The organism is Exiguobacterium sp. s150 (assembly GCF_018618435.1).
GTDB classification, from domain to species: Bacteria; Bacillota; Bacilli; order Exiguobacteriales; family Exiguobacteriaceae; genus Exiguobacterium; species Exiguobacterium alkaliphilum.
This window is the reverse complement of record NZ_JACSMC010000003.1, coordinates 56075-113745: the sequence shown is the minus strand read 5'-3', so window position 1 is coordinate 113745 and position 57671 is coordinate 56075. Positions and strand designations below refer to the sequence as shown.

Sequence of the window (57671 nt, the reverse complement as noted above, 5' to 3'; positions counted from 1 at the left end):
CGAAGAGAACGAGGTCGTCGCTTCGATGACGGTCAGCCCGACACCGGCGATGCGCTCGGTGCTCGAGCGGATGAACGGGTTTGAAATGAACGCCGGGGACATCTTCAGCTTGAAGGCGTTCGGTGACGATTTCGACGCCATGACAACGCTCGGCCCATCCCTTTACCAGCTGTTCGCGGCGACGCCGTTCAACATTTTAGAACGCGTCCCGCATGAAGTGCTTCCGAGCGGGGTCGAACTCGGCTATGACGTGCTCGTCGATGACCGTTCGAACTTTGCCGTTCAAAACACGGAACAGACGGCATACGCCATCATCGTCTTGAACGAAGGGAACACGATGACCGTGCAACTGCTCGGAAAAGCGTTCGAGGCGGCGTATGAGTCACGTGTCGAGGAAGTTGTGAGTGTTCCGTATCAGAACGTCATCCGCTTCAGCCCGTCACTTCCGGCCGGCAGCTCGTCCGTGACACAATCGGGCCAGACAGGAGAATCGGGGAAACTGTACCGCGTCCGCATCACCGAAGCCGGTGAGACGCTCGAGATGCTTGGGTTCGACTTCTATGAGCCGGTCCCGGAGATCGTGACGAAAAGCTCGGTCCCGCTTCCGCCTCCAGAGCCGGTCGAACCGGTCATCCCAACTTTTCCTGAAGAACTACTGGAAGATGACCCGTTCGATGACGATGTAGAGAATGACGGATTGTATGATTTTGAAGAAGAACCGCCGGTATTTGAAAGCGTTCCGGAAACAAGCGAGGAGGCAGTCGGATGATTGGATATTTGATTTTGCTCGCCTTCTGGGTGCTCGCCACGTTGACACTATTCGCTCTGTCGGTCCCGAACGTGCGAAAACGGGGGACGAAACTCGTCATCGCGCTTCTCGTCGCCGTGCTCGCGGCCGGCGTGTACACGATGTACATGGAAGGACTCGAGCGGACGTGGTGGGCTATTTCCCTCCTTGTCCTCGGCGTGATCGGCGGTGCCGCATTGAGCGTCTTCATCGAACAACGAGACGTCGTGCAACAGGAGGTACCGCAGAGGATGGTGAAGTAAGGTGAGACGGACGAAGAAACGATTAGGTGAGATGCTCATCGAGGCAGGGATCATCACGACGGCCCAGCTCGATGAGGCGCTCGCTCAAAAACGACGGGGTGAAAAGCTCGGCGATACGCTCATGCGGCTCAACTATTTGACGGAGACGCAGCTCATTCAAGTGCTTCATGAGCAGTTGAACGTGCCGATCATCGCGTTATACGCGCAAGACATCAACATGACCGTGACAAAGCTCGTGCCGAAGGCGATCGCCCAAAAGCACGATATCATGCCAATCGAGTTACAGGGGAACACGCTGTTCATCGCGACGGCGGATCCCCTTGATTTGATTGCGGTGGATGACGTCCGGCTCCAGACGGGGATGAACATCGAGGTCGGCATCGCGACGCGAGAACAGATTCGTAAGACGATTAGCCGCTATTACGAGATGGACGCCTCGCTCATCGAGATTTTAAAAGAAGAAGCGCCCGAAGTGGAACGGCAAGAGACGGCGTCACGAGATGACGCGCCGGTCATCCGGCTCGTCAATCAACTGTTCTTGAGCGCCATCGACCAACGCGCCTCGGATATCCACTTCGACCCGCACGAGAAGCAACTCCACGTCCGCTTCCGGGTCGACGGCGACCTTCGCACCGAGGCGGTCTATCCGAAGAAGATTCAAAGCGTCATGCTGACCCGAATCAAGGTCATGAGTAACTTAGACATCACCGAGAGCCGATTGCCGCAAGACGGGCGCATCAAATATACGCTCCGCGACCGACCGTATGACTTTCGCGTCTCGACGCTCCCGACGATGTACGGTGAAAAGATCGTCATCCGGGTGCTCGACTCGTCGGAAGGGTTGACCGACCTGACAAAGCTCGGCTTTGGCGAGCACAACGAGCGCGTCTACCGCGACATGCTCAAGCGACCGAACGGGATCATCTTGATCACCGGGCCGACCGGTTCAGGGAAGTCATCGACGCTCTACGCGTCACTGAAAGAATTGAACGACGAGACGAAAAACATCATCACAGTCGAAGATCCGGTCGAGTATCAGCTCGATGGGATCAACCAAGTTCAAGTCAACGCGAAAGTCGGGCTCACGTTCGCCTCAGGATTGCGTTCGATTCTCCGTCAAGACCCGAACATCGTCATGGTCGGGGAGATTCGAGACACGGAGACGGCGGAGATCGCCATTCGTGCCTCGCTGACAGGTCACTTGGTGCTGTCGACGCTCCACACGAACTCGGCCATCAGTTCCATCACCCGTCTCGTCGACATGGGGGTCGAGCCGTTCCTCGTCGCCGCGTCGACGTCCGGGCTCGTCGCCCAGCGTCTCGTCCGACGCGTCTGTCGGGATTGCGGTCATCCGCAGCCCGTCTCGAAGCGTGAGCAAGAGCTGTTCGCGAACGAAGGGGTCGCCATCGACCATGTCGTCCGCGGCAACGGCTGTGCGTCTTGTAACTTCACCGGCTACCGGGGCCGCCTGGCCATCCATGAAGTCGTGCCAATCGATGAAGGGTTGCGCCGTCTCATCATGAACCAGGCGACCGAGGCCGAGATGGTCGACTACGCAAAACAGCACGGGGCGAGGTTCTTGCTCGCCGACGGGTTAGAAAAAGTCGCGTCAGGTTTGACGACGACCGAAGAGATTTTGAGAACAGTCATAACGGAGTGATGAGATGATCCATCAATCGATAGAAGTGATTTTGACGAAGGCGGTCGAACAGCGCGCCTCGGACATCCATCTGACCGCGGGCTCGCCGCCGATCTTCCGCATCGATGGAAGCCTCGTCACGATGGGCGAGGAGAAGGTGTTGCCGACGCACATCGAAGGTTATTTGAATGAGATCATGACCGAGGAGATGCGGGGGCGCTTAGAAGTCCAGCGCGACCTCGACTTCTCGTTCGGCGTCCCGCGCGTGTCGCGGTTTCGCGTCAACGCCTATTATCAGCGGGGGACGGTCGCCATCGCCTTCCGTTCCATTTCCGGGGAAATCCCGACGTTAAACGAGCTCGATCTGCCGCCGGTGTTGAAGCGACTCATCGAGAAACCGCACGGGCTCATCCTCGTGACGGGTCCGACCGGGTCGGGGAAATCGACGACGCTCGCCGCGATGATCCATGAGATCAACCGGACGCAACGGAAGCGGATCATCACGCTCGAAGACCCGATCGAGTATTTGCATTCCCATAACCAGAGCATCGTCGACCAGCGCGAGATCGGTTCGGACGTCATGAAGTTCGTGAACGGACTACGTGCCGCGCTCAGGCAAGACCCGGACGTCATCTTGCTCGGGGAGATGCGCGACCTCGAGACGATCTCGACGGCGATGACGGCGGCCGAGACGGGACACCTCGTCATGGCGACGTTACATACGTCGAGCGCGATGTCGACCGTCAGCCGTATCATCGACGCGTTCCCAGCCGAGCAACAAGACCAAATCCGGACACAGCTCGCCAACGTCTTGCTAGGTGTCGTCAGCCAGCGCTTGTTCCCGCGTGTCGACGTCCCGAAAGGCCGCGTCGCCGCGATGGAGATCATGCTCGGCAACGCGGCCGTCGCCAACTTGATTCGCAATGAAAAAGAGTTCCAGCTCCCGACCGTCATCCAGACGAACCGGCAGAGCGGGATGCAGTCGATGGACGCATCCATCGAGCAACTCGTCCGGCAAGGTATCATCAACCCGAACGCCGTGCCGAACGAAGAAATGAGGTAAGCGTATGGCCATATTCCAATACGAAGGTAAGCTCTTGAACGGGCGCCGTAAAAAAGGCCGCATCACGGCCGTCTCGCTCCGCGAGGCGAAAGAGAAGCTCCGTGAAGAGTCGATTCTCGTCACCGAGCTGTCCGAACTCGAGTCGACCGGGCTCAACACCGAGATCAATCTTCTTCCGGAGCGGGTGAAGATTGAACATTTGATCATGTACGTGCGCCAGTTCGCGACACTCATCCGGGCCGGTGTGCCGATCGTCCGGGCGACGTCGATTTTGCGCGTCCAAACCGAGTCGAAAGTGCTGAAGAAAACGCTCAGCCAAGTCGAGGACGATTTACGGGAAGGGATCGCCTATTCCGAGGCGATCAAGAAACACCCGCGCGTGTTCTCGAACTTCTTCAGCTCGATGGCGCTCGCGGGCGAGGCGAGCGGGAACTTGGAGGAGGCGCTCGACCAAATCGGGCTCCAACTCCAGAAACAGTACGACGTGAAACGGAAAGTCATCTCGGCGCTCACGTATCCGCTCGTCGTCTCCATCGTCGCCATCGGCGTCGTCGCCTTCCTCATGGTGAGCGTCGTCCCGACGTTCGCGAGCATCTTCGGACAGCTCGGAGGCGAACTGCCGCTCATCACCCGTCTCGTCGTCGCCGTCTCAGATTTCGTCGCCGCCTATTGGTGGCTCATCTTCGGGGTGGGACTCCTCGGTATCCTCGTGTTTACGTGGATGTTGAAGCGGGACAAGGAACGGTTCATCATCGACGGGTTGTTGCTGAAGATGCCGATTTTTGGGCCGATCGTCCTAAAGTCGCAGATTGCGTTACTGACGCGCAGTCTCGCCGTCTTGCTTCAAGCCGCCGTGCCGATTTTGTCGGCGATCGAGATCACCGAGAAGATCGTCTCGAACCGCGTCATCCGCAAAGGGCTTGGGAAGGCGCGCAACAGCATGGCGCAAGGTATTCCGCTCCACGAGCCGCTCATGCGCAATAACAACTTTCCGCCGCTCATGACGCAAATGATCGCGGTCGGCGAGGAGAGTGGGGATTTGGACTCGATGTTGAACGAAGTCGCCGAGTTTTATGAGACAGAGGTCGAGACGACGACGGACCGATTGAAGTCGATCATCGAGCCGCTCCTGATCGTCGTCTTGGCGAGCATCGTCGGCGTCATCGTCATCGCCGTCGTCGTGCCGATGTTCCAAATTTACGGGGATATCCAAAATCAGTAGAAAATTCTTAGTTTATGCACATAAACTACTTTTCAACACCAAATTTTGAATGTATAGTAAAATTGTTCTACTTGTTCTAGGTCTTATGTAATGAATACAGCACAATACACAGCACAACACACAAAAGGGGAGAATCAGTCATGTTAGAGAAAATGAAAATGATTTGGCAAGATGCGAAACAATTAAAAGATGAGCGCGGCCTCACACTCGTCGAGTTGCTCGTCGTCGTCGTAATTTTAGGAATTATCGCTGCCATCGCCGTCGTCGCGATTGGTGGGATTATCGAGAACTCGAAGAAGGATGCAATGGTTGCGGATGCGAAGCAGATGGTAAGCGCGGCGAAATTACATACTGCTTCACATCCTGAGGCTAGAGCTTTAAATTTCAAAGAAGCTGAAGGTCAAGCATATATTTCAAGTCTTAAAGATCCTTTTGGAACTGAATACTCTAAAGCATTAGTTACTATCACTCCAGATGGAAACAAATACAAGTATTCTGTCGAATTAATTGGTGCAAAAGCAATTGGAAAAGATGCTCCAGTAGTTGAGGGAACTCTAAACAAAGATGCGATTGAATAAAAACGTCTATCTCCGGCTGGCGCTGGGCACTCGCTCAGCCTAGCCGGTTTTCTATTTTTGGCATATACTTACAGAAGGAGTGACCAGATTGGTTGACCTCATTGGACTCATTTACAGCATCGTGCTCGGAGCGGTCATCACTTCGTTCACGAACGTCGTCGGGCTCCGCGTGCCACAGAAACAGTCGATCGTGACGCCACGCTCGCACTGCCCGTCTTGCGGCCACGTCTTGTCGGCATGGGAACTCGTTCCCGTGTTCGGCTACTTGTTCCTCCGTGGCAAATGCCGCGGCTGTGGCGGCCGGATCGCGCCGACGTATCCGCTGTTCGAACTGCTCGGGGCCATCGGCTACGGCTATAGCTTCGCGCTATACGGCTTCTCGGGCACGACACTGCTCGCGTTCGTCTTCTTGTCGACGCTCCTCGCCTTGGCGATGTCGGATTTGTCGACGATGCTCGTGCCGAACGTCATCTTGCTTTACACGGCGCCGGTCCTGCTCGTCCTCACTTACGTATCCGGCGCGACGTGGTGGAGCCCGCTCGCCGGGGCACTGCTCGGATTTTCGATTTTAGCGACCGTTTTTTTCGTCTCAAAAGGGGGACTTGGGGCAGGCGATGTCAAACTGTTTACAGTAATCGGACTCGTGCTCGGACCACGTGACGTCCTCGTCGCGTTGTTCCTCGCCAGTTTGATTGGTGCCGTCGTCGGTCTCGCGTTGATCGCATTGAAGCGAATCGGACGCAAGCAACCGATTCCGTTCGTCCCGTCGATTGCGCTCGGGACGATGCTGACGTTTTGGTTCAGCGAACGCTTTTTTGATTGGTATTTTGATTTATTGTAGGGGGAAACTAGCATGAGCCGGGCTATAGAGAAAGGAACGGTCGCGTACTTCTCGTTCGATGCGCTCAGCATCCACGGGGCCGTCATCAAACAAGGCATCTTCAAACGGAGCGCTTCCGTCCAATTGGCAAAAGGCGCATATGCGGGGGGACGGATTCAAGACGAGAACGCGTTCGGTCTCGCCTTTGACGAGCTGTGCCGCAAATTAAAGGTACGAAAAGGGATGGTCTGTGCCGTCGATATGGCGGAGACGGAAGTGCTGTCGCGGAAAGTCGACATCCCGTCGACGATTCCGAAAGACGAGATTCGCGGCTATTTGTTCATGGAGATTGGCAGCTCGATCATCTTGCCGTTCGACGACGTCGCCTTCGACTACGAGGTGCTCGGCGAGACAGAGACGAAGAGCGAGGTCATGCTTCACGCCGTCTCGGTCGACTTGACGAAAGCGATTCGCGCCTATATGAAAAAACGTGGCTTCGTCTTGAAAAAGATCGTCCCGCGCCCGGTCGCCGTCGCGAATGGGGTGGCCCGTCTCGAGACGCTCGACCCACTCAAGTCGACGCTCCTTTGGCACGTGACACCGTTCGCGCACCAACTGCTCGTCCTTGAGGAAGGACAAGTCCGCTTCATCCGCGCCATCGAGACGGATATCCCGTACCGTGCCGAGACGACGGATGGGGTCGTCACGTATACATACAGTGGCTCGCGGGAGGCGTTCCTGACGCAGACGGACGAATGGTTGAACGAGCTCGCCCGTTTCCTCGACTTCTATCGCTACTCGCTCCGGACGGACGGTCGTCCGATTGACGAGCTCCTCGTCTCCGGGACGGTCCCGGAACTCGATGAGCTCGTCCGGACGATCGAGGCGGAAGCGATGGTGCCGGTCAAACGGATCGACGACCCGCTCCCGTTGTCACACGCGACGCCGCTGTCGCATCAGATGTTGCCGCTCCTCGGGATGGCGACGCTCGATCGTGACCGCGACGCGAACTTCATCAACTCGACCGACGTCACGCTCCGCTGGCCGGTCGTCGCGAGTCTCGCTTCGCTCCTGATTGGAGGTGGGCTCGCTGGGTTCTTATATTATGAGGTGCAAGGACTTGAACGGCAGGAGACCCAACTGAACGAACAACTCCAGCTCGTCCGCATCTATCAGACGGAACAGGTGAACTCGAAAGGGCAACAAGTGCTCTCGCTCGACCAGACGGTGACGTCGCTCACGAACGAGGAAAAACAGGCCGTCCCGGCGCTCCGGGCGTTGACGGAACAGTTGCCGCCGACCGGATACGTGTTGACGTATAACTACGCGGACGGTTCGCTCATGAGTGTCCGAGCCCAGTTCGAGACGTTGCCGGAATTGAACGCCTTCCAACGGGCGCTTTTAAACGACCCGCGCTTCGAGAACGTCAAACTGCTCGGCGTCACGACCGAGACGAAAGCGGACACGGAAAGCACGGAGACGGACGAGACGACCCGATTGACCGAGGAACCGTTGCCGCGCTATATCGGTGAGTTCACGTTCACGTTCGTCGACGTCGAAGAGCCTGAGACCGAAGCGGCGACCGATGAGGAGGTGGTGAGCCAATGAAACGTTCGACGATTTATTTGATTTTCACCCTCTGCCTGTTCACGGCCATCGCCGCCCCGGCATATTTCGGCTATACGTATTTCACGAAACAAGGAGACGTCAAGGCGCTCGAACGCGAACTGTCGCTCGAACAGACGAAACTCGAACTGATGCGCCAAGAAGGACGGGCCGTCAACGTCGCCGACTCACAGCGTCTCCAGACGCGCGTCCCGACCGAGCCAGCCTTGGACACGGTCGTCGAGACGTTGTCGCAGGCGAGCCAGCTCGCAAGCGTCAACGTGACGAGCATCGCCTTCGCGGACGGTGTCCTCGCCGAGTCGGAAGTGCCAGAGACGATCGAGACGCCGGAACCGGAAGACGTGAGCGCGACGGCCGAACCGGCGACACCGGTCGACATCACCCCGGTGAACGCGTCCTCGGTGCGGACGACCGTCTCGCTCCAAGCCGAGACGTATGACGCGCTCGTCCTCTTCCTCGAGTCCGTCGAATCGATGAACCGGATTCACATCCTCCGGACCGTCCAGTTCACCGGACCGGCCGAGGCGGGACCGAACACGACCGAGACGATTGCGCCGCTCGACTTCACGGTCGAACTCGACGCCTTCTATCGACCGGACTTGACGCAATTGATTGAGGACCGGTACGTGCCGACGCAGACGTTCCCACGTAAAGACATCCCGGTGTATGACTATACGACGCCGTGACGCGACGCCCTTCGAAATCGAGGGGCGTTTTTCTATCGGCTACGATTGTATTCGTCTGTCCGTTTGCCTACAATCAACAGTGAAGTGTGATACGGGAAGGAAGCCCGTTATGTTACAAGCGAAGGAGTCGATACAATGAAACCAACACAGAAGCGTGTCATTCTCGCCTCGATGTCGCCGCGGCGCACCGAGCTATTGACGAAGGCGGGGATTCACCATGAAGTCATCCCGTCCACCGTCGTCGAAGGTGTGAACGGCGTCGAAGCGCCGGCCGATTACGTCGGGCGTCTCGCCCGGGAGAAGGCGATGGACGTCGCCCGCTTGCACCGTGACGCCGTCGTCATCGGGTCGGACACGGTCGTCGTCTTAGACGGGAAGATCCTAGAGAAGCCGGCCGACCGGGAAGAGGCGAGCCAGATGCTCCGTCGTCTTTCCGGTGCGACGCATGACGTCCTGACCGGGGTCAGCATCATCGGACCCGAGCGCCAAGACTTGTTCGTCACGACGACGCGCGTCACGTTCATCGACATCCCGGAGGCGTGGCTCGACGGCTATCTCGATTCCGCTGAGCCGTATGACAAGGCCGGCGCCTACGGCATCCAAGGGTCGGGCGGATTGTTCGTCGAACGGTTAGAAGGCGACTACTATAACGTCGTCGGCCTGCCGCTCATGCCGCTCGTCCGGACGCTCGAAGGTCACGGGGTGACGCCACGCTTTCTGTGATTGCTGCGAAAGTAGGTGAAGGAATGACCATGGTGCTCGACCGAAGTGCTGAAACCGCCATCGCCAGTCTGCTTCAAATCGGGGGACGGGGCGGGGACCCGCACGCGACCGCCCGGCGATTATCCGATGTCTATCCGACGCTTCGGGCGCTATCGCAGGCGTCCGTGAGCGACTTGTGCCAAATCGAAGGGATGACGAAGAAGAAGGCCGAGCAGTTGCTCGCGGCGTTCACGATCGGCATCCGTTACGTCGAAGAACCGAAGTCGGAGATGCCGACGATCCGTTCGCCGCAAGACGCGTACGAGTTGCTCCGAGACGAGTTGCGGCTCCTCAATCAGGAGCACTTCGTCTGTCTGTACTTGAATACGAAAAACCAGCTCATCGCCCGGAAGACGCTCTTCGTCGGTGGACTCAACTCGTCGATCGTCCACCCGCGGGACGTGTTCCGCGAGGCGCTCAAGCTGTCGGCGGCGTGCTTCATCGCCGTCCACAACCATCCGAGTGGCGACGCGACACCGAGCCGGGAAGACATCGAGGTGTCGGAGCGCTTGGTCGAAGCGGGGAATATCGTCGGTATCGCCTGTCTCGACCACGTCATCATCGGGGAAGACCATTACGTCAGCATGAAACAGCGGGGGTATATGAACGGCTGATTTTTGGAAGGATATTTCCAAATGAGAACCAAGTTTGCTATACTGGCAGACGAGGTGTTCACATGAAAAAATTAACTTGGCTTTTAATTGTTGGGATGGCACTGTTAGCGAGTTTTGTCCCACTCCAACCGCTCGCCTTGACGTTCGTCGTCTTCATGCTGTTCGTCTTGGTTAGCATCGCACTGTTCCAGCAGCTTCCACAAAATGAATGGTTCGACCGCTTCTCGCCGCTGTTCGTCATTGCACTCGGCATCGTCGCCTTCATTGCCTATTTGGCGCTGTTTCTTGCATGGGGGAACGCGACAATCGATTCACAAGTCTGGCAGATGATTGGACAACTCCTCTTCATGTACGTCGGGGTGTATGTGTTCGTTGTGACGGTATCGGGGTTTCTTGCCGGGGCTACACGGCAAAAGCCGTCCCGCTTCTTTCAACCGGTGCTTTTGATCTCGGTCATTTGTTACGGGGCGATGCTGCTACTTTCATTTTCGACGCGAACTTGAATCAGGTCATATCCGAAGCAGGCGAATCGTGCCTGCTTTTCGTATGTAAAGGAGTCGGTCCACGTGGTGTCGAAAACGGTATTATAAGGCGGATGAAAAGGGAACGTGATGCGACATGTTTGAAGACATGATTTATCAAGAAGAAGATTTAAAGCGAATTTTAACGGACGTCAAGAGCGGGACCGTTCGCTTGCACCAAGTCGATGAGGCACGGGTCATCCAGTCGATGCTCCATCATATCGGTTCGACGGACGCCGAACTTCGAGATCAATTGATTTATACGCTCTTTTTCCGGTTCATCATTGAAGATGAGTTAATGACGACTGAACAGTTGACGAATCTGTTTCAGACGACGCTCAAGTATCATTTGTTCCATGGTATCGGGGAGACGGGAACGGATACCGTCTTCACCCGGTCGTTCTCGACGCTGTTGCTCGCCTTGATTTTGTATCAGGACCGGCAACAGCGCTTCTTGTCGGAAGCGGACCTCGAGCGATTGAAGGCGAAGCTGTTGGCGTATCTTGAATGCGAGATCGATACGAGAGGATATGTGACCGGTAAAGGCTGGGCCCATTCGATTGCACACGTGGCCGATACATTTGACGAGCTCGTCTTACACCCGGAACTCGACGAGACCGAGTTTAGTGATGTGCTTGAAGCGTTATGGAGCAAGGTGAGGATTTCGACCATCTATGTGCACGACGAAGATGAGCGGCTCTTAAACCCGATTTTCGGACTACTTGACCGCGGGATGGACGAGCAAGAACTGATCGTGTTGCTAGAAGACTTGCCCGCTAGACTGAGCGTCCACAAACAAGAGCTCGAAGCCGAACAGTATTGGCACGTCGTCCATAATGTGAAAACGTTCTTAAAAAGCTTTCTTGTCAAGTTGAACGAGACGGACCGTCACGCGCTTCAAACGGCGGTGCTTCTCACACTAAAGAATGTTTGAGAAATGAGTCGAAATCGAAGCAGGCGCTTTCATGCGCTTGCTTTTTTGATTTGCGTTTTTCGGTAAAAGAAGGCAAACTAGTAGACGGTGAGACAGGACTTGGATGCAGGGATTGTAAATAACCTGTAATCGAATGAACGTTTTCAAACATGATTTTTCCGTTATAATAAAAAATAGTGTAAATAAGAGAGGGGCAACACCTATGTTTCGTAGTTTCAACCGAGAAATCGGAATCGACCTTGGAACGGCTAACACGCTCGTTTATGTAAAAGGTCAAGGCATCGTCGTTCGTGAACCGTCTGTTGTGGCGTTCCGTACAGATACAGGTAGAATCGAGGCCGTGGGTAACCAGGCGAAAGATATGATTGGCCGTACACCGGGCAACGTGACGGCACGTCGTCCGATGAAAGACGGCGTCATCGCGGACTTTGAAACGACTGCGACGATGATCAAGTACTTCATGGAGCAAGCGCAGAAGTCGAAGAGCGGTTTGTTCTCTTCGAAGACGAACGTCATGATTTGCGTCCCGAGCGGCATCACTTCGGTCGAGAAGCGCGCCGTTGAAGATGCGGCCAAACAAGCGGGCGCACGCGAGGCGTACACGATTGAAGAACCGTTCGCGGCAGCAATCGGCGCCGGTCTCCCGGTTTGGGAACCGACAGGCTCGATGGTCGTCGATATCGGTGGCGGTACGACCGAAGTCGCAGTGATCTCACTCGGCGGCATCGTGACGAGCCAATCGATTCGCGTCGGCGGTGACGAAATGGATGACGCCATTATTCGTTACATCAAAAACAAATACAACCTCATGATCGGGGAACGCACGGCCGAGACACTCAAGATGGAAGTCGGCTCAGCACGCATCGATTCGTCGAACGAAGGCGAGAAGATGGAAATCCGCGGTCGCGACCTCGTGACGGGCCTTCCGAAACAAATCGAAGTGTCAGCGGCTGAAGTATGCGAAGCACTTTCGGATACGGTCGAGGCGATTCTCGCAGGCGTCAAGCAGACGCTCGAGCAGACACCACCAGAACTCGCAGCAGACGTCATGGACCGCGGTATCGTCCTCACAGGCGGCGGCGCGCTCCTTAAAAACTTGGATGACGTCATCTCAGACGAGACACACATCCCGACGCTCGTCGCGGATGAGCCACTCGACTGTGTCGCCATCGGGACTGGGAAATCTCTTGAAATGATGGACGTCCTCCGTTCAAAATCAGGCATTTCGTCACGTCGATGAGAGGTGATCAGTGATGAGCCGGTTCGTACGTAATAAAAAGCTCATCATCACGCTAATCGGTATCATTTTATTCGTCGTGATTTTAGGGGTTTCGATTCGAGGACGGTCGGAATCTGCATGGTACCAAGACGTCACGCGTGATGTGGTCGGGACGTTCCAACGGGTGTTCACCGTGCCGATCGGCTGGATGGACAGCACGGTGTCCTCGATTACGGACGTCCGCGACATCTATGAAGAGAATCGTCAATTGAAGCAACATTTGACGAAGTACGCTGAAGTGTCGGTCGAAGCCGACGATTTGCGCCGGGAGAACGAGGAGCTGCGTCGAATGATTGACGCGAGCGAGACGTCACTTCGGGACTTCGACCTCATCCCGGCCGAAGTGATTGGACGGACGCCGAACGATTGGCAACGTTACGTCACGATTAACGTCGGGGAAGAGCGCGGCGTCGAGCGAGGGATGGCCGTCACGGCAGCCGGCGGCATGGTCGGACGCGTCATCCAGACGAGCGCGTATACGTCGCAAGTCCAACTGCTCAGCGACAACAACCGGACGAACAACGTCTCGGCCGTCGTCAACGATGCGGACGGGAAGGCGACGTACGGTACGATTGACGGCTTCGACAGTGAGACGAACGAGCTCTTCTTCACGAAGATCTCGAACAGCGTCGAATTGAAAGAAGGCGAAATCGTCTCGACGTCAGGTCTTGGCGGCCGTTATCCGGCCGGACTCGTCATCGGGACGGTCGAGTCGATTGAGACCGATGAGTACGGGGTGTCGCAAGTGGCCCGCATCAAGCCAGAGGCGGACTTCAACGAGTTCTCGCAAATGTACGTCATCGATCGGACGCTCGTCGAACCGTTCTTGACGGCACCTGAGGAAGGAGGAGCAGCCGGTGAGTAACATGAGAGTGTTCATCGCCCTGTTCCTCCTCTTTCTTATTGAAGGGACATGGGCGGCCATCTTTTCTTGGCACTACATGACCCCGTTCCTCGCCTTGACGTTGATCGGACTCATGTATATCAGTTTGTATGGCCGCTTTGAGTCGGCGTTCGGTTTCGGGCTCGTTTTCGGATTACTGTATGACATCGTCTACACCGACTTGCTCGGAATTTACTTATTTACTTTTTCACTCATTCCTCTCTTAGTCAGCTTCGTGTTAAAATATATAGGTGAGAACTTCTTCTCGGTCGTCATCACGTTCACGTTTATGATTCTTGTCTATTCGTTCACGATTTATAGTGTGATGGCAGCAATCGGCGGGACGACCATGACCATGCAGACACTTTTAGTTGAACAGATTCCAGGGACGTTGTTCGTCAATGCAATCGCCATCGCGGTACTGTATTACCCGATGACGCGGTACGTGGCGACGCGACCTGTAGCGAAGAGAGGGTAGCCATGATGGAGCGTAAACGACACATTACGATTAAAGGACATCGCAACGGGATTGCCATCCACTTCAATCCACGGAGTGGCATCGACGACGTGCTCCTAGAGCTTGAGGCCACGTTAGAAGAAATGGAGCCGCCCTCTGGGAAGATTGCACTCAAGTTGCACGCGGGAACTCGTTATTTAGACGAGGAGCTGTCACGTCAAATTCGTGAAGTCGTTGCTCGTCATGGCGTTTTTTATATCGAGGAGCTTTCGAGCGAGGTCATGCTGACCGAAGAGGCGAAGGCGACTTACGGCAAAAAGACGTTCCACTACCATAGCGGGACAATCCGCAGCGGACAAGTGCTCTCGTTTGACGGGTCCGTCCTCATCATCGGGGACGTCAACCCGGGGTCCGAGGTTCGGGCGACAGGTAGCATCTATTGTTTAGGTACGATACGAGGAAATGTACGGGCCGGTGTCGAAGGATGGAGTGACGCGGTCATCACGGCAAGTCTCTTGCATCCGAAGTTCTTGGCGATCGGCGAGCACGTTCTCGCGTCGGACGACGGCGAAGAGCTTCCGGAAATCGAGATGGGTTGCGCGTATCAGACGAATCAAGGGATTGAAATGACACGTCTCCGTCAAGTCATGACGGGATTGAAAGATGCATATGCAATGGAATTACAGAGAGGGTGAGTTTGATGGAGCAAGTAGTAGAGCCTGTACATACAGCGAAAGAAGTGAAGAAAGGCCGGGCTATCGTCGTGACGTCGGGGAAAGGTGGCGTCGGGAAGACGACGACGACCGCGAACCTCGGGACGGGTCTCGCATTGTCTGGACATTCGGTCTGTCTCGTCGACACGGACATCGGTCTTCGGAACTTGGATATCGTGCTTGGACTCGACAACCGGAGCATCTATAACCTCGTCGACGTCATTAGCGGTCAATGCAAGCTGCATCAAGCGCTCGTCCGCGACAAGCGGTTCGAAGAGATGTACTTGCTCCCGGCCGCCCAGTCGAAAGACAAGACGTCGGTCCAACCGGAACAAGTGAAAGAGATCATCGACCAGTTGAAGACGCAATATGACTTCGTGTTGATCGATTGCCCGGCCGGTATCGAGCAAGGCTTCATGAACGCCATCGCCGGAGCGGACGAGGCCGTCGTCGTGACGACACCGGAGAAAGCGGCCGTCCAAGATGCGGACCGCATCATCGGGATGCTCGAGCAAGCCGAGCACGTCGCCGCACCGAAATTGATCGTCAACCGCGTCAAGAACCATCTCGTCGAATCGGGCGACATGCTCGACATCGATGACATCATGCGCATCTTGTCGATCGACCTGCTCGGCGTCGTCGTCGATGACGAAGAAGTCATCGCCGCTGCGAACCGCGGGGTACCGGTGACGATGAACCCGGACAATAACGCTGGACAAGCGTACCGCAACATCACGCGTCGCATCCTCGGTGAATCGGTGCCACTCATGTCGATTCAGACGGAGAAAAAACCGGTCGGCTTCTGGACAAAGCTCATGATGAAATTTGGAATGAAAAAAGCGTAAAGGCAACGAAAGTTGCCTTTTTGTGTCGAAAGGAGAGCGAACTATGAAACTCATCTATGAACGGACCCCATCCATCGAGCGGGCGATGCTCGTCGACGGGGAGCGGTTGCTCGAAGTCGAAGAGCGCTTCCTCGACCAACTCGCCGTCGGCACAATCGTCGAGGCGGCGGTCGAACGGATTCATCCATCGCTCGGGGCCGCGTTTTTGACCGACGGCGCGACGACGTTCTTCCTCCCGATCGCCGAGACGCTGAAGGCGCTCGCGTCGTACCCGGACGTCCCGACGATCGGTCAAGCGGCTGTCGTCGGCGAGAAACGGCTCGTTCAAGTGACGAAGGAAGGCATCAACGGCAAACATCATAAAGTGACGGAAAACATCCGCTTCGGCGGACGCTATCTCGTCTATTTCCCGTATGGACGACGTACACTTTATAGCCGGAAGCTCGACCTCGTCACACAAGACCGGTTGTCGAAAGTGTTCGATCTCAAGGAAGCGGAAGGGGTGCTCTTCCGGACCGAGTCGGGCCAGGCGAACCCTGAAGCGTTACGAGACGAGCTTGCGCGTCTGCGTGCCCGGGCCCAAGACGTCGCGTCCGCGCGTTTCGGACAAGACGAGCTGCTCTGTGAACAGTTCGCCCGGAAACATACGGTCGAGTCGGTCACGACGAACGACGCCGAGGCGAAACGTCGTCTCGACCTACTTGAAATCCCGGTCGAGCGGTTCGTCGGCAAAGGCCGGATGAATGAGGCACGTCGGCTTGATGACGCGATTGCGAAGCTGACGAGCCGGATCGTCTGGCTCGAAGGCGGGGCGTACGTCTTGATTGAACAAGTCGAGACGATGACCGTCATCGACGTCAACAGCGGCAAGAACGTCGCTGTCAAAGACAAAGGTCGGGCCGCCGACACGATTAACGAGGCGGCGCTCTATACGATTATGGAGCAACTCCGGCTACGCAACATCGGCGGCATGGTCGTCATCGATTTTTTGCGCGGTTCAAAGGACGGACAAGCCCGGATTTTGAAAAAGATGAAGGAAGTCGGCGTCCGCGACCCGCGTCGCGTCGAAGTGTACGGTTTCACGAAGATGGGGTTGTTCGAACTGTCCCGAGAACGGACCGGCCGCTCGATTCAAGACCGGATGGTGCGGGACGGGCGTCCGTCGAAGCTCGCCGTCTTCTCAAAGCTTGAGCGTGACCTTCTCGATTTGACGGCGCATGAGGCCGTCGTCTTGGCGCTCCCGCCGAAATGGCAGGATGGGAAGTGGGATGCGTTCGGGCTCCAAATTTATTTCGTTGACGGGGAAGCGGACATCGCCTTTTTCGGGACGGACGAGGAATGTCAAAATTTCGTACAACGTCGTTGACAACGTTTGAACGAGAGTGGTATCATCTATAACGTTAGTTCGTTTGGAAGCACCCAAATGGCTACAACCGCACAGAACGGGTTGAAACGGTTTTGCCCTGCCCTGGATGGCGAGTCTGAGTTAAACAAGGAGGTGCACGTATATGTACGCAATCATCAAAACTGGTGGTAAGCAAATCAAAGTTGAAGCAGGTCAAGAGATCTACATCGAAAAACTCGATGCTGATGTCGAGGGTACTGTAGAATTCGGTGAAGTTCTTTTCGTTGGTGGTGACGATGTTAAAGTCGGAGCTCCACTCGTAGAGGGCGCTAAAGTCGTCGCAACTGTCGTTAAACACGGTCGCGCGAAGAAGATCACTGTCTTCAAAATGAAAGCTAAGAAAAACTACCGTCGTAAGCAAGGTCACCGTCAGCCTTACACGAAAGTTCGCATCGAGAAAATCGAAGCGTAAGTTATGATTCGAGTAATGGTCAGACGAGACGAGACGAAGTCGATTCGTTCCGTTGAAGTGACAGGTCACGCCAACTTTGCTGAACCCGGTTCTGACTTAGTGTGTGCCGGCGTTTCCGCCATCATCTTTGGGGCGTATAACGCGGTCGAGGTACTCGCAGGTCAGTCGCTTCTCGTAGAAATGGCAGACAAAACAGAGGGTGGTTACTTTTATGTCGAGATGTATCCTGATTTATCGCCGGAGGATATGACTCGCACCCAGCTGTTACTAGAAGGGATGCTCGTGCAACTAGACACGGTCGCCCAAAGTTACGGTGATTATATCCAAATTGAACAATAGGAGGTGGACCTCATGTTACAATTGAACCTTCAGTTCTTCGCATCGAAAAAGGGAGTAGGATCGACTAAAAACGGTCGTGACTCGATTTCGAAACGCCTCGGCGCTAAACGCGCTGACGGACAGACTGTTTCAGCTGGATCAATCCTCTACCGTCAACGCGGTACGAAGATTCACCCAGGTGAAAACGTCGGCCGTGGTGGCGACGACACATTGTTTGCTAAAGTTGACGGCGTAGTACGCTTCGAGCGTCTTGGTCGCGACAAGAAACAAGTGAGCGTTTACCCAGTTGCGTAAGTAGAACCACGCAGAAGACTCTAGCCACTTATTTGGTTAGAGTCTTTTTTTCTAGGAGAGGATCAAATGGACTCACAGGAAGCACTGAAACTCGTATCGACCGTCCGTCACGAATGGATGAATCGGCTTCAGATGATCTCTTTGTATGCGGCGCTCGAACCTGATAAACTCGAGGGGCTGTACGAGCGATATCGTCAGCACGCCGACGAAGAGAGTGCGCTCATTCGGTTGAACGTACCGGCGACGAGTCTCGTCGTCATTCAAGCGAATTGGGAAGGGCGGTTGACCTATTCGGTATCGACCGACCGCGTATCGTTAGACGATGCGTGCGTGGCGGACAAGCTCGTCCGTCTTCTGTCAGGAACGGATGGACCGATTCATGTGACGTTCACGGACGGACTGACGGTGCGCGTCTTCGGCAACGTGCCGGAAGGCGTGTTCACGCCAGAGGAAGTGTACGAACAGACCGTAGAATGTTCTACGTTTCGTTTAAAGGAGGGGAATTAAATGTTTGTCGATCAGGTTAATATTTTTGTAAAAGCTGGAGACGGCGGTAAAGGGATGGTCGCATTCCGCCGCGAGAAGTATGTCCCGGACGGAGGCCCTGCCGGCGGTGACGGTGGTCACGGCGGCGACGTCATTTTTGAAGTGGAAGAAGGGTTGCGTACGCTCGTCGACTTCCGTTTCTCGAAGAAGTTCATCGCCTCAAACGGTGAAAAAGGCATGTCGAAAGGGATGCACGGACGTCGCGCGAAGCCGCTCGTCGTCAAAGTCCCACCAGGCACAATCGTCTTTGACGCGGCGACGGATACCGTCATCGCCGATTTGACGGAGCACGGCCAACGCGCCACGATTGCCAAAGGCGGTCGCGGTGGACGCGGGAACTGTCGCTTTGCGACGCCGGCCAACCCGGCACCAGAGATTGCCGAGAACGGGGAACCAGGACAAGAGCGCGAACTTCGCCTCGAGTTGAAACTCCTCGCGGACGTCGGCCTCGTCGGCTTCCCATCAGTCGGGAAATCGACACTGTTGTCGGTCGTCTCGTCGGCACGCCCGAAAATCGGCGCGTACCACTTCACGACGATCACACCGAACCTCGGTGTCGTCAAGACGGCAGATGACCGTGACTTCGTCATGGCCGATCTTCCAGGACTCATCGAAGGGGCGAGCCAAGGCGTCGGCCTCGGTCACCAGTTCCTCCGTCACATCGAACGGACGAAAGTCATCGTCCACATGATCGATATGAGCGGCATGGAAGGGCGCGACCCGTTCGAAGACTACACGACAATCAACCGGGAGCTCGAGTCGTACAACTTACGCCTCCTCGAGCGTCCACAAATCGTCGTCGCCAACAAGATGGACATGCCGGATGCAGAAGAGCATCTCGCTGAGTTCCAACAAAAAGTCGGCGAAGACGTCAAGGTGTTCCCGATTTCAGCGCTTGCGAAAGAAGGACTTCGCAATCTGCTTATCGAAGTAGCTAACCTTGTGGACTCGACACCTGAGTTCCCACTCGAAGAGCTCGAAGAGAAGACCGCGACACCGCGCGTCGTCTATCGTTATGAGAAAGAAGAGAAAGGGTATCAAATCAACATCGATGAGTACGATCGCTTCGTCATCACGGGGCCACGCATCGAGAAACTCTTCAAGATGACGAACTTCGACCATGACGAGTCAATTAAACGATTTGCCCGTCAGATGCGTCAGATGGGCATCGACGACGATCTCCGCAAACTCGGTGCCGAAGACGGCAGCGTCGTGGCCATCCTCGACTTCGAGTTCGAGTTCGTCGAATAATCTTTTCAATTAGGAACGGAGTGTGAAGTACACGTGGACCCTGTGCCCTCGTCTAGTTTAATTCTTTATGCAGTCTTGATTCTGTTGTCAGCATTCTTCTCGTCAGCGGAAACCGCGCTCTCGAGCGTTAACCGCGTCCGGATGATTCGTATGGCGGAAGATGGGGACAGTGCCGCGAAGCGCGTCCTCCATCTGATCGACCGCTTTGACGATACGCTCTCGACGATTCTCGTCGGGAACAATATCGTCAATATCGGGTCGGCGACGGTCGCCACGGCAATCGCGACATCGATCTTCAGCGGCGGGACGGGTCTCCTCATCTCGACGTTCGCGACGACGGTGCTCATCTTGATTTTCGGTGAGATTCTCCCGAAATCGCTCGCCAAGGAGTTCGCCGAGAAATACTCGCTTCTCATTAGCGGGATTCTCATCTTCTTGGTGAAAGTGTTGAAGCCGATCACTATCCTCTTCACGGGACTGAAGCGTCTGACGCTTCGTGTCATCGGGATGAAGGACAAAGAGCCGTCCGTGACGGAAGAAGAGCTGAAAGTGCTCGTCGATATGGGGGAAGAGGAAGGGGTACTCGGCGAGACCGAGGCCGAGCTCGTGCACAGCGCCTTCGCGTTCAATGACATCACGGTCGATGACGTGTTAACGCCGCGCATCGACATCCTCGCCGTCGATATCGATGATTCGCTTGAAGAAATCAAACAAACCATTTTCAGTGGCGGCCATTCGCGTCTGCCGGTCTATAAAGATTCAATCGATAACGTCATCGGTGTATTGTCGGAGCGCGATTTCCTCCGTTCGATGGTACGCGAGGAAGTGACGGACGTCCGGGCGCTCATCCGCCCGCTCACGTACGTCTCGCCTCAGACGAAATTGATTGAGCTGCTCCCGATCTTGCAGCAAAAGCAGTCGCACATGGCGATTGTGCTCGACGAGTTCGGGGGGACGGCCGGCCTCATCACGCTCGAGGACATGCTCGAGGAACTCGTCGGAGACATTTGGGACGAGCACGATGAATCGGTCGTCTACTTGCGACGCCTTCGTGAAGGCGTGTACGAGTGTATGGCCGACATGGACGTCGATGAGTTCGCCGAAGAGATGGGCATCAAAGAACCTGAAATAGACTCGAATACGATGGGAGGATGGATCGTCGAAATGCTCGGCGACATCCCAGAGAAAGGGGCGCGTGTCACGTATGAGGACATGACGTTCACCGTTCTCCACGTCGAAAAACGCCGCGTGCGCAAGCTATTGGTTGAAACGACTCAATCTGAACCGGCAGAAGAAGCATAAACGAAGGGACCTCAAGCTGAGGTCCCTTTTTGTGTTATACGGTATGATGACGCTCGACCCGTTCGAGCAACTCGTATGGGCGGACTTTATAAATGGCGTGTGGTAAATACGTCGGGTCCATGGCATCGAGGACGCGCATTTGGAAGTGCTCACGCTTAATGTAATCCGAGATGTTCGACGCATCGATGTTGTAGAAGCCGACTTCTTGCGTCTCGCCCGGTTGCGGGGCGAGGTCGCCAGAGACGTATCGGGCCCGGAACGTGACACACAACACACGTGACGATACGTTCTGGTAGATGCCGGTGATGCCCTCGACTTCAATCTCGGCACCGGTCTCTTCTTTCACTTCACGATGGACGGCGTCGACGAGCGACTCGTGCTCTTCGACTTGACCGCCCGGCATCTCGTACGTGTCGTTCCGGTGCATATTTTGGACGAGGAGCACCTCGCCCGCATCGTTCGTGACGTAAGCGGTCACCGAGACGATGGTGCGCGGGGGTGTGTAATGTCCCGTCGGCATCATGAACTCCTCGCTCGATTTGATGTAAAGGTCCTTCCCGAGTCGGGCCCGCTTCTTCATCGCCTCCCGGCGGAGCGAGCTAGCGCGGTAGTCCCGTTCGACTTGTTCGTAGTGCTCCCGGTCGCGGTATTCCCAAAGTGCCATGACCTCGGTCTGGTCTTCGGTCACCCAACGTCCGACGAGCCGTGCGCCGTGCGATACCTGAATCGGATACAGGTATGTATGGAAAAATGACGTGAATTCTTCGAGACGTTCTGGGCGAATCGTGTACGTTTTTCGACGATGGAACATGGTGATTCCTCCTTTGACGGTAGCCGTCTATTCGCTTTATGACTTCACGTTGACCTATTCGCCGCAGACGGGTGATTTCCCTCTATTCAAAAAGTCAGCTCGAGCGATTGCTCAAGCTGACTTTTTTAGGATGCTCGGATGTGACAGGATGTAACGGACGCCGAAGAATAACGCGATTGCGAGGAGGACGTAAGGGCCGAACCCATGCATGAACGCGCCGATTTGACGCCAATTGCTGCCGAGCATCAGCCCGACTTTGATGAAGACGAACGACCAGGCCGCGAAGACGATCGTCGTCACGACGAAGAACTTTCGGAACGACACACGCATGACGCCGGCACTGATGGCGAACAGTTGCCGCCAAATCAAGCTCAGGCAGACGATCCAGGCGCCATATTTCTCGAACCACGCCTCCGCCTGCAGCTGCTTCTCCGGCTTGATGCGGAACGAGCGATACAGTTTCAACGCGACCGGGCGCCCGCCGTAGCGGCCAATCCAATATAAGCCGACCTGGCTCGTCACGAAGGCGGACCAGGCAAGTAGGAAGATGAAGAGGAACGACGCGTCAAGGGACCCGACGAGATAACCGCCGTAAGCGAGCACGAGCTCGTTCGGGATCAGTTGGATGAAGATGCCGAGCGGGATGCTGAACACACCGCAACCGACCAACAGTTGTTCGAGGAAATGCCACATGCCGCGTCACTCCTTTCTCAAATAAGTTAATAGGAAATCATACCCATCCATCAGTATACCGGACGGGACGAAAAAGCAAAAGAAAAGATGTCACAAAAACGTGACATCTTTTTAGTCGAGTGCCGACACGAGAATGCCGAGCCGATCGAGCTCCTCGACGGCGGCGTGAATCGCGTCCTCGCTGTCCGCCTCGAGCGTATGGATGTGGAGCCCGTCCGTCAAATGCGACAGCGGAGCGGCTTGATTGGCGGCGACCCGTTCTAAGAAGGCCCGGACGTCGCGACGACTCTTCACCATGAGCTGTCCGGTGATGGAGCCGTAGACGGGATGGTCGATGATGACGTCGCGAATCGTGACCCCTTCATCGACGATGGCGTTCATCTCGACTTCCATCTCTTCGGGTGTGTGACGGCAGACAATCTTTCGGGTGTAGGCTGATGGTGCCCCCTCACCGGGAAGGTAGACATACCCGCGCGCCGTCGCGACGATTTGATGGCCTTTCGCCTTCAAGAGCGACAAGTCCTGGACGACGACTTGTCGGCTGACCGCGACGTGGCGGGCGAGCTCGGCCCCGGTGATGGGCTCCGTGCTCGATTCAATCAGTTCTAATAGCGTACGCCGGCGTTCTTCACCGGCTAAGCGTTTGTTCATACGATTCAACTCTCCTTGCTAAAGTGACGATGGCGTCGGCGAGCGCCGACGTTGCCTCGATGGTCGTACCTTCCCCGAACGAGATGCGGACGAGCCCGTGACAGGCGCTCGTCTCGAAACCGAGCGACTCGAGCATGCGGTTCGGCCCGTTCTGACCGGCCCGGCAAGCCGACCCGGCCGAGACTTGAAACCCGAGCGCGTCGAGTTCCGTCATCCACCATTGCCCGTCGCGCCGGCTCGAGACGAACGAAAAGATGGCCGGGCTCTGCTGCTCGAACTCGAGCCATGTTACGTAAGACGATGTCTTCTCTTTCAAGATAGCACGAAACGCCACGTAATTTCTTTCATGACGTGTCCGTGCCTCGTGCCGTTCGGTGAACGCCTTGACGAAGGCGCAGATTCCGGGCACGTCGATCGTCCCCGGTCGAATCCCGTATTGGTGATGGCCCGGATAATAGGGCGGGGGAAGCAGGCGTTCCATATATAGCCCGCCGACGCCTTTTGGACCCCCGACTTTATGGGCGCTGAACGAGTAGGCGTCAATCCCGTCGACGGAAACGGGAATCTTCCCGAGCGCCTGGACACCGTCGACGTGAAGGAGCACTTTTTTATATTTCAATTGGCAGAGGATGTGATGAAGCGGCAAGACCCAACCCGTGTCCGAGTTGACGTGCTGAAACGTCACGAGGCCGATGTCCCGGTCAAGGAGCCGGGTGAACGTCTCATGGTCGAAACGGCCGTCCTTCAATTTCAAGCGGTGGACGGTCACGCCCTCGGCCTCCCATTCGTCAAGGAGGAGCGACACCGAGTCGTGCTCTTGCCACGACGTGATCACTTCTTTGCCTTTCATGCGTTTCCGCAGACTCGTCAGCGCGATGTAATTGCTCTCGGAGCCGCTCCCGGTGAAGAGCAGTTTGCCGCGGAGCATGTCGAGGCCGAGCGCTTGTTTGATGAGTCGTCTCGCCTCGGTCAAATAATCTTCCGCCATGAATCCGGCGCTATGGAGGGAGGACGGGTTGCCGTAGACGCCACGGGCCATCGCCACGTAATAGTCGAGCGCAGCCTTCGTCATCGGATGGGTGGCGGCATAATCAAAGTATCGATTCATCAGATGTCCCTCTTTTCTCATGTTGTCTTCTTCACAAAATTATGCGAAACTAGTTTACAAGTCAACATTACATATGAAAAACAGGTGATATACAGATGTCTTTACAGTTTGAAAAAGTCGATGTGCTGATTATCGGCACCGGCTTGGCGGCCGTGACGGTCGCCCTCCATCTGCCCCCGACGTTGAGCGTCCTGCTCGTCTCCAAGCATGAACGAACGAGTACGAATTCGGACTTGGCCCAAGGAGGGATTGCGAGCTCGTACTTGGAGCCGTCGAGCGTCGATCATGAGCGGGATACGCTCGTCGCCTCGAAACACGCGGCCGAACCCGACCGTGTCCATACGCTCGTCGAGGAGGGACGGACGGCGATTCAAGAGCTGGAACGTTTCGGTATCCTTTTCGACCGCGATGAGACCGGGTACGCCGTCGGGCGAGAAGGGGCACATGGCCAAAATCGCATCTTTCATGTCGGTGGTGATGAGACGGGGCGCCATATGATGGCGACGCTTCGGCGCAAGCTCCCGGATCACGTGACCGTCATGGAGCACGTCCTCATCGATACGTTGACGAAGGCGGACGACCGTGTGAGCGGAGCGACCGGTTTCAACGGCGAGACGCGTCTCCACGTGCAGGCCGGGGCCGTCGTCCTCGCGACAGGCGGCATCGGGGGACTCGTCGACTGGACGTCGAACTGTCGATCGGTCACAGGGGACGGGCTCGTCTTGGCAGCAGCGGTCGGGGCACGACTCTCGAACTTGTCTCGGATCCAGTTTCATCCGACGCTGCTCGCGGTCGATTCACCCCATCTCGTGACGGAAGCGCTACGCGGGGCGGGCGCCAAACTCGTCGACACGTCCGGGCGACATGTGATGGAACAGCACCCCCTCGGCAGCCTCGCCCCGAGGGATGAGGTCGCCCGTGTGCTTACGGACCATACAGGCCCGGTGTACTTGGATACGAGCCGCGTCGAACGGATTGGGGAGCGGTTCCCGAAACTGATGGCGACGTGTGTCGCACACGGGATTGACGTCCGACGCATCCCGGTCCGACCGGGACTGCATTTCCATATGGGCGGTGTCGGCGTTGACGCCAATGGACGAACGACGGTCGCAGGACTATACGCGGTCGGTGAAGTCGCCGATACGGGCGTCCATGGACAGAATCGGCTCGCGTCAAACTCATTACTCGAATGCTGGGTGTTCGGAAAACGGGTGGCGGCGGCGATGGTAGTGGAGGAGAAGCCGTTCACGGTGAACGAGACGACCGGGTTTGAGGTGTCGGATGATCTGTTCGGCCGCTATCGGCAACAGATAGGGGAATGGTTGACAATCTCGCCGCATGTAGGCAAAATCGCTAGTTTCTTAGAAAATACCCAACAACTGGCACGGACGAAACACGTGACAAGACAATTAAGTGAACAGACGTTGAGTCTGCAAGCGGCGCGGCTCTTGGCCCATGCCATGATCAGGACGGAGGATACATATGAACAAGATTGCTTTACGCGAACAGCTGACGGCGTATCTACATGAGGACATCGGTTTCGGTGATCTATCGAGTGGACTGATTGACCAGCGCGAGACGTCACTTGCCACGGTCACCGCCAAAATGGACGGGGTGTTCTGTGGTATGGACGTCGTCTTGGAGCTGGCCCACATGCAACGGCTCGTCGTCGAATCATGCCTCTCGGACGGCACGAACGTCTCAATCGGGGATGAGCTCTTCACGTTGCGGGGGAAGACACGGACGCTTCTCGAGACGGAACGGGTGCTGCTCAACCTCGTCCAACACTTGAGTGGCATCGCCACGATGACCCGGCGCTGCATCGAGGCGCTCGATGACCCGACGATTGCCGTCACGGACACGCGGAAGACGACACCGGGACTGCGCATGCTCGAGAAGCACGCCGTCCGCTCGGGAGGCGGGAAGAATCACCGGCTCCGCCTCGACGACGCCGTCATGATTAAAGACAACCATATCACGGCGCTCGGCGGCATCACGAACGCGGTCGCCCGGGCGCGGACGCTCGTCGGCCATACGACACCGATCGAAGTCGAGGTCGAGACGCTCGAGCAGTTACATGAGGCGATCAAGGCGAACGCCGACATCATCCTATTCGACAACCGGGCGCCAGAAGAACTGAAGGTGTGGCGAACGTTCGTCCCAAGTCACATCAAGACGGAGGCGTCGGGCGGCATCACCGTCGAGACGATTGTTGCCTATCGGGGCACGGGCGTCGACGTCATCTCGGTCGGGCAGTTGACCCATTCGGTGACGGCGCTCGATTGTAGCTTGAATTTATTAGGAGGAATCAAACATGCAGTTACTCGGAACGATGCCAGCGCGATACGCTGATTTGACGGTTGAACAGATGGAACAACGAATCGAAGCCATCAAGGCACGGCTCGGCAGCCGCCTGTTCTTGCCAGCCCACCATTACCAAAAAGACGAGGTCGTCCAGTTCGCGGACGCGACCGGGGATTCGCTCCAGCTCGCACGGCTCGCCGAACAGATGAGCGAGGCGGAGTTCATCGTCTTCTGTGGCGTCCATTTCATGGCCGAGACGGCCGACATGCTGACGCGAGACGACCAGCTCGTCATCTTGCCGGATATGCGGGCCGGGTGTTCGATGGCTGACATGGCCGATATCGATCAGACTGAAGTCGCGTGGGAAGAGCTGACGGATTTGCTCGGTGACAGCATCATCCCGATCACATACGTCAACTCGACGGCGGCGATCAAGGCGTTCGTCGGGAAACATGGCGGGGCGACCGTCACGTCGTCGAACGCGCATGACATCGTGCGCTGGGCGCTCGAGGCGGGCGAACGGATCTTGTTCTTACCGGACCAACATCTCGGACGGAACACGGCATATGACTTGGGCGTGCCGCTCGAGGCGATGGCCGTCTGGGACCCGCTCCGGGAACGTCTCGTCTATGAGGGTGACATCGAGGACGTCCGCGTCATTCTATGGAAAGGGCACTGCTCGGTCCATGAGAAGTTCAACGTCGTCCAAATCGAAGCGCTACGGAAGCATGACCCGGAGCGACGCATCATCGTTCATCCGGAATGTACGTTCGACGTCGTGCAGGCGGCGGACGAGGCCGGGTCGACGTCTTATATCATCGACCAAATCGAGGCGAGCGCGCCCGGGGCGAAGTGGGCCGTCGGCACCGAGATGAATTTGGTCAACCGACTCGCCGCGACGCACCCCGAGCAGGACATCGTCTCGCTCAACCCGTACATGTGTCCGTGCCTGACGATGAACCGCATCGACCTACCGCATCTTCTCTGGGCACTCGAGTCACTCGAGACAGATCCGGTCAATATCATCCGCGTCGATCAAGAGACGACGAAATGGGCGACACGCGCTCTCGAGCGGATGCTCGCACGCTAAGGACAGGCAATCGCCTGTCCTTTTTTCGTGGCGGCGGTTATGGTACAATGAATGCAGTTTTCCTATGAAGAGGAGATATGACCGTGATTGAATTCGTAAAAGGCTCCGTCGCCTATGTGTGCGCGGAATATATAACGTTGGATGTTTCGGGCGTCGGCTACAAAGTACATGTGCCTAACCCGTTTTTTTATCGTGAACAAGACGAACATGTAATCGTATTTACGCACCATTACGTGCGCGAAGACCAACAGACGCTATACGGCTTCCGGTCACGCCGGGAGCGCGAGCTGTTCAATAAATTGCTCGGCGTCAACGGCATCGGACCGAAAGGGGCGCTCGCCATCGTCGCTTCAGGTGACATGGATGCGCTCATCGATGCGATTGAGACGGAGAATGAGAAGTATTTGACGAAGTTCCCAGGCGTCGGCAAGAAGACGGCCAAACAGATGGCGCTCGACTTGAAAGGGAAGCTCTCCGAACTCGCCCCAGACTACGTGCCGCAGACAGGCTTGTTCGCCCAAGGGGCATCAGAACTCGACGAGGCATGCGAAGCGCTCGTCGCCCTCGGCTACTCGGAGCGGGAGATTGCCCGTGTCCGTAAAGAACTGAATTCAGAAATCCTGACGACAGACGCTTACATAAAGCGCGCCTTGCAGTTGTTGTTGAAATAAGGAGGAAGCTATGGACGAACGGTTGTTGTCACAATCCCATCAACAATATGAAGACTCAGAAGAGTGGAGCCTGCGCCCGCAAAAGTTCGAGCAGTATATCGGACAAGAGAAGGCAAAGGGCAACTTGTCGATTTTCATTCAGGCGGCGAAGTTGCGCCGTGAAACGCTCGACCACGTCCTCCTCTACGGTCCTCCGGGGCTCGGGAAGACGACGCTCGCCCAAATCATCGCCAACGAGATGGGCGTCGGCATCAAGACGACAGCGGGTCCTGCGATCGAGCGGCCAGGTGACCTAGCGGCGATTTTATCGACGCTCGAACCGGGTGACGTCTTGTTCATCGACGAGATTCATCGACTCAGCCGGACGATTGAAGAAATTCTTTATCCGGCGATGGAAGACTACTGTCTCGATATCGTCTACGGGCAAGGCGAGATGGCACGAAGCGTCCGCATCGACTTGCCGCCGTTCACGCTCGTCGGCGCGACGACACGGGCCGGCATGTTATCGGCCCCGCTCCGTGACCGCTTCGGTGTGACGCTCAAACTCGAATATTACGAGACGCACGAGCTCGCCGCCATCGTCAGCCGGACGGCCCAACTGTTCCGACTATCAATCTCACCAGAGGCGAGCGGGGCGATTGCGAAACGCTCGCGCGGCACGCCGCGAATCGCCAACCGGCTATTGCGCCGCGTCCGTGACTTCGCCCAAGTGGCGGGGACGAAAGAGATCAATCCAGAGCTCGCTTCAAGCGCGCTCGACCGGTTGCACGTCGACGCGCTCGGGCTCGATGAGGTCGACCACCGGCTATTACGGGCGATGGTCGAACGGTTCGGTGGCGGACCGGTCGGGCTCGAGACGCTCGCTGCGACGATTGGGGAAGACGCCCAGACGATCGAGGACGTGTATGAGCCGTATTTGTTGCAACAAGGATTCCTCCAGCGCACCCCGCGTGGACGGATGATCACCCAGTACGCAAAGACGCATTTTGGTTATGAAGAGGAGTAACGCTATGCAAGACATTCAATTAAACGTCAACGACTATGATTTTGAGTTACCAGAAGAACTAATCGCCCAAGTGCCGCTTCTCGACCGGACGAGCTCACGCCTCTTGGTCCTCGACCGCGACACGGGCGACATCGAGCACCGTCATTTCCGTGACGTGCTCGACTATTTACAGACAGGCGACGCGCTCGTCGTCAACGACTCGCGCGTCTTGCCGGCCCGATTGTTCGGTGCGAAGCAAGAGACGGGCGGGAAAGTCGAGCTGCTGCTCTTGAAACAGACAGAGGACGACGTCTGGGAAGCGCTCGTCAAACCGGCGAAGAAAGTGCGCGTCGGCGCCATCGTCGAGTTCGGTGATGGACTGCTCCGTGCCGAGTGTGTCGAGGAGCTCCCGGAAGGCGGACGTCGCTTCAAGTTCGACTATGACGGCATCTTCTATGAGATCTTAGATGAGCTCGGTACGATGCCGCTCCCGCCGTACATTCGCGAACAGCTCGATGATCAGGACCGCTATCAGACGGTATATGCGAAAGAGCGCGGGAGTGCGGCCGCACCGACGGCGGGACTGCACTTCACGGAAGAACTGCTCGAGGCGGCACAGGCGAAAGGCGTCAAGCTCATCCCGCTTACGCTCCACGTCGGGCTCGGCACGTTCCGTCCGGTGACGGCCGATTCGATAGAAGAGCATACGATGCACAGTGAATATTTCGAGTTATCTGATGCGTCGGCAAACGCACTTCGCGACGTCCGTGCAAACGGTGGCCGCGTCTTCGCCGTCGGGACGACATCGACCCGGACGCTCGAGACGATCGTGCGCGACCATGGGGACTTCGTCGAGTCATCGGGCTGGACGGACATCTTTATCTACCCAGGGGTCGACCTACAGGCGATTGACGGGCTCATCACGAACTTCCACTTGCCGAAGTCGACGCTCGTCATGCTCGTCTCGGCGTTCGCGTCACGCGACATCATCTTGAACGCCTACCGTACCGCGGTACAAGAACGTTACCGCTTCTTCAGTTTTGGAGATGCGATGCTCATCACGAGGAAGGAAGAGAACAAATGACCAAACACGCAGTCACATACGAACACATCCACACATGTAAACAGACAGGGGCGCGGCACGGAATCGTCCATACGCCGCACGGCTCGTTCGAGACACCTGTCTTCATGCCGGTCGGGACGCAAGCGAGCGTCAAGACGATGGCGCCGGAACAAGTCAAGGCGATGGGCGCGAACATCATCCTGTCGAACACGTATCACTTATGGATTCGTCCGGGACACGAAGTCGTCAAACAAGCGGGCGGCCTTCATAAGTTCATGAACTGGGACGGCGCTATCTTGACGGACTCGGGCGGGTTCCAAGTGTTCTCGCTCGCCGACCTTCGTAACATCCAGGAAGAAGGCGTCCACTTCCGCAACCATTTGAACGGGGACAAGCTGTTCCTCTCACCAGAGAAGGCGATGGAGATTCAAAACGCGCTCGGGTCGGACATCATGATGGCGTTCGACGAGTGCCCGCCATTCCCGGCGACCCATGAATACATGAAGAAATCGGTCGAACGGACGAGCCGCTGGGCGGAGCGTTGCCTCGAAGCGCACGAACGTCCGCAGGATCAGGCGTTGTTCGGGATCATTCAAGGCGGTGAGTACGAAGATCTCCGTCGTCAAAGTGCGGCCGACCTCGTGTCGCTCGATTTCCCGGGTTATGCGGTCGGGGGCTTGTCAGTCGGTGAACCGAAAGACGTCATGTACCGCGCGCTCGAGTTCACGACGCCGTTCATGCCCGAAGATAAGCCACGCTATTTGATGGGCGTCGGCTCGCCGGACGCATTGATTGAAGGCTCGATTCGCGGGATCGACATGTTCGACTGCGTCTTGCCGACGCGAATCGCCCGTAACGGGACGCTCATGACGTCGAAAGGGCGCGTCACGATCAAGCACGCGAAACATAAGACCGACTTCGGTCCAATCGATGAGAAGTGTGACTGCTACACGTGTAAAAACTACTCGCGCGCATACGTCCACCACTTGATTCGTGCCGACGAGATGTTCGGCCTCCACCTCTGCTCGACGCACAACCTCCATTTTCTCGTCAAGTTGATGGAGCAAGTGCGCCAGGCGATTCGTGAAGACCGTCTCCTTGATTTCAAGGAAGAGTTTTTCGAAGAATATGGGTATAACAAACCGAACGCCAAGAATTTCTAATTCTTCCACAGTCATTGTGTGACAACGATTCAGTTTCACGGTATAATGAACCTGATATTGAAGGAAAGGGTGAATTTACGCATGGAAACTCTCGTAGCACTATTACCGATGATCCTTATCTTCGTCGTATTCTACTTCTTGTTGATCCGTCCGCAGACGAAACGTCAGAAAGAAGTTCAATCGATGCAAAACGCGCTTGAGCGTGGGGATCACGTCGTAACAATCGGCGGCCTTCACGGCGTCGTCCACCAAATCGAAGATACACAAGTCACATTGAAATGTGATCAGTCACTCCTCAAGTTCAATCGCAGTGCGATTGCTGAAGTGACGAAAAAAGGCAACTCGTCATTCGCCGAGTAACCAAACAACGCCTGACCACCATTGGTCAGGCGTATTTTTGTGTCTAAGAGATGAATGAAATCGTTCTTTTTTTGTCAAACTGTGTCAATACGACGAATCATCCACCTGTTTTCTAAAAATTAATTTGAATCGTGAAAACGTTTGCATTATCGTCAAGTTGAGAAGAATTGGAAAGAAGGAGAAGAAGACATGGATGTGAAACGATTGCTACGCCCGCTTAAAAATTGGAAGGTTCGACGTCGTCCAGAGAGGCTGAAAGGCCGCTCGTCGATGCGGCGTAAAATGGCGACCGCGCTCGTCCCGACGTTGATCGCCTTATTGCTTGTCGGGGGACTTGGCTCGTACCAATTACAGAGTGCCACGTCAGAGTATGACCGGGTATTGAACGAGCGGGTGCAGGACATGCTCGTCGCCGAAGATTTGGCACTGACCGTGACGGATGCCGAGCGTTATTTGAACTACTATCTGCTCGTCTCGAACCCGAAGACACTGATCAGTCTCGAAGCGGCACAGACAAAACGCGACGAGTTAATGAATACGCTTAAACAGTCGTCGTCAGATGCGAAAGTCATCGCCTGGATTGGTGACCTTGAGAAGTTCAATCAACATCTCGACACGGAAATGGCGCGCGTCATCGACCTCCGTCAACAACAAGACGAGATTGGCTATAAGACGGTGCTCAATACGAGCGTGACACCGACGACCGATCGCGTCCGGATGACGGTTACCGATCTCGTCACGTATCAAGACGAGGCGCTTGCCGCTGAATCGGAAGCGGTCCAAGCGAGTGCTGGGCAGTCAATCATCTGGATGATCGTCATCAGTGTCATCGGTGTCGCCATCGGTCTATTCTCGCTGTTCGCACTTCAAAAGCTGTTCTTGAAGCCAATCAATCGACTCGTGAGCGAAGCGCGCGTCGTCGCGGAAGGCGATTTGACAGGGGACGATATCGAGGTCGGTTCGAACGATGAGCTCGGTGACCTTGTCACGGCGTTCAACGATATGAAACGCAACCTTGTCGGCCTGATTCGTCAAGTCGGGGCGGCCTCGGACAAAGTGACGGCCTACTCGGAAGAACTGTATGCCAGCACGGACCACGTCGCCACGACGACGCAAGGTGTGGCCGGTCTATTCGAACAGATGAACCTCGCGGCGCAAGTCACGGCGAAACGAGCCGAGGAAGGGACGTCTGGCGTCAATCAAGCCGTCGTCGGCTTGAATCAAATCGCCGCGGCCTCGCAAGGCGTGAACGAGCAGACGATTCATACGCTCGAAGCGGCGAGTGGTGGCCTCGAGACGATTCAGTTGGCCGAGCAGCAGATGCGGGAGATTCAACAAGCGAACGACTTGACACAACAGATGGTCGAGCGCTTATCGAATCAATCGCTCGAGATTGAGAAAATCACCCGTTCCATCACAGCGATCACGGAACAGACGAACTTGCTTGCCTTGAACGCTGCGATTGAAGCGGCCCGAGCCGGGGAGCATGGCAAAGGGTTTGCCGTCGTCGCAGCCGAGGTCCGAAAACTGGCTGAAGAGTCGAAGCAGTCAGCGAAACAGATTCAAGCGGTTGTCGTCGATATTCAACGCGACACGTCGGAAGTGGAGGCGGCGTTCGATGTTACGAGCCAGCACGTGACGAGCGGCGTGACCCAAATGGGAGAAGTCGCTGGTGCGTTCCGTGAGATCGTCACTGTCATCCAAGAGACATCCCGTCAAATGAGCGAGATTGCGGCAGCGACAGAAGAAGTAAGTGCGAACACGACCGAAGTCGCGGTCTCGGTCGAGGACATGTCGACGAACGCTGTCTCGACGCAACGAAGCGTCGAAGAGGCGGGTGCGAACGTCGAAGAGCAACTCGCCGCGATTCAAGAGATTAACGGCATCGCCGAGACGATGAGCCACATGTCGGTCGAGTTGAAAGACCTCGTCCATTTGTTCAAGGCATAAAAATAGCGTCTCCTCGATTATCGAGGGGACGCTATTTTGATTACATTAACAAAATCAAACTTGCTGCCATGACCATCATACCGGCGACCATGCCGTAAACCGCATGGTGGGCCCGGCCGTATTCACGGGCGGCAGGGAGCAATTCATCGAGCGAGATGAACACCATGATGCCGCCGACAGCCGCGAAGATGATTCCGAATACCGTGTCGCTCAAGAACGGCATCAACAACAGGAAGCCGACGGCCGCGCCGATCGGTTCAGCGAGTCCGGATAAGAAGGACAGTTTCAGCGCCTTCTTCCGAGAGCCGGTCGCATAGTAAATCGGGACCGAGACGGCGATACCTTCCGGGATGTTGTGCAACGCGATGGCGATGGCAATCGCGAGACCGACAGCTGGGTCATCGAGGGCTGAGATGAACGTGGCCAAGCCTTCCGGGAAGTTATGGATGGTGATGGCGAGTGCCATAAAGATCCCCATCTTATGAAGCCGCTGTTTCGTCTCGTGGTTCAACGGGACGCGTTCGGTCGCCGTCGTCGCGAGTTCTTGGGACGACGGGTCGTTTTGCATCGTCTCGACGAATTTGACTTCATGCGGGTTCTCGGGAGACGGGATAAACTTGTCGATCAAGGCGATCAACAGCATCCCACCGAAGAACGCGAGGACCGTATAAAGAGTACCGGTCTGCTCGCCATGGGCGCCGACGAGTTCAGCGAGTGCCTTCGGGAAAATCTCGATAAAGGATACGTAAATCATGACCCCGCCTGAGAAGCCAAGGGACACCGACAAGAAGGCTGTGTTGGTCCGTTTGGCGAAGAAGGCGATCATACTTCCGATCCCCGTCGCGAGTCCAGCGAACAATGTCAGTAAAAAGGCATAGATAATCGTGCTATCCATGGATAAGGACTCCTTTACATGTAGTGTAAGTTGATAATCACATCATAGCTCAAGTTTTGCCCTAATGCAACATTTAGTCGCGCGCGCAAAAAAACGTGGGAAATCAACGCGCGCGTGTTACAATTTTAGGAAAACGATTGATAAATGTTTAGAATATTTGTAATGTTAACGAGAGAAGTTTTTTTACGAGAACATGTGTTTAGAAAGGAATTTGTCGTATGTACAAAAAAGGGAATATCGCGATCTTTGCGGTCATCATGATTGCAACGATTCTACTCGCCGTCTTCACGACACCTTGGGTCGAGAAGAACACGAACCTCGGTCTCGATTTAAAAGGCGGGTTTGAAGTGCTGTATGAAGTGCAACCGCTCGAAGACGGCGATGTCATCGACCAATCGGCGATGAATGCAACCGTTCGCGCTATCAACAACCGGGTCAACGTGCTCGGTGTGTCTGAACCGGATATCCGGATTGAGGACAGTAATCGAATCCGTGTCCAACTCGCAGGCGTATCGAACCAAAACGATGCGCGCGAAGTCCTGTCGTCGACGGCGCAACTCACGTTCCGCGATGTGGACGATAACGTCCTGCTCGACGGGAAAGACCTCGCACCGCGCGGGGCATCCGTCAGTTATAACCAACAAAATCAGCCTGTTGTCGAATTGACGCTCCAGTCAGCGGAGAAATTCGGTGAAGTGACGTCGCAAATCGCGCAGCGTCAACCGCCGGAAAACCGTCTCGTCATCTGGTTGGACTATGAAGAAGGCGACACGTACGAAGAAGAGATTCAAAAAGAGAACTCAAAGATCGTGTCGGACGCATCCGTCACATCTCCGATTCTTTCGGATAAAGCCATCATCTCAGGTGGCGGCATTGACGCCGAGAGCGGCCGACGCCTTGCTGACATTTTGAACGCGGGTGCGCTTCCGGTCAAACTTGAAGAGATTTACTCGACGTCGGTCTCGGCCCAGTTCGGCCAAGACGCCCTCGACAAGACGATCTTCGCGTCCTTAATCGGGATTGCCGCGGTCTTCTTATTCATGTTGTTCTTCTATCGTTTGCCGGGCCTCGTCTCGATTATCACGCTCGTGCTCTATATCAACTTGATCATGCTGTTCTTTAACGGCATCAACGCCGTGTTGACGCTGCCAGGGATTGCCGCACTCGTCCTCGGTGTCGGGATGGCGGTCGATGCGAACATCATCACGGCAGAGCGAATCAAAGATGAGCTCCGTTCTGGGAAATCGGTGTTGTCGGCGTTCCGTGCCGGTAACCGCCGCTCGCTTAGCACGATCATTGACGCCAACTTGACGACGCTCATTTCGGCCGCGGTTTTGTTCTACTTCGGGACGAGCTCGGTCAAAGGCTTCGCGATCATGCTCATGATCTCAATCGCGATGACGTTCATCTCGAACGTCTTCATCTCACGTTATTTGATGCACCTCCTCGTTTCAAGTCGTCTGTTCGACAAACGCAAAGGATGGTTTGGTGTGAAGGAGAGTGAAATCCGTGAACTTTAAGCTCACTGAATGGAACTATGTGAAACATATGCGTACGATGTTCCTCGTCTCGTGCGCCATCGTCATCATCGGTCTCGGCATCTTGTTGTTCCGTGGCCTCAACCTCGGGATTGATTTCGCGTCTGGGACGCGGGTTGAAGTTCAAACCGAGACACAAGTGTCGCAAGAAGAACTCGAGGTAGCGTTCCGCGAGGCGGGCGTCGACGAATCGATCTCGTCGGTCCAATACGCGGAGGGCGGCACGCTCGCGAACGTGACGTTCGTCGGACAGCTCGGGCAACAAGACGTCGCATCTGTCAAAGACGTCTTTACGGAGACGTTCGGAAGCGACCCGAACATCAGCACCGTCTCGGCCGAAGTCGGTCGTGACATCGCCCGAAACGCCATCTATGCGGTCGCACTCGCGTCGCTCGGGATTATTCTCTATATTACGTTCCGTTTCGAGTTCTCGTATGCGGTCGCGACTGTCGTCGCCATGCTTCATGATGCCTTCTTCATGATCGTCGCGTTCTCCATCTTTGGCATCGAAGTCAACTTGTACTTCGTCGCTGCGATTTTGACGATTATCGGTTACTCGGTCAACGATACGATCGTTACGTTCGACCGTGTCCGTGAGAACATTCAGGCGTATGAGAAAGAACGGAAAATCAAATCGATGGACGTCTACCGTTCAATCATCAACCAGTCGATTCAAGAGACAATCGTCCGCTCGGTCAACACGGTCATCACCGTCCTTCTGACAGCGCTCGCGTTGTACGTGTTCGGCGCCGAATCGATTCGCGGCTTCTCGGTCGCGCTTCTCGTCGGTCTGTTCATGGGTATGTACTCGTCGATTTTCATCGCCTCATACCTCTGGCTCCTTTTGAAAAAAATGACGCTCAACAAAAAGAAAGCAGAGCCCGCCCCAGAGGCGTAATCCATAGGTCTCCCGACTTCGGTCGGGGGACCTTTTTAAATGTCAAGACGGCACATCGTTCGCTCCTTCTGATATAATCAACAGTTGATTGGAGTGAAGGACATGTATCATGCAAAAAAACGGTGGGTGTATCCGGAGACGGATGCGACCGCGATTGAACGAATCCAAACCGAATTAAATATATCGCCTCAACTCGCGACGTTGCTCGTCGAGCGGGGGCACGCTGACGTCGAGGCGGCGCGCGCGTTTCTTCACGTCGAGGACGAGCTCACGTTTCACGATCCATACTTATTCGAACAGATGACGAAAGTCGTCGAGCGCATCAAACGGGCCGCGGACGACGGCGAGATGGTCCTCATCTACGGGGACTATGACGTCGATGGCGTCAGCGCCTCGGCCGTCATGTGGCACGCCTTGACCGAGATTGGCGTCATGGCCGAATGCTATATCCCGAACCGGTTCACAGAAGGGTACGGGCCGAACAAAGAGGCATTCAGTTGGGCCGCGAATGAAGGGTTCACGCTCATCATCACGGTCGACTGCGGCATCTCTGGGATTGAAGAGGCGGCACTCTTAAAAGAGCTCGGGGTCGATTTGATTCTCACCGACCACCACGAGCCGAAAGAGACGCTCCCGGACGCGTTCGCGATCATTCATCCGCACATCGATGCTACCTATCCGTACGACAAGTTGGCCGGTGCCGGCGTCGCCTTGAAGGTCGCCCATGCGGTGCTCGGCCGCATGCCGGCAGAGCTCCTCGACTTGGCCGTCCTCGGAACGATCGCTGACCTCGTGCCGCTCGACGGGGAGAACCGTCTCCTCGCGAAGCTCGGCCTGAAGGCGCTCGACGAGTCGAAACGGCCCGGTATCCTTGCGTTGCGCGAAGTGTGCGCGTTGACGGACGCGCCGCTTACCGAGGAGTCGGTCGGCTTCGCGTTCGGGCCTCGCATCAATGCAGCCGGACGCCTCGACTCTGCGATGCCGGCTTTGCAGATGCTTCTCGCCGAGACGGAAGCGGAAGCGCTCGAGCTCGCGCAGCAACTCGATAAACAAAATAAAGAACGCCAAGATATCGTCAAGACGATTGCGAAAGAGGCGACCGAGCTCGTCGAGGCCTCGATGACGGACGACCGCGTCCTCGTCGTCGCAAGCGAGCGCTGGAATCCTGGCGTCGTCGGCATCGTCGCGTCACGACTCGTCGAGGCGTATTACCGCCCGGTCATCTTGCTCTGTCACGACCCGAAGACAGGGAAAGCGAAGGGGTCTGGCCGCTCGATTGACGGCTTCGACTTGTTCAAGGAGCTGTCGAAAAATGAAGACATCCTCCCGCACTTCGGTGGACACCCGGCCGCGGCCGGGATGACGCTCTTGTCTGAGAACGTCGCCGAGCTCCGGAAACGATTGAACGAACAGGCAGAAACAATCCCGGACGAGACGTTCGTCGCCCGGGTCAACGTCGACCTGAAACTCGACGTGAACGATGTGACGCTCGATCTAATCGCCGAGATTAACAAGCTCGCCCCGTTCGGGATGGGCAACCCGTCACCGCGCGTCGTCGTCGCGGACGCGCGGCTCCGTGATATCCGCCAAATCGGGCGGGACAACTCACACTTGAAAGTGCAGCTCGCCGGGGACAAGCGTGAACTCGACGGCATCGGGTTCGGCTTTGGGCACATCATCTCGGAAATCTCGAAGATGGCCCACGTCTCGCTCATGGGCAGCCTCCAGGTGAACGAATGGAACGGGATGCGCAAGCCACAACTCATGATTCAAGACATGCGCGTCGATGACTTCCAAGTGTTCGACTATCGCGGCAAGAAGAAGTCGCTCCAAGAGCTCGACGAGTTGCCGAAAGATGCGACGTCATTCGTCTCGTTCCAAGGGACGTCTAAACCGTTTCCGCTCCATGAAGGGGACGAGCCGCTCAACCGCTTCGTCGTCCTCCTCGATTTGCCCGATGACGAGTCTGAGCTCGCGGATCGACTCCATGACGGGGTCGAGCGTGTGTACTGTGCGTTCGGACAAGGCGACTCGCTGTTCGAGAAGTTGCCGACACGGGAGGATTTCCGAACATATTACGTCCATATGGCGACGTGCGAACGGAAAAACTTGCGTGAAAACTTGATTCGCCTGTCAATCGAGCGAAAATGGTCAAAAAATACGATTCAATTTATGCATCAAGTATTCTCTGAACTCGAATTTCTTGTTACAATGGAAGACGGACTGCCTGGAGTAAATCCGGAAGCGCCGAAGCGTGATTTGACGGAAGCGCCATGCTACAAACGTCGAGTCGGTAAACAACAACTCGAAGAGCGTTACGTCTATGCGTCGTTGGCGGAACTGAAAGAGCGGTTACAAACGTTGCGATCGAACAAGATGCAGGAGGCTTACTCATAAAATGGATTTCAAACAACATATTAAAGAAGTAGCGGATTACCCGAAAGAAGGAATCAGCTTCAAAGACATCACGTCACTTATGCAAGACGGTGTCGCGTATAAGAAAGCGGTCGACGAACTCGTCACTTACGCACAGGAGCGCGGCGCAGAACTCATCGCCGGTCCTGAAGCGCGTGGATTTGTCGTCGGTTGCCCGGCTGCATACGCACTCGAGCTCGGCTTCGTACCGGTCCGTAAAGAAGGCAAATTGCCGCGCGAGACGGTGCGTGTCGCTTACGGTCTCGAGTACGGGACGGACATCTTGACTATGCACAAAGATTCAATCAAACCAGGTCAACAAGTCGTCATCTTGGACGATTTGCTTGCGACAGGTGGAACGATTGAAGCGACAATCAAAATGATCGAACAACTCGGCGGTGTCGTCGCGGGAATCGGGTTCTTGATTGAGCTTGACGGCCTCGGCGGACGTGAGCGTCTTGAAGGATATGACGTCTTCTCGCTCATCCGTTACGAAGATTGATTGAAAGGGAAGCGAACGCTTCCCTTTTTTGAATAGTTTTTAAGTAAAATAACCCGCAACCTTTGACAGGTCGTCAGATTTTTTTGATAATAGTAAGTAAAATTAGAATGTACATGTACGTTCACTACTACCATGCTGCGTCGAATCCGAGACGATTGGGGCGGTAAGAAAAAGGGTGTCGAATGTTATGACCAAAAAACAAATCGTAAGTATTGAGGACCTTCTCGACGCGCTCGGGGAGTATATGGGTGAAGACGACATTGCCGAAGTGAAGCGCGCTTACGAATACGCAAAACTGCATCATACCGGTCAGTTCAGACGTTCCGGCGAACCTTACATCCTCCACCCGGTCCAAGTGTCCGGGATTCTCGTCGATATCGGACTCGACGCGACGACGATTATCGGGGCGCTCCTTCACGACGTCGTCGAAGACACGGACGTGACGCTCAAGGAGTTGGCGGATGAATTTGGTGCGGATGTGGCGATGCTCGTCGATGGCGTCACGAAGCTCGGGAAAATCAAGTACAAGTCGAAGAAAGAAGAGCTCGCCGAAAACCATCGTAAGATGATTATCGCGATGGCAGAAGACGTGCGTGTCATCTTGATTAAGCTCGCCGACCGATTGCACAATATGCGGACGCTTCAACATATGCCAAAAGAGAAGCAAGTCCAAAAAGCCGAAGAGACGCTAGAAATCTTTGCCCCACTCGCACACCGGATGGGGATCTCGACGATCAAGTGGGAGCTCGAAGATATTTCGTTACGTTATATCAACCCGCAGCAATACTACAAGATCGTCTCAATGATGAAGCAGAAACGGACCGAGCGAGAAGCACTCGTCACGTCGGTCATCACGGAAGTGAACGCCGTCCTCGAAGAAGTGTCGATCGAGGCGGACGTGAACGGACGTCCGAAACACATCTATTCTATCTATAACAAGATGGTGAAGCATAAAAAAGAATTCAACGAGATTTATGACTTGATGGCCGTCCGCATCATCGTCGATTCGATTCGCGACTGCTACGCCGTCCTCGGGATTATCCATACGCAGTACAAGCCGATGCCAGGGCGTTTCAAGGACTACATCGCCATGCCGAAACCGAACATGTATCAATCGCTTCACACGACGGTGATCGGACCGAAAGGTGAACCGCTCGAAGTGCAGATTCGCACGAAAGACATGCACTTCATCGCCGAGTTCGGGATTGCCGCGCACTGGGCGTATAAAGAAGGAAAAAACGTCGCGACGAACGGGTTCGATGAAAAAATCGCCCACCTTCGTGAGATTCTCGAGCTACAAAAAGATACGACGGACGCCGAAGAGTTCATGGAATCGCTCAAAGTCGACTTCTTTAGCGACATGCTGTACGTCTTCACACCGAAAGGCGACGTCTTCGAGTTGCCGAAAGGCTCTGTCCCAATCGACTACGCGTATCGGATTCACACCGAGATCGGTCACCGGATGACCGGTGCGAAAGTGAATGGACGGATGGTACCGCTCGACCATAAACTCGAGACCGGCGACATCATCGAGATCATCACGTCGAAACACAGTTACGGGCCGAGCAAGGATTGGCTCAAACTCGCCGTCTCGAGCCAAGCGAAAAATAAGATTCGTCAATGGTTCAAGCGCCAACAGCGCGAAGAGAACGTCGAGAAAGGGAAAGAGCTCGTCGAGGTCGAGATAAAGAAACTTGGCTTCGAACCGAAGGAAGTCATCGACGACCAGGCGCTCGCCGTCGTCGTCGAGAAGTTCAACTTCGGCAACGAGGAAGAGATGTATGCGGCTGTCGGCTATCACGGTATCACCGCGGCCCAAGTCGCGCATAAGTTGACAGAGAAGCAACGGAAAGAGCCGAAGCTCGAACTGTCTGATGCAATCAACGAGCTGAAAGTGAGCCAGTCGCCGAAGAAGAAGACGGCCGAGGCCGGCGTGACGGTGAAAGGGATCGACAACATGCTCATCCGGATGAGCCGCTGTTGTAACCCCGTGCCGGGCGATGAGATTGTCGGCTATATCACGCGCGGACGTGGCGTCTCGATTCACCGGAAAGACTGCTTGAACATCATCAACGAGCAACACCCAGAACGCCTTCTTACCGTCGAGTGGGAAGCCGGACAAGCGAAAGAGAAGAACTATAACGTCGACATCGAGATCACGGGATATGACCGGTCTGGCCTCTTGAACGACGTGCTTCAAGCCGTCTCGGCGACGAACACGAACATCGTGGCGGTCAGCGGTCGCGGGGATACGAACAAACAGGCCCGCATCTCGATGACGATCTCGATTCCGAACGTGAACCATCTGCAAAAAGTCGTCGACCGAATCAAACAGATTTCGGACGTGTACTCGGTCAGCCGAGTCATGATGACGTGACGAAAGGAAGATTTCAGTGCGTGTATTGTTGCAACGAGTGAAAGAAGCATCGGTCACGGTGGACGAGACAATCGTCGGCAAGATTGATGTCGGCTATCTTCTCCTCGTCGGGGTAACCCACGAGGATACCGAAACAGAAGTGAACTGGCTCGCCGACAAAGTCGCCGGACTCCGCGTCTTCGAAGATGCGGATGAGAAGATGAACTTATCAATTCAAGATGTCGCCGGTAAAGTGTTGTCGGTGTCCCAATTTACGCTGTACGGTGATACGCTAAAAGGCCGTCGTCCTGCTTTCACGCAAGCGGCGAAGCCAGATATCGCGGAAACGCTCTATGAGAAGTTTAACGATCGTTTGCGGACACACGGGCTCGTCGTTGAGACGGGCACGTTCGGCGCGATGATGGATGTCGCGCTCGTCAATGACGGGCCGGTCACACTTATGCTCGAAAAAAACGCTTGACAGAACGAGGCGTGATTCGGCATGATGAAGCATATAACCTAACACCTTTGATAAAGAAGAGTACGGTCACCCCACCAGTAAAGAGATCGATGCCGCGGCTGAAAGCATCGTCTGGATGATGACCCGAACGACACTTTGGAGGTGCTTCCTTGAACGTAGAGTAGGGGAAGCCGTTTCATCGGGCGTTAACCGATTTCGAGTGGCAGAGTTTCAAGCATTGGCTCTGCAACGAGGGTGGTACCACGGGAAACTTTAACAGGCTCTCGTCCCTTTGCGGACGAGGGCCTTTTTGTATTTTAAGGAGGGAATTTAGATGAAAGCACCACGCGGCACACAAGACCTGCTCCCGGGCACGGTCGAGACGTGGCAATATGTCGAAGCGAAATTACGCGACATCAGCGCCCGTTACAACTATAAAGAGATTCGTACCCCGATCTTCGAGACGACCGACCTATTTAAACGAAGCGTCGGTGAGACGACGGACATCGTCCAAAAAGAGATGTTCACACTCGTGAAAAAAGGTAAGGACGAGTACACGCTCCGTCCGGAAGGGACGGCTTCGGTCGTTCGCGCCTTCGTCACAAACAAGCTGTTCGGTAGCCCAGACCAGCCGACGAAACTGTACTACATGGGACCGATGTTCCGCTACGAGCGTCCGCAAAAAGGTCGCTTCCGTCAGTTGCACCAATACGGTGTCGAGGCGATCGGCAGCAGTGACCCGGCCGTCGATGCCGAGGTCATCAGCCTCGCCTACTCGATTTACAAGTCGTTCGGCTTGAAGAAAATCAAAGTCGTCGTCAACTCGCTCGGGGATGCCGAGAGTCGGAACGCGCACCGCGAAGCGCTCATCCGCCACTTTGAGCCGGTCGCGCATGAACTGTGCCAAGACTGTCAGACGCGGCTTCACCAAAACCCGCTCCGCGTGCTCGACTGCAAAGTCGACCGCGACCACCCGTCGATGAAGACGGCACCATCCATTCTCGACTTCTTGAACGCGGAGTCGAAGGCGTACTTTGAGACGGTGCTCGAGCAACTCGACGCGCTCGGCGTCGCGTACGAGGTCGACCCGACGCTCGTCCGTGGTCTCGACTACTATACACACACGGCGTTCGAGATTATGTCCGAGGCAGAAGGGTTCGGCGCCATCACGACGCTTTGTGGCGGTGGACGTTATAACGGCCTCGTCCAAGACATCGGTGGACCGGACATGCCGGGGATCGGCTTCGGGATTGGCCTTGAACGGCTCATCCTCGCCCTCGAGAACGAAGGCGTGCTCCCGACGCTCGAGACTGGCCTCGACGTCTTCGTCGTCGCCCAGGGCGGAAAAGAAGTTGAAGTGACGGCGACGCGCCTGTTGCAACTGCTTCGCATCGAAGGCTTCAAGGCGGACCGCGACTATCTCGGCCGCAAGTTCAAAGGCCAATTCAAGCAAGCCGACCGCTTACAGGCAAAATTCACCGTCATCCTCGGAGACGACGAAGTCGAGCGTGGCTCGGCGTCGCTCAAAGTGATGGCGACAGGGGAACAAGTCGACGTGCCACTCTCGGCCGTCGCAGACAAAATTCGTGAACTATCGGAAGGAGCAGCACAATGATTGGACGCACACATATGAACGGCCGCGTGACCGAGTCACTGATCGGCCAAGACGTACAGCTTAAAGGATGGGTACAAAAACGTCGTGACCTCGGAGGACTTATCTTCATCGACCTTCGTGACCGCACAGGCATCGTCCAAGTCGTCGTCCGCCCGGAAAACGAGGCGGTGCACAAGCTCGCCGAGTCGATCCGCAGCGAGTATGTCCTAGACATTAAAGGGACAGTCCTTGAGCGCGAGAACAAGAACCCGAACATGCCGACAGGAAACGTCGAAGTCATCGCTTCAGAGATCAACATCTTGAACGCGGCGAAGATGACACCAATCCCAATCGGCGACGAGGCGGAGAACGTATCGGAAGACCTCCGTCTCAAATATCGTTATCTTGATCTCCGTCGTCCGGCGCTCCAAGAGACGTTCCGTCTCCGTTCAAAAGCGTCGAACACGATTCGTAACTTCTTGACGGAAGAAGAGTTCCTTGAAGTCGAGACACCGATCTTGACGAAGTCGACACCGGAAGGCGCGCGTGACTATCTCGTCCCGAGTCGTGTCCACGGCGGTGAGTTCTATGCGCTCCCACAATCTCCACAACTCTTCAAACAACTCTTGATGGTAGCCGGGTTCGATCGGTACTTCCAAATCGCACGTTGCTTCCGTGACGAAGACCTTCGGGCTGACCGTCAACCGGAATTCACACAAGTCGACATCGAGACGAGTTTCATGGACGTCGAAGACTTGATGGCGATGATGGAATCGATGATGGCACAAGTGATGGAAGCGACGCTTGGTCGGACGGACACGCCAGCGAAGTTTGAACGGATGACTTATGCGGAAGCGATGCGCCGTTTTGGTTCAGACAAACCGGATACACGCTTTGGACTTGAACTCATCGATGTCGCGGAAGCGGTCACGGGAGCCGGTTTCAAAGTGTTCGATATGGCACTTGAGTCAAACGGCCACGTCAAAGCAATCAACGTTAAAGGGGAAGCCGACAAGTTCTCACGTAAGGACATCGATAAGCTTCAAGAGTTCACGGCCGTTTACGGTGCGAAAGGCCTCGCATGGCTCAAAGTGACACCGGAAGGCTTGAACGGACCGATCGCTAAGTTCTTCGATGAGACGTACGCGCAGAAGTTGATTGAAACAACGAACGCGGAAGCGGGCGACCTTCTCCTCTTCGTGGCGGCTAAACCGACTGTCGTCGCGGACAGCCTCGGCGCGCTTCGCGTCAAGCTCGGACATGAACTCGGTCTGATCGACGAGTCGAAGTTCAACTTCCTTTGGGTGACGGACTTCCCACTCGTCACGTTCGAAGAAGAAGACGGCCGTTTCTACGCCAACCACCACCCGTTCACGATGCCAAACCGTGAAGACCTCCATCTTCTCGAGACGGATCCGGCGAGCGTACGCGCCCTCGCGTATGACCTCGTCTTGAACGGCTATGAGCTCGGTGGCGGATCGCAACGGATTTATGAGCGTGACATTCAAGAGCGCATGTTCAAATTGCTCGGCTTCACCGAACAAGAAGCGGTCGACCAGTTCGGCTTCTTGCTCGAAGCGTTCGAATACGGCACACCGCCACACGCGGGTATCGCGCTCGGTCTCGACCGTCTCGTCATGATCCTCGCGGGTCGTTCGAACCTTCGTGACACGATCGCCTTCCCGAAAACGGCGTCGGCGAGCGACTTGCTCACACAAGCACCGAGCCCGGTCGCGGACGCACAACTCGAGGAGTTGTCGATTCGCACAGCCGTGAAAGAGAAGAAATAAGTGTTAGTCACAAGGACCCGTCAATTGGCGGGTCTTTTTTCGTATATCTAAAGAAGGGAAATGATGTTATGATTATGGAATAAATTGTATGTATAGTAGGGGATAATTATGAAACGAAACAAAAGCATGATATGGGTCGGACTCACGATGGCCGTGTCGGTCGCCTTGTCCGGTTGCTTCGCAGAATCGAAAGCAACACCACAAACCGAGAAATCCGTCGATGAGACGGTGACAAAATCAGTTCCAGAGCATGAGGACACGACTTTGTTGTCTAGCGCCGGGGAAATCGAGTCAGTCGGGGAAATGATGACGTATGACCTGTCGCTATTCTTCGCTGATCAAACACCGATGATCGCACCGGAGCATCTTGTCGACACGCGGATTGTCTATACGTATACAACGGGTGAGGCGACGCATGAAGTGTTCGTCTATGACACGGAACAAGCGTCGAACCAATCGATTTACAAAACGTTCAAAACGATTGGCAATCTCGTCGGCATCGATGACGAATTGGTTTGGCTCGAGTACGACATGATTGAGGGTGAAGCTTTTGCCTGGACGATCTTTCGGATGAAGATGAGTGAAACGAAACCGACTGAACTTTACGAAGGCATCAGCGCGTTTCAGACTCCCCCTCCTAATGTGGTCACTTCAGAAGGCGGCTTTATGTGGGTCGACTATGTGGCGTCAGAGACAGTGACGACGTCAAGTCTGGTGCAGTATTCGCCGACGATAGGGTCGGTTGAAGCGTTACGGACGTACACGCTCCAAGAAGGGGAGAAACGAGACGGAGAATACCCATTCGACTACCGTGGTAGTGTGGATGGTGCGCTGATCCATCAGAGCTTTTTCGATCAAGGGGACAAAACGTCGAGGCTCGTCTCAGCCGATGGTTCGTTTGACGAAGAGATGGGCGCCTTGATTGATTTTGGGATGGGGACCGATTATGTCGCGTTCGGCAAAGAAGGACGAGCGGAGTTTGTCTCGAAATCCTCTTCCCAGACGTTTGAATATAGAGGATCACAGACAAAAATATCGTTTGATGCGTTTCGTTTCCTAGACGACAATCGAATCCTTTTCCGTGAAGGGATGAATCGGTTGTTGATTGCAGACCTGAGCAAAGAAAGCGTAGCGACGTTGCCGAATACGGGCGGAACGACGTCGAAACCAATTTACGTCGACGGACGTGTGGCCTATGGTGTGTTGAAAGATAGTGGCTTGATCACATTCAATACGATTGATATCAATTAAAAATGCGTCACTTCTGGTCAAAAGGTTAGAAGTGACGCATTTTTAATTATGTTTCCATCTTTTTCGCCGTCCGCTGAAGCGCAAATCCAAAAGCGAACAGCGATGCGATCACGGCCGTCATCGAATAGACGGAATCTGTGAAGGCGAGATAAATGCCGAACAAGCCGAGTCCGAAGCTGAGGAGAAACCACAGCCAGAGTGCCGGATGATGTCGTAACGCCTCTTTCATCGGCTCGGGACGTTCAACTGACAACCGGTCCCGTCGGTCACGAGCAAGTTCGAGTTGAACACTTGGCCGTTGCTTTTCAAGACGAGCGACCGTTTATCGTCGCGATAGTCGATGATCATGTCTTCGTCTAAGAAAATCTTTGTCCAATTTTTAATCAGGATAGGACCGACGTTCGAGTCGATCTCGACGTCTTCCGGTGTCGTCTCCGTCACGTAGCGAATCTCGAAGATGCCACTATTGCCGCAGCCGCAACCTTCCGTCTCATAAAACAAGTGCATCTGACCGTCACGTTCACCTTTTAAGGCGTTAATCCGCGCTTTCGCGCGATCAGTAATCTGTACGTTCATCTGAATCACTCCTTACTTGTATTATACCGCGACCGAAAAAAGATTGAAAAAGACGTGCTTCACATTTTCCACTTCCTGCAAAAAGGCGTAAACTATTTGTTTAGAAGGGGGAAACGACATGATTTCACGTTTTTTTAGTTATTACCGTCCACATAAGAAATTATTCATTCTAGACTTTTCGTTCGCCATCCTCGTCGGTTTGCTCGAACTCGGCTTTCCGCTCGCCGTCCAGTGGTTCATTGACGATCTACTGCCCGGAGGCGAATGGAACTGGATTATCATCGTTAGCATCGGCTTACTCATCCTCTACATACTCGCCATGATGATGCAATACGTCGTGAACTATTGGGGACATAAGCTCGGTATCAACATCGAAACGGATATGCGGGAAGAGCTGTTCACCCATATCCATAAACAGTCGTTCCGATTCTTCGATAACCACAAGACCGGCCATTTGATGAGCCGCGTGACGAACGACTTGTTCGATATCGGGGAAGTGGCGCACCATGGACCGGAAGACTTCTTCATCGCCATCATGACGCTCCTCGGCGCGTTCGGGATTATGTTCTCGATTGACCCGCAGCTCGCGCTTGTGACGGTCGTCGCGGTCCCGTTCTTGATTGTGATGATCACGTACGCCAACAAGAACATGAACAAGGCGTGGCAGAAGATGTATACGAACATCGGAGAAGTAAACGCACGGGTCGAAGATAGCGTGTCAGGGGCACGTGTTGTCCAATCGTTCACGAACGAGACGTTCGAAATTAACCGGTTCCAAAAAGACAATAACTTCTATCGCGGCTCGAAAATCGAGGCGTACCGTGTCATGAGTAAGTCGCTCGCGGGCATTTATATCACGACACGTCTCATGACGTTGCTCGTTCTTGTGTACGGGGCGTACTTGACGTATCAAGGCCAACTCTCTTACGGCCAACTCGTCGGCTTCATTCTCTACATGAATCTCCTCATCAAACCGATTGAGAAGATTACGGCGCTCCTCGAGATGTATCCGAAGGGGATGGCCGGTTTCAAACGCTTCACCCAACTGTTGGATGAGGCGCCAGACATCGAAAACCGTCCGGACGCGGTCGACGTGAAGACGCTAAAAGGCGATATCACGTTCCAACAGGTGTCGTTCGGCTACTCGGACTATCGTCAAGTGTTGACGAATATCGACCTCGACATTCAGGCTGGGACGACGGTCGCCCTCGTTGGTACGAGCGGTGCCGGGAAGACGACGATTTGTTCGCTCATCCCACGTTTTTATGACGTCACGGGTGGTGCAATTACGATTGACGGCATGGATATTCGCGACATGACGAAAGAGAGCCTCCGTCGTCAAATCGGCATCGTGCAACAAGACGTATTCTTGTTCGCCGGAACACTTCGTGAGAATATCGCGTACGGGAAACTCGACGCGACAGACGAAGAAATCATGCATGCGGTCGAAAAGGCACACTTGAACTCGCTCGTTGACGAGTTACAGTATGGGCTTGATACACAAATCGGCGAACGAGGCTTAAAACTTTCTGGCGGACAGAAACAACGGATTGCCATCGCCCGGATGTTCCTCAAAAATCCACCGATTTTGATTCTAGATGAAGCGACGTCGGCGCTCGATACCGAGACAGAAGCGATTATTCAAGACTCGCTCAATGAACTCGCGGCTGATCGCACGACGCTCATCATCGCGCACCGATTAGCGACGGTAAAGAACGCGGACCGCATCCTCGTCGTCACGGCGGACGGGATCGTCGAGGACGGGACGCATGACGAACTGAGCGAAAAAGGCGGCGTCTTCGCCGGCCTGCTTCGCCGCCAGCAATTGTAATAGCGAGCAGCCACCAAACTTTTGGTGGCTGTCGCGCGTTAGATGGGTATAGACAATCAAATGAAGCCGAGGAGGAAAGGGATGATGAAAGCAGTGCAAGTCATCGGTTATGGCGACGTCGACCAACTACAAGTCGTCGATATCCCGGTCCCGGAACCGGAACAAGGAGACGTGCTCGTGCGCGTCAAAGCCTGCGGGATCAACAATACGGAGATTTGGATGCGGGAAGGGGCGTACGGGACGGATAAAGAGTCCGGCTGGCGTCCGGAAGGTGTCCAGTTTCCCCGGATTCCGGGTTCTGATATTACGGGCGAGATCGTAGACGTCGGCGGTGGTGTCGCTGACACGATGGTCGGTCGCCGTGTCATCCTGTTCCCGTTCACGTCGAGCGGGGTAGACGGCGAAGAACATATCGCAGACGATATGTCGTTCATCGGCTCTGAGTATGACGGCGGTTATGCCGAATACGTCACTTGGCCGGCAGAACTCTGCTACGACATGCCGCTCGATAGTTTCATCGATAGCGCCGCCTTCACGGTGAGCGGGTTGACGGCGTGGCATATGAACGAGCAGCTTGAGATTCAGTCCGGACAGACAATCGTCGTCACGGGGGCGAGCGGCGGGGTCGGGTCGTTCAACGTCCAAATCGCAGCGAACGTCCACGGTGCGAACGTATTTGCCATCGTCGGAGATTTGAAAGATGAGGCGAAACTGAAAGAACTCGGCGCGAGCCGCGTCTTCTCGTATCGATCCGAGACGCTCGCTGATGACATTGTCGAGGCGAACGGGGGACCGGTCGATGCGGTGCTCGACGTCGTCGGGGACGCCTTGTTCAAGACGGCGCTCGACGTGTTGAAGAACGGCGGGAAGTTCTGCATCTCAGGCTCGGCCGGCGGTCAGACGACGCATCTCGATTTCCGGACGCTCTATTTGAAGCACATCACCATGTACGGTTCAGTACTCGGTACGCGCTCGGAGTTTAACGCGATGCTTCAAGCGATTCAGGCGGGGAAAATCCGTCCCATCGTCGACCGTACGTTCCCGCTTGATGAAGCGCGTGACGCCCAGACGTATTTCAAGCAACGGGGCAAGTTCGGAAAAATTGTGCTCGTCCCATAACGTAAAAGCGAGGAGACCGGACGGTGACGTCCAATCTCCTCGCTTTTTCATGCTGTATCGACTTTCGCCCGGTCGATGACCGAGACGAGCCGACGGAACTGTTCGAGCCAAAACTGAAAGAACGGACCGATCAAGAAAATCGACAGCACCGTCCCGAAAAAGACCGGTCCGCCTAGCACCCAGCCGATCAGGCAGGCCGTCAGTTCCATCCACGTTCGCATCATGCGGACCGACGTATGGAACCGGTCTGCCAAGGCGAGCGTCAACCCGTCACGCGGGCCGGCTCCATAACCGATGGCGACGTATAGTCCCGCTCCCATCCCAATCACGAAGATGCCGAGGACGAGCCACCCGACGTTCAAGGCGATGCCGTCAAGTCGCGGCAACCAATGGTGGTCGAGGATGAGGTTCATGAACACCCCGACGAAGATGGCATTGACGAGGGTGCCGAACTGCGGACGGATGCGGTCGAGCAGATATTTGACGAAGACGAGCAGTAGCCCGACGAGAAGAATGATCGTCCCGACCGAGATGGGGGTATGACGGGCGAGGCCGAGATGGAGCACGTCCCATGTCGACACGCCGAGATTGGCCGTGATCATCATCGATGACCCGAGGGCGAGCAGGAACAAGCCGCCCATGAATAATGTCCACTTCAATGTGATGCGTAAAGATTGAACCCATACCGCCTGCATGTGTGTCGCCTCGATTCCCTAAAATGTTCCATCATCATATCACATTCGAACGGCAGGCAAGAAAAAAACGCCTCAGACGAAGTCTGAAGCGTTCGTGATTATTTTTTAGGTGTCGGCGATTTTTTCGCCTTGTTCTTTTTATAATAATCGTAGACGAACGGTGCGACCGCCGTCGCGACTTTAATCAATGTACCGAATTTCCCTTTTCTAGCCATGTTGTAGCACCCCTTTCTCTTCTAAAGACATATATTCCACGAGTTGCAGAATTGAAAACATATCCGTTGCAGGTTTGACCGTTTCGTCGTCTGACGATGGCGTCATAATGAGAGTGGAGGTGTAAAGATGAAGACGATTATTTGGTATGGCAACGACCTTCGCGTCGATGATCATTTGCCGCTTGAAGAAGCGCTCCGACATGACGACCCGATTGAAGGCCATTACGTGATTCGGCCCGATGAGTTGAAGGAAAACCGGTACGGTGTCATCCCGCTCGGACGACGGCGCCTGCAGTTTTTAAAGGAGACGCTCGAAGATTTAGCCGGTTCACTTAAAGCGCTCGATATCCCGCTCTACGTCCATGTCGGTCATCCGCTGGACGTCCTTGACCCCAATGATCGACTGGTGTTCCAATCCTCGATTGGCTTTAATGAGCGCCGCATCGAGCGAGACGTCAAGAGCGCTTGGCGAGGCGAGTGGCAGGTGTTCGACGGATTCACCCTCTATCCGCGTGACGAGATTCCGTTTGAGCGGATGCCGTTTTTGTTCACCGAGTTTCGAAAGAAGATCGAGTCGGACGCCGCGCCGAATCGGTTGATTGAACGTGCGTACACGGAGGCCATTTCGCCGGTTGACTTTTCAATCGATCACGGACCGGTCGAGAAGGACAAACGATCGGCGTTCCCGTTTCAAGGCGGGGAGCGGGCCGGGCGGGAACGACTGGCCAACTATTTGAACGGGCCGGTCCGGACGTACAAAGAGACGCGCAACGGGTTTGGGGTCGACGATTCTTCGAAACTATCCGCTTACCTTGCGAACGGGTCGCTGTCGCCACGTCGCGTCCTGCATGAGCTCGAGCGACACGAGGCGTCGCACGGGGCGAACGAGTCGACGTATTGGCTTTATTTTGAGTTGCTTTGGCGCGAGTTCTTCCAATGGGTGGCCCTCGAACAGGGTAAGCGGCTTTTCCGGGCCCAAGGCATCCGCTCGAAGGAAAAGTCGTGGCGCGTCGAGGAAGACGTGATCACCCGCTGGCAACGAGGAGAGACAGGCGTCGACTTCGTCGATAGTTTCATGCGCGAGCTGAACGCGACCGGATGGATGTCAAACCGAGGGCGTCAAATCGTCGCGAGCTACTTTGCGAAAGAGCTCGGACAAGATTGGCGTTACGGGGCGGCGTATTTCGAATCGCGGCTCATTGACTACGACGTGGCGAGCAATTATGGGAACTGGGCGTATCAGGCGGGCGTCGGTAACGACTCGCGCGACCGCCGCTTCAATATCGCGCGCCAACAAGAAACGTACGACCCGGACGGTGCGTTTCGTAACACGTGGTTATGACGAAACTGTCACGAGAAGTCATGGTTTCTGATTGACTTCTTTTTACAGACAAGCTATAGTTAAATCAACAGATGGGATACCTGAGGTGTACGAGAGCCGCCTTCGTTATTTTGAGCCAACACTTTGAATACGGGAGACCGAACTGCCATCCGGATCAACTGCCTCATCACGTGCAGGAGGACTTGTGAAGGGGACGCTAGGTCACCCACCTGCTTAAGCAGGTTCAAAAGCAGGGCATCGTCACGGCACTCCGGGCCCCATCGATTTTTTTATTAAAACGTCGCTAGACGTCTTTTTTTTGTTTGTAATTCCGAGTAAAATAGTGTGAGAAAATAGAATTAATTTGGAGGAAGAGTATGTTACACCAGTTTTCACGAAATGAATTGGCCATCGGGCAAGAAGGTTTAGACACATTAAAAGGAAAGACGGTCGCCATCCTCGGCGTCGGCGGTGTCGGCTCGTTCGCAGCCGAAGCACTCGCCCGGAGCGGCGTCGGTCGTATCGTGCTCGTCGATAAGGACGACATCGACATCACGAACGTCAACCGTCAAATCCACGCGCTCCTTTCGACGGTCGGACAACCGAAAGTCGAAGCGATGGGGACACGACTCCTCGACATCAATCCCGAGCTTGAGCTCGTCAAACTAAAGATGTTCTATACTGAAGAGACGTTCGAAGAGTTCTTCGCACAAGACCTCGATTTCGTCATCGATGCATCGGACACGATCATCTATAAGATTCACTTGATCGTCGAATGCAAACGCCGCGGCATCCCGGTCATCTCAAGTATGGGCATGGCCAACAAGATGGACCCGACGCGAATCAAGGTCGTCGACATTAAAGACACGACGTACGACCCGATCGCGAAGATGGTCCGGACCCGTCTCCGGAAAGAACGAATCCATAAAGGCGTGCCGGTCGTCTTTTCGGACGAGTCGCCGATTGTCACGCGGGAAGACGTGAACGAAGTCGTCGGGAAGAAGGACGCGCCGATTCGTAAGGCGAAGATGCCACCGAGCTCGAACGCGTTCGTGCCATCGGTCGCAGGGCTCGTCGCAGCCGGTTATGTTATCAATGAAATGCTCGAGACAGCGGGTGTCGAGATCAACCGCATCCAGAAATAAAAAAACGGCGCCGGCTCAGATGAGTCAGCGTCGTTTTTCCCAATAGTCGAGCCGCTTTTGCACTTGCTGTTCGAAGCCGCGGGGTGTCGGCGTATAATATTTCGGACGTTTCCGGGCCAAGTTTTCGGGCCAGTAGTTTTGTGGCACGTAGCCGTCCTTCTCGTCATGCGGATATTTATAGCCGGCACCGTTCCCGAGTTCACGGGCCCCGGGGCTGTGCGCGTCCCGTAAGTGAACGGGAACCGGGCCGCCCTCAATCGTTCGAACGTGATGGAGCGCCTTGTCGATTGCGGTAATCACCGCGTTCGACTTCGGTGCCGTCGCAAGATATAGGACGGCTTCGGCGATTGGGATTCGTGCTTCCGGAAAGCCGACATACTCGCTCGCCCGGGCGGCCGCATCGACGATCAACAACGCGTTCGGGTCGCTCATGCCAATGTCTTCGGCCGCATGGACGTAGAGGCGCCGTAAAATGAAGCGCGGTGACTCACCGGCCTCGATCATGACGGCGAGCCAATAGAGGGCGGCGTCCGGGTCGGAGCCGCGAATCGATTTGATGAACGCCGAGATGACGTCATAATGGCGGTCGCCCGTCTTATCGTATTTGATCGCTTTTTGTTGCACCGACTCTTCGGCGACGTCGAGCGTGATGTGAATCACCCCATCGACCTCGGGTGTCGTCAAGACGGCGAGTTCGAGCCCGTTCAAGAGGACACGGTAGTCACCGTCCGCCATTTTGATATAATGGTCAACAGCCGCATCGTCCATCTTGACCGTATAGTTGCCAAACCCTCGCTTGTCGACGAGCGCACGTTCGAGGACGACGCGCAGTTCGTCTGGTCCGGGCGGTTCGAGCCGAAACACCGTCGCGCGGGAAAGTAACGCCGCGTTCACTTCAAAACTCGGGTTTTCGGTCGTCGCTCCGATCAAGACGAGCTTCCCGGCCTCAAGTGCCGGGAGCAGGGCGTCTTGTTGCAACTTGTTGAATCGATGAATCTCGTCGAGGAAGAGGATCGTCCGTTCATTCTCAAAGTCAAAGCGCGATTCGGCTTCACGGATGACACTTCTCAGTTCATCGAGTTTCGCCGTGACGGCGTTCAATTGGACGAACGTCGCTTTCGTATAGTTCGAGATGACACGGGCGAGCGTCGTCTTGCCGGTGCCCGGTGGTCCATAGAGGATAATCGTGCCGAGCCGGTCGGCCTCGATGGCGCGGCGTAGCAACTTGCCTTCGCCGATGATATGCCGCTGACCGATGACTTCGTCTAACGTCTCGGGGCGCATCCGATTGGCGAGCGGGCCGCTATTGGATTGCTGGAATAAATCACTCATACGCACACTTTCCTTTCGACAAACGTTTGTTCGAACAGTATAACAGAAGGAGACATGAAGATGAAAATATCTACAAAAGGTCGCTACGGGTTGACGATTATGATTGCGCTCGCCCGTGAGACTGACAATAAACCGCTCAGTTTGAAGAAGATCGCAACCCGCCACGAGCTGCCCGAGCATTATTTGGAGCAATTGATTGGACCGCTCCGTAACGGCGGGCTTGTCAAGAGCGTGCGCGGCGCTTATGGCGGCTACCAGCTCGTCAAGCCGGCAGAAGAGATCACGGCCGGTGAGATTATCCGTTTGCTCGAAGGACCGCTCACAATCGTCGAAGACTCAGAAGCGGACGATGCCGTCAAACGCAAACTGTGGGATAAAATCAAAGTGGCGATTGAGACCGTTCTCGACGAGACGACGCTCGCCGATCTGGCCGAAGAAGACACGAACGGCTACATGTTTTACATTTAAGGATGAGGTGAAAAAATGAATTACTTTGATCACGCCGCCACGACCCCGATGCGTCCTGAAGTGCTCGAGGCGATGACGCCATACTTTCTAGAACAATACGGCAACCCGTCGAGCATCCATGGGATCGGACGGACGGCCCGGGCCGCGCTCGACGAGTCACGCCGCACGCTCGCCCGTTTCATCGGGGCGACGCCGAACGAGATCGTGTTCACGTCGGGTGGGACCGAGTCGGACAACTATGCGTTGTTCGGTGCGGCCGAGGCGAATGCGCATAAAGGGAAGCATCTCGTCACGACGAAAGTCGAGCATCACGCCGTCCTCCATGCGATGGAACAGCTTGAGCGCGATGGGTTCGACGTGACGTATCTCGACGTCGATTCGACGGGTGCTGTCTCGGTCGAGGCGGTTCGGGCGGCGCTACGGGACGATACGATTCTCGTCTCCGTCATGTATGGGAACAATGAGGTCGGCACGATTCAACCGATCGTGGAAATCGGTGAGGTGCTACGCGACCACCAAGCGCTCTTCCATACCGACGCCGTCCAAGCACTCGGGACGGAAACGATTGACGTCAAGGCGCTCGGTGTCGATTTATTGTCGGCCTCGGCTCACAAAATCAATGGGCCGAAAGGTATCGGTTTTCTTTTTATGAAAACAGGTGTAAAATTAGCGACGCGTTCTTTTGGTGGCCAACAAGAACGGAAACGTCGAGCCGGCACGGAAAACGTTCCGGGTGCCGTCGGATTCAAAACAGCAGCAGCGCTCATCATGGCCGAGCGTTCAGAGCGGGTGGCCGAGTATCATCAGTTGGCCGAGACGTTGCTTCAGCGTCTCGACCTTCTCGGGGTGGACTATGAGGTGAACGGTGCGAACCGTCTGCCGCATATCGTCAACTTGTACCTACCGGGCATCGACCTCGAACCGTTCCTGATCATGATGGACATGCGCGGCGTCGCCATCTCGAGCGGAAGCGCCTGCACGGCCGGGTCGATTGAACCATCGCACGTCTTGACGGCCATGTTCGGCGCGTCGGAGCGGACGAAACAATCGGTCCGGATCAGTTTCGGACAAGGCAATACGATGCACGACGTGGAGCAACTCGCGGAACGGCTTGCTGATGTCGTCTCGACATTCACGAACGGAGTGAGGAAATGAATTTACGAACGAAAGCCCCTGGAGA

General features: G+C 55.3%; 56 protein-coding genes, 1 other RNA gene, 2 pseudogenes and 2 other annotated features (2 of these 61 running past the window's edge). Of the genes and pseudogenes, 50 read left to right on the top strand and 9 right to left on the bottom strand.

Annotated elements, in window-relative coordinates:
* The 25 genes and pseudogenes from KNP76_RS03350 to KNP76_RS03230 all read left to right on the top strand — a co-directional run.
* Window positions 1-574 (top strand): annotated as a pseudogene (locus KNP76_RS03350) (G5 domain-containing protein) (its annotated part extends 458 nt beyond the left edge of the window); the annotation flags it as partial.
* A 191-nt stretch (window positions 575-765) separates the two neighbouring features.
* Window positions 766-1050, top strand: a complete 285-nt coding sequence (locus KNP76_RS03345) for a hypothetical protein (protein ID WP_214842650.1) — start codon at window positions 766-768, stop codon at window positions 1048-1050.
* 1 nt (window position 1051) lies between these two features.
* Window positions 1052-2710: a GspE/PulE family protein gene (locus tag KNP76_RS03340; RefSeq protein ID WP_034817946.1), complete on the top strand. Its 1659-nt coding sequence runs from the start codon at window positions 1052-1054 to the stop codon at window positions 2708-2710.
* Between the two features lie 4 nt (window positions 2711-2714).
* On the top strand, window positions 2715-3752 hold the full coding sequence (locus KNP76_RS03335; RefSeq protein ID WP_029335628.1) for a type IV pilus twitching motility protein PilT: 1038 nt from the start codon (window positions 2715-2717) through the stop codon (window positions 3750-3752).
* 4 nt (window positions 3753-3756) lie between these two features.
* Window positions 3757-4974: a type II secretion system F family protein gene (locus KNP76_RS03330; protein ID WP_214842648.1), complete on the top strand. Its 1218-nt coding sequence runs from the start codon at window positions 3757-3759 to the stop codon at window positions 4972-4974.
* A gap of 140 nt (window positions 4975-5114) precedes the next feature.
* Window positions 5115-5552: a prepilin-type N-terminal cleavage/methylation domain-containing protein gene (locus KNP76_RS03325; protein ID WP_214842641.1), complete on the top strand. Its 438-nt coding sequence runs from the start codon at window positions 5115-5117 to the stop codon at window positions 5550-5552.
* A gap of 88 nt (window positions 5553-5640) precedes the next feature.
* The gene (locus KNP76_RS03320) at window positions 5641-6393 is read left to right on the top strand and encodes a prepilin peptidase (protein WP_214842639.1); all 753 of its coding nucleotides are present in this window, start codon (window positions 5641-5643) and stop codon (window positions 6391-6393) included.
* Window positions 6394-6405: 12 nt separating this feature from the next.
* Window positions 6406-7980: a pilus assembly protein PilM gene (gene pilM, locus KNP76_RS03315; protein ID WP_214842637.1), complete on the top strand. Its 1575-nt coding sequence runs from the start codon at window positions 6406-6408 to the stop codon at window positions 7978-7980.
* Window positions 7977-8684: a hypothetical protein gene (locus KNP76_RS03310; RefSeq protein WP_214842635.1), complete on the top strand. Its 708-nt coding sequence runs from the start codon at window positions 7977-7979 to the stop codon at window positions 8682-8684. Before pilM ends, KNP76_RS03310 begins: the two co-directional genes overlap by 4 nt.
* 135 nt (window positions 8685-8819) lie before the next feature.
* The gene (locus tag KNP76_RS03305; protein ID WP_214842633.1) at window positions 8820-9407 is read left to right on the top strand and encodes a Maf family protein; all 588 of its coding nucleotides are present in this window, start codon (window positions 8820-8822) and stop codon (window positions 9405-9407) included.
* A 23-nt stretch (window positions 9408-9430) separates the two neighbouring features.
* Window positions 9431-10060, top strand: a complete 630-nt coding sequence (gene radC, locus KNP76_RS03300; RefSeq protein WP_211779758.1) for a RadC family protein — start codon at window positions 9431-9433, stop codon at window positions 10058-10060.
* Between the two features lie 62 nt (window positions 10061-10122).
* Window positions 10123-10563 carry a hypothetical protein gene (locus KNP76_RS03295; RefSeq protein WP_251137315.1) on the top strand — a complete coding sequence of 147 codons (441 nt, stop codon included), beginning with the start codon at window positions 10123-10125 and terminating at the stop codon, window positions 10561-10563.
* A 115-nt stretch (window positions 10564-10678) separates the two neighbouring features.
* On the top strand, window positions 10679-11515 hold the full coding sequence (locus KNP76_RS03290; RefSeq protein WP_214842631.1) for a DUF2785 domain-containing protein: 837 nt from the start codon (window positions 10679-10681) through the stop codon (window positions 11513-11515).
* A gap of 202 nt (window positions 11516-11717) precedes the next feature.
* Entirely contained in the window at window positions 11718-12755 is a 1038-nt protein-coding gene (locus tag KNP76_RS03285) for a rod shape-determining protein (protein WP_034809705.1), read from the top strand.
* Between the two features lie 13 nt (window positions 12756-12768).
* The gene (mreC, locus tag KNP76_RS03280) at window positions 12769-13659 is read left to right on the top strand and encodes a rod shape-determining protein MreC (protein ID WP_034809704.1); all 891 of its coding nucleotides are present in this window, start codon (window positions 12769-12771) and stop codon (window positions 13657-13659) included.
* Window position 13660: 1 nt separating this feature from the next.
* On the top strand, window positions 13661-14155 hold the full coding sequence (gene mreD / locus KNP76_RS03275) for a rod shape-determining protein MreD (RefSeq protein WP_051622742.1): 495 nt from the start codon (window positions 13661-13663) through the stop codon (window positions 14153-14155).
* Between the two features lie 5 nt (window positions 14156-14160).
* The gene (locus tag KNP76_RS03270) at window positions 14161-14829 is read left to right on the top strand and encodes a septum site-determining protein MinC (protein ID WP_251137314.1); all 669 of its coding nucleotides are present in this window, start codon (window positions 14161-14163) and stop codon (window positions 14827-14829) included.
* 5 nt (window positions 14830-14834) lie between these two features.
* Complete coding sequence (gene minD / locus KNP76_RS03265; RefSeq protein WP_051622741.1) at window positions 14835-15692, top strand: septum site-determining protein MinD; 858 nt, start codon at window positions 14835-14837, stop codon at window positions 15690-15692.
* Window positions 15693-15735: 43 nt separating this feature from the next.
* A complete protein-coding gene (locus KNP76_RS03260) occupies window positions 15736-17058 on the top strand; it encodes a ribonuclease E/G (protein WP_214842629.1) in 1323 nt (440 codons plus the stop codon).
* 55 nt (window positions 17059-17113) lie between these two features.
* Window positions 17114-17185 (top strand) — a sequence feature (ribosomal protein L21 leader region).
* A gap of 15 nt (window positions 17186-17200) precedes the next feature.
* A complete protein-coding gene (rplU, locus tag KNP76_RS03255; RefSeq protein WP_016508528.1) occupies window positions 17201-17509 on the top strand; it encodes a 50S ribosomal protein L21 in 309 nt (102 codons plus the stop codon).
* Between the two features lie 3 nt (window positions 17510-17512).
* Window positions 17513-17848: a ribosomal-processing cysteine protease Prp gene (locus tag KNP76_RS03250; RefSeq protein ID WP_214842627.1), complete on the top strand. Its 336-nt coding sequence runs from the start codon at window positions 17513-17515 to the stop codon at window positions 17846-17848.
* Between the two features lie 12 nt (window positions 17849-17860).
* Window positions 17861-18142 (top strand): 50S ribosomal protein L27, encoded by a 282-nt coding sequence (gene rpmA / locus KNP76_RS03245; RefSeq protein ID WP_016508537.1) that lies wholly within the window; start codon window positions 17861-17863, stop codon window positions 18140-18142.
* A 66-nt stretch (window positions 18143-18208) separates the two neighbouring features.
* The gene (locus KNP76_RS03240; RefSeq protein ID WP_034809695.1) at window positions 18209-18649 is read left to right on the top strand and encodes a Spo0B domain-containing protein; all 441 of its coding nucleotides are present in this window, start codon (window positions 18209-18211) and stop codon (window positions 18647-18649) included.
* A complete protein-coding gene (gene obgE, locus KNP76_RS03235; protein ID WP_214839730.1) occupies window positions 18650-19939 on the top strand; it encodes a GTPase ObgE in 1290 nt (429 codons plus the stop codon). It abuts the gene before it with no gap.
* Between the two features lie 42 nt (window positions 19940-19981).
* Window positions 19982-21241 (top strand): hemolysin family protein, encoded by a 1260-nt coding sequence (locus KNP76_RS03230; RefSeq protein WP_371816145.1) that lies wholly within the window; start codon window positions 19982-19984, stop codon window positions 21239-21241.
* 34 nt (window positions 21242-21275) lie between these two features.
* On the opposite strand, the gene KNP76_RS03225 is transcribed toward KNP76_RS03230, so the two are convergent.
* The 4 genes from KNP76_RS03225 to KNP76_RS03210 form a co-directional block, all read right to left on the bottom strand.
* Window positions 21276-22052, bottom strand: coding sequence for an NUDIX domain-containing protein (locus KNP76_RS03225; RefSeq protein ID WP_214842623.1), 777 nt, complete (start codon window positions 22050-22052; stop codon window positions 21276-21278).
* Window positions 22053-22163: 111 nt separating this feature from the next.
* Entirely contained in the window at window positions 22164-22745 is a 582-nt protein-coding gene (locus KNP76_RS03220; RefSeq protein WP_214842621.1) for a DedA family protein, read from the bottom strand.
* A 111-nt stretch (window positions 22746-22856) separates the two neighbouring features.
* Entirely contained in the window at window positions 22857-23396 is a 540-nt protein-coding gene (locus KNP76_RS03215; protein WP_034809685.1) for a transcription repressor NadR, read from the bottom strand.
* Window positions 23374-24504 (bottom strand): cysteine desulfurase family protein, encoded by a 1131-nt coding sequence (locus KNP76_RS03210; protein WP_214842618.1) that lies wholly within the window; start codon window positions 24502-24504, stop codon window positions 23374-23376. Before KNP76_RS03210 ends, KNP76_RS03215 begins: the two co-directional genes overlap by 23 nt.
* A gap of 95 nt (window positions 24505-24599) precedes the next feature.
* On the opposite strand from KNP76_RS03210, the gene KNP76_RS03205 reads away from it, so the two are divergent.
* The 9 genes from KNP76_RS03205 (at window position 24600) to KNP76_RS03165 (ending at window position 34090) form a co-directional block, all read left to right on the top strand.
* The gene (locus tag KNP76_RS03205) at window positions 24600-26033 is read left to right on the top strand and encodes an L-aspartate oxidase (RefSeq protein WP_214842616.1); all 1434 of its coding nucleotides are present in this window, start codon (window positions 24600-24602) and stop codon (window positions 26031-26033) included.
* The gene (gene nadC, locus KNP76_RS03200; RefSeq protein WP_034817961.1) at window positions 25987-26856 is read left to right on the top strand and encodes a carboxylating nicotinate-nucleotide diphosphorylase; all 870 of its coding nucleotides are present in this window, start codon (window positions 25987-25989) and stop codon (window positions 26854-26856) included. Before KNP76_RS03205 ends, nadC begins: the two co-directional genes overlap by 47 nt.
* Complete coding sequence (gene nadA, locus KNP76_RS03195; protein ID WP_214842614.1) at window positions 26819-27898, top strand: quinolinate synthase NadA; 1080 nt, start codon at window positions 26819-26821, stop codon at window positions 27896-27898. The genes nadC and nadA overlap by 38 nt, the downstream gene beginning before the upstream one ends.
* A gap of 83 nt (window positions 27899-27981) precedes the next feature.
* A complete protein-coding gene (gene ruvA, locus KNP76_RS03190; RefSeq protein WP_034818028.1) occupies window positions 27982-28569 on the top strand; it encodes a Holliday junction branch migration protein RuvA in 588 nt (195 codons plus the stop codon).
* Between the two features lie 10 nt (window positions 28570-28579).
* Window positions 28580-29575, top strand: coding sequence for a Holliday junction branch migration DNA helicase RuvB (ruvB, locus tag KNP76_RS03185; protein ID WP_034817963.1), 996 nt, complete (start codon window positions 28580-28582; stop codon window positions 29573-29575).
* 4 nt (window positions 29576-29579) lie between these two features.
* Window positions 29580-30638 carry a tRNA preQ1(34) S-adenosylmethionine ribosyltransferase-isomerase QueA gene (gene queA, locus KNP76_RS03180; protein ID WP_034817964.1) on the top strand — a complete coding sequence of 353 codons (1059 nt, stop codon included), beginning with the start codon at window positions 29580-29582 and terminating at the stop codon, window positions 30636-30638.
* Window positions 30635-31780, top strand: coding sequence for a tRNA guanosine(34) transglycosylase Tgt (tgt, locus tag KNP76_RS03175; protein WP_034817965.1), 1146 nt, complete (start codon window positions 30635-30637; stop codon window positions 31778-31780). The genes queA and tgt overlap by 4 nt, the downstream gene beginning before the upstream one ends.
* Window positions 31781-31861: 81 nt before the next feature.
* Window positions 31862-32140, top strand: coding sequence for a preprotein translocase subunit YajC (gene yajC, locus KNP76_RS03170; protein ID WP_021066898.1), 279 nt, complete (start codon window positions 31862-31864; stop codon window positions 32138-32140).
* Between the two features lie 189 nt (window positions 32141-32329).
* Window positions 32330-34090, top strand: a complete 1761-nt coding sequence (locus tag KNP76_RS03165) for a methyl-accepting chemotaxis protein (RefSeq protein ID WP_214842612.1) — start codon at window positions 32330-32332, stop codon at window positions 34088-34090.
* Window positions 34091-34130: 40 nt separating this feature from the next.
* Here the strand turns inward: KNP76_RS03165 and zupT are convergent, their stop codons facing one another.
* Complete coding sequence (gene zupT, locus KNP76_RS03160; protein WP_214842610.1) at window positions 34131-34985, bottom strand: zinc transporter ZupT; 855 nt, start codon at window positions 34983-34985, stop codon at window positions 34131-34133.
* 218 nt (window positions 34986-35203) lie between these two features.
* Here zupT and secD point away from each other — a divergent pair.
* From secD to KNP76_RS03115, 8 genes and pseudogenes are all read left to right on the top strand, one after another.
* Window positions 35204-37421, top strand: a pseudogene (secD, locus tag KNP76_RS15780) (protein translocase subunit SecD).
* A gap of 102 nt (window positions 37422-37523) precedes the next feature.
* Window positions 37524-39818, top strand: a complete 2295-nt coding sequence (recJ, locus tag KNP76_RS03145) for a single-stranded-DNA-specific exonuclease RecJ (RefSeq protein WP_214842605.1) — start codon at window positions 37524-37526, stop codon at window positions 39816-39818.
* A gap of 1 nt (window position 39819) precedes the next feature.
* Window positions 39820-40338 (top strand): adenine phosphoribosyltransferase, encoded by a 519-nt coding sequence (locus KNP76_RS03140; protein WP_034809662.1) that lies wholly within the window; start codon window positions 39820-39822, stop codon window positions 40336-40338.
* 187 nt (window positions 40339-40525) lie between these two features.
* Window positions 40526-42715, top strand: a complete 2190-nt coding sequence (locus tag KNP76_RS03135) for a RelA/SpoT family protein (RefSeq protein ID WP_034809660.1) — start codon at window positions 40526-40528, stop codon at window positions 42713-42715.
* A gap of 16 nt (window positions 42716-42731) precedes the next feature.
* Window positions 42732-43175 carry a D-aminoacyl-tRNA deacylase gene (dtd, locus tag KNP76_RS03130; RefSeq protein WP_214842603.1) on the top strand — a complete coding sequence of 148 codons (444 nt, stop codon included), beginning with the start codon at window positions 42732-42734 and terminating at the stop codon, window positions 43173-43175.
* 38 nt (window positions 43176-43213) lie between these two features.
* Window positions 43214-43449: a binding site (T-box leader), on the top strand.
* A 39-nt stretch (window positions 43450-43488) separates the two neighbouring features.
* Window positions 43489-44769, top strand: a complete 1281-nt coding sequence (gene hisS, locus KNP76_RS03125) for a histidine--tRNA ligase (protein WP_034809658.1) — start codon at window positions 43489-43491, stop codon at window positions 44767-44769.
* Window positions 44766-46538: an aspartate--tRNA ligase gene (gene aspS, locus KNP76_RS03120; protein ID WP_034817972.1), complete on the top strand. Its 1773-nt coding sequence runs from the start codon at window positions 44766-44768 to the stop codon at window positions 46536-46538. The genes hisS and aspS overlap by 4 nt, the downstream gene beginning before the upstream one ends.
* Before the next feature lie 108 nt (window positions 46539-46646).
* On the top strand, window positions 46647-47789 hold the full coding sequence (locus KNP76_RS03115) for a hypothetical protein (protein ID WP_214842601.1): 1143 nt from the start codon (window positions 46647-46649) through the stop codon (window positions 47787-47789).
* Between the two features lie 46 nt (window positions 47790-47835).
* Here KNP76_RS03115 and KNP76_RS03110 read toward each other — a convergent pair whose 3' ends face one another.
* Both KNP76_RS03110 and KNP76_RS03105 read right to left on the bottom strand, forming a co-directional pair.
* Complete coding sequence (locus KNP76_RS03110; protein ID WP_211779737.1) at window positions 47836-48018, bottom strand: hypothetical protein; 183 nt, start codon at window positions 48016-48018, stop codon at window positions 47836-47838.
* Window positions 48015-48365 (bottom strand): iron-sulfur cluster biosynthesis family protein, encoded by a 351-nt coding sequence (locus KNP76_RS03105; RefSeq protein ID WP_214839690.1) that lies wholly within the window; start codon window positions 48363-48365, stop codon window positions 48015-48017. Before KNP76_RS03105 ends, KNP76_RS03110 begins: the two co-directional genes overlap by 4 nt.
* Window positions 48366-48483: 118 nt before the next feature.
* On the opposite strand from KNP76_RS03105, the gene KNP76_RS03100 reads away from it, so the two are divergent.
* Together KNP76_RS03100 and KNP76_RS03095 are read left to right on the top strand one after the other, a co-directional pair.
* The gene (locus tag KNP76_RS03100) at window positions 48484-50196 is read left to right on the top strand and encodes an ABC transporter ATP-binding protein (RefSeq protein WP_214842599.1); all 1713 of its coding nucleotides are present in this window, start codon (window positions 48484-48486) and stop codon (window positions 50194-50196) included.
* Window positions 50197-50280: 84 nt separating this feature from the next.
* Window positions 50281-51315 carry a zinc-binding dehydrogenase gene (locus KNP76_RS03095; RefSeq protein ID WP_214842597.1) on the top strand — a complete coding sequence of 345 codons (1035 nt, stop codon included), beginning with the start codon at window positions 50281-50283 and terminating at the stop codon, window positions 51313-51315.
* Window positions 51316-51362: 47 nt separating this feature from the next.
* Here KNP76_RS03095 and KNP76_RS03090 read toward each other — a convergent pair whose 3' ends face one another.
* Window positions 51363-52010 (bottom strand): YczE/YyaS/YitT family protein, encoded by a 648-nt coding sequence (locus KNP76_RS03090; RefSeq protein ID WP_214842595.1) that lies wholly within the window; start codon window positions 52008-52010, stop codon window positions 51363-51365.
* A 342-nt stretch (window positions 52011-52352) separates the two neighbouring features.
* Between KNP76_RS03090 and KNP76_RS03085 the strand changes: the two genes are divergently transcribed.
* From KNP76_RS03085 to KNP76_RS03075, 3 genes are all read left to right on the top strand, one after another.
* Window positions 52353-53567, top strand: coding sequence for a DASH family cryptochrome (locus tag KNP76_RS03085; RefSeq protein WP_214842593.1), 1215 nt, complete (start codon window positions 52353-52355; stop codon window positions 53565-53567).
* 74 nt (window positions 53568-53641) lie between these two features.
* A non-coding RNA gene (gene ssrS / locus KNP76_RS03080) (6S RNA) lies at window positions 53642-53828 on the top strand.
* A gap of 95 nt (window positions 53829-53923) precedes the next feature.
* Window positions 53924-54691 (top strand): tRNA threonylcarbamoyladenosine dehydratase, encoded by a 768-nt coding sequence (locus tag KNP76_RS03075; protein ID WP_034809640.1) that lies wholly within the window; start codon window positions 53924-53926, stop codon window positions 54689-54691.
* A gap of 24 nt (window positions 54692-54715) precedes the next feature.
* Here KNP76_RS03075 and KNP76_RS03070 read toward each other — a convergent pair whose 3' ends face one another.
* Window positions 54716-56023, bottom strand: coding sequence for a replication-associated recombination protein A (locus tag KNP76_RS03070; RefSeq protein ID WP_034809637.1), 1308 nt, complete (start codon window positions 56021-56023; stop codon window positions 54716-54718).
* Window positions 56024-56083: 60 nt separating this feature from the next.
* Between KNP76_RS03070 and cymR the strand changes: the two genes are divergently transcribed.
* The 3 genes in view from cymR to mnmA are tightly spaced (at most 15 nt apart) and all read left to right on the top strand, a layout consistent with a single transcriptional unit that may run on beyond the window.
* A complete protein-coding gene (gene cymR, locus KNP76_RS03065; protein ID WP_211779733.1) occupies window positions 56084-56491 on the top strand; it encodes a cysteine metabolism transcriptional regulator CymR in 408 nt (135 codons plus the stop codon).
* 15 nt (window positions 56492-56506) lie between these two features.
* Entirely contained in the window at window positions 56507-57646 is a 1140-nt protein-coding gene (locus KNP76_RS03060; RefSeq protein WP_211779732.1) for a cysteine desulfurase family protein, read from the top strand.
* Window positions 57643-57671 carry the beginning of a tRNA 2-thiouridine(34) synthase MnmA gene (gene mnmA / locus KNP76_RS03055; RefSeq protein WP_214842591.1) on the top strand. The gene runs 1093 nt beyond the window's last position, so only the first 29 of its 1122 coding nucleotides appear in the window; it begins with the start codon at window positions 57643-57645; the stop codon falls past the right edge of the window. Before KNP76_RS03060 ends, mnmA begins: the two co-directional genes overlap by 4 nt.

Excerpts from the sequence above, each read along its gene's own strand:
- KNP76_RS03060 (WP_211779732.1), top strand. The coding sequence starts at position 56,507 with ATGAATTACTTTGATCACGCCGCCACGACCCCGATGCGTCCTGAAGTG.
- KNP76_RS03115 (WP_214842601.1), top strand. The coding sequence starts at position 46,647 with ATGAAACGAAACAAAAGCATGATATGGGTCGGACTCACGATGGCCGTG.
- aspS (WP_034817972.1), top strand. The coding sequence starts at position 44,766 with ATGATTGGACGCACACATATGAACGGCCGCGTGACCGAGTCACTGATC.
- queA (WP_034817964.1), top strand. The coding sequence starts at position 29,580 with ATGCAAGACATTCAATTAAACGTCAACGACTATGATTTTGAGTTACCA.
- mreD (WP_051622742.1), top strand. The coding sequence starts at position 13,661 with ATGAGAGTGTTCATCGCCCTGTTCCTCCTCTTTCTTATTGAAGGGACA.
- minD (WP_051622741.1), top strand. The coding sequence starts at position 14,835 with ATGGAGCAAGTAGTAGAGCCTGTACATACAGCGAAAGAAGTGAAGAAA.
- KNP76_RS03310 (WP_214842635.1), top strand. The coding sequence starts at position 7,977 with ATGAAACGTTCGACGATTTATTTGATTTTCACCCTCTGCCTGTTCACG.
- rpmA (WP_016508537.1), top strand. The coding sequence starts at position 17,861 with ATGTTACAATTGAACCTTCAGTTCTTCGCATCGAAAAAGGGAGTAGGA.
- KNP76_RS03100 (WP_214842599.1), top strand. The coding sequence starts at position 48,484 with ATGATTTCACGTTTTTTTAGTTATTACCGTCCACATAAGAAATTATTC.
- KNP76_RS03090 (WP_214842595.1), bottom strand. The coding sequence starts at position 52,010 with ATGCAGGCGGTATGGGTTCAATCTTTACGCATCACATTGAAGTGGACA.
- KNP76_RS03240 (WP_034809695.1), top strand. The coding sequence starts at position 18,209 with ATGGACTCACAGGAAGCACTGAAACTCGTATCGACCGTCCGTCACGAA.
- obgE (WP_214839730.1), top strand. The coding sequence starts at position 18,650 with ATGTTTGTCGATCAGGTTAATATTTTTGTAAAAGCTGGAGACGGCGGT.
- KNP76_RS03205 (WP_214842616.1), top strand. The coding sequence starts at position 24,600 with ATGTCTTTACAGTTTGAAAAAGTCGATGTGCTGATTATCGGCACCGGC.
- tgt (WP_034817965.1), top strand. The coding sequence starts at position 30,635 with ATGACCAAACACGCAGTCACATACGAACACATCCACACATGTAAACAG.
- mreC (WP_034809704.1), top strand. The coding sequence starts at position 12,769 with ATGAGCCGGTTCGTACGTAATAAAAAGCTCATCATCACGCTAATCGGT.
- KNP76_RS03085 (WP_214842593.1), top strand. The coding sequence starts at position 52,353 with ATGAAGACGATTATTTGGTATGGCAACGACCTTCGCGTCGATGATCAT.
- rplU (WP_016508528.1), top strand. The coding sequence starts at position 17,201 with ATGTACGCAATCATCAAAACTGGTGGTAAGCAAATCAAAGTTGAAGCA.
- yajC (WP_021066898.1), top strand. The coding sequence starts at position 31,862 with ATGGAAACTCTCGTAGCACTATTACCGATGATCCTTATCTTCGTCGTA.
- KNP76_RS03110 (WP_211779737.1), bottom strand. The coding sequence starts at position 48,018 with ATGAAAGAGGCGTTACGACATCATCCGGCACTCTGGCTGTGGTTTCTC.
- KNP76_RS03215 (WP_034809685.1), bottom strand. The coding sequence starts at position 23,396 with ATGAACAAACGCTTAGCCGGTGAAGAACGCCGGCGTACGCTATTAGAA.
- KNP76_RS03325 (WP_214842641.1), top strand. The coding sequence starts at position 5,115 with ATGTTAGAGAAAATGAAAATGATTTGGCAAGATGCGAAACAATTAAAA.
- KNP76_RS03270 (WP_251137314.1), top strand. The coding sequence starts at position 14,161 with ATGGAGCGTAAACGACACATTACGATTAAAGGACATCGCAACGGGATT.
- KNP76_RS03070 (WP_034809637.1), bottom strand. The coding sequence starts at position 56,023 with ATGAGTGATTTATTCCAGCAATCCAATAGCGGCCCGCTCGCCAATCGG.
- KNP76_RS03135 (WP_034809660.1), top strand. The coding sequence starts at position 40,526 with ATGACCAAAAAACAAATCGTAAGTATTGAGGACCTTCTCGACGCGCTC.
- recJ (WP_214842605.1), top strand. The coding sequence starts at position 37,524 with ATGTATCATGCAAAAAAACGGTGGGTGTATCCGGAGACGGATGCGACC.
- KNP76_RS03295 (WP_251137315.1), top strand. The coding sequence starts at position 10,123 with ATGAAAAAATTAACTTGGCTTTTAATTGTTGGGATGGCACTGTTAGCG.
- KNP76_RS03335 (WP_029335628.1), top strand. The coding sequence starts at position 2,715 with ATGATCCATCAATCGATAGAAGTGATTTTGACGAAGGCGGTCGAACAG.
- KNP76_RS03220 (WP_214842621.1), bottom strand. The coding sequence starts at position 22,745 with ATGTGGCATTTCCTCGAACAACTGTTGGTCGGTTGCGGTGTGTTCAGC.
- KNP76_RS03075 (WP_034809640.1), top strand. The coding sequence starts at position 53,924 with ATGTTACACCAGTTTTCACGAAATGAATTGGCCATCGGGCAAGAAGGT.
- KNP76_RS03140 (WP_034809662.1), top strand. The coding sequence starts at position 39,820 with ATGGATTTCAAACAACATATTAAAGAAGTAGCGGATTACCCGAAAGAA.
- nadA (WP_214842614.1), top strand. The coding sequence starts at position 26,819 with ATGCAGTTACTCGGAACGATGCCAGCGCGATACGCTGATTTGACGGTT.
- KNP76_RS03105 (WP_214839690.1), bottom strand. The coding sequence starts at position 48,365 with ATGAACGTACAGATTACTGATCGCGCGAAAGCGCGGATTAACGCCTTA.
- KNP76_RS03305 (WP_214842633.1), top strand. The coding sequence starts at position 8,820 with ATGAAACCAACACAGAAGCGTGTCATTCTCGCCTCGATGTCGCCGCGG.
- KNP76_RS03345 (WP_214842650.1), top strand. The coding sequence starts at position 766 with ATGATTGGATATTTGATTTTGCTCGCCTTCTGGGTGCTCGCCACGTTG.
- KNP76_RS03095 (WP_214842597.1), top strand. The coding sequence starts at position 50,281 with ATGAAAGCAGTGCAAGTCATCGGTTATGGCGACGTCGACCAACTACAA.
- ruvB (WP_034817963.1), top strand. The coding sequence starts at position 28,580 with ATGGACGAACGGTTGTTGTCACAATCCCATCAACAATATGAAGACTCA.
- KNP76_RS03225 (WP_214842623.1), bottom strand. The coding sequence starts at position 22,052 with ATGTTCCATCGTCGAAAAACGTACACGATTCGCCCAGAACGTCTCGAA.
- hisS (WP_034809658.1), top strand. The coding sequence starts at position 43,489 with ATGAAAGCACCACGCGGCACACAAGACCTGCTCCCGGGCACGGTCGAG.
- KNP76_RS03165 (WP_214842612.1), top strand. The coding sequence starts at position 32,330 with ATGGATGTGAAACGATTGCTACGCCCGCTTAAAAATTGGAAGGTTCGA.
- KNP76_RS03250 (WP_214842627.1), top strand. The coding sequence starts at position 17,513 with ATGATTCGAGTAATGGTCAGACGAGACGAGACGAAGTCGATTCGTTCC.
- pilM (WP_214842637.1), top strand. The coding sequence starts at position 6,406 with ATGAGCCGGGCTATAGAGAAAGGAACGGTCGCGTACTTCTCGTTCGAT.
- KNP76_RS03260 (WP_214842629.1), top strand. The coding sequence starts at position 15,736 with ATGAAACTCATCTATGAACGGACCCCATCCATCGAGCGGGCGATGCTC.
- KNP76_RS03330 (WP_214842648.1), top strand. The coding sequence starts at position 3,757 with ATGGCCATATTCCAATACGAAGGTAAGCTCTTGAACGGGCGCCGTAAA.
- cymR (WP_211779733.1), top strand. The coding sequence starts at position 56,084 with ATGAAAATATCTACAAAAGGTCGCTACGGGTTGACGATTATGATTGCG.
- zupT (WP_214842610.1), bottom strand. The coding sequence starts at position 34,985 with ATGGATAGCACGATTATCTATGCCTTTTTACTGACATTGTTCGCTGGA.
- radC (WP_211779758.1), top strand. The coding sequence starts at position 9,431 with ATGACCATGGTGCTCGACCGAAGTGCTGAAACCGCCATCGCCAGTCTG.
- KNP76_RS03290 (WP_214842631.1), top strand. The coding sequence starts at position 10,679 with ATGTTTGAAGACATGATTTATCAAGAAGAAGATTTAAAGCGAATTTTA.
- nadC (WP_034817961.1), top strand. The coding sequence starts at position 25,987 with ATGAACAAGATTGCTTTACGCGAACAGCTGACGGCGTATCTACATGAG.
- KNP76_RS03210 (WP_214842618.1), bottom strand. The coding sequence starts at position 24,504 with ATGAATCGATACTTTGATTATGCCGCCACCCATCCGATGACGAAGGCT.
- KNP76_RS03285 (WP_034809705.1), top strand. The coding sequence starts at position 11,718 with ATGTTTCGTAGTTTCAACCGAGAAATCGGAATCGACCTTGGAACGGCT.